Genomic DNA, 57671 nt, shown 5'->3' with positions numbered 1-57671 from the left:
CCGGACTATCTGCATTTTTGATTCGTCGCTTTGTGTAGCTAACAAGTCCCAGTGCAATCAGATTAAAGGCGATACAAACGATCCTTAAAAAGAGGTCATCGCTTACGATCATATTGACAAATACATCCAGGAGATAGAATACAATGAGGATAATGGCAATTTTACGCTGTAACCCGCTCATGCGATGCCTTAGCAAAAACATGAAGATTAACATAATGACCAATTGGGAAGCCTGCAGAATGAAACTTGGTGTAAAGAAGTTTACAAAAGGCAACAGTGTCAAGAGAAAAATAATTGTTTTTCCAACGATAGCATCAATCGCAAGTTTATGTTCAGGATCATTCTGTCGAAGGATATAGGACACCCGCACAATCCAGTAGCAATAGCCCAATCCCAATACAATCAATAGGATACGGCTCGCCCAATCGGTCCGATTAACATATTTGTCTATCGCTGTATTGTTACTATAATTACTCCGTATATTGTTTAAAATTACATCCTTTGAAATCGCCGCCGTATTTGCTTTCCAGATCGAACTTTTGCTCGATGTAGAATCGACCTTTTTACTTACATTTTTCACTTCATGCACAGCATCCAGACGCAGCAAATGGCGTTGGTTCTTGGCGATGAGTTCATCTATCGTACGGTTGATTGCCTCAAGAGAATCCATTTTTGCCGACAGCTTGAGCTGAGCATTATCAAGGTATTGGTACGCTCGACTATGATTACTGGTACTAATATCATAACGGTTGACCAAATTCCTGATCTGATCCTGGGTAATATTAAGACTGTTTGAATAATTACTGATACTGCCCTTAATAGACTTCAGCTGCCTAATTTCTTCGTGAATACTATTTTTAATTGCAGCAATGCTGTCTTTGGCCGATCCTGTATTGGTCGCAGTATACGTATTGGATTTCTCATTCAGTTGTGCAACGAAATCCGCCATTGAACCTGTTCGAATATTAGCAAGAAAAGTCAAATTGACCTTCTTCAGGTCATTGCGTAAGGAGTCATTGCCAACGCGTGTGGAATCCACAGCTGACCTTTTATTGAAGCCAACATGTGCCGCGGTTCGATCGTTACTCTGATTTCTTCTAACCTGAACTGAATCCTGTGCAAACACATGCAACTGAAAAGCCAAGAGACTTAAGACAAAAATAAAACGCTTAACAATGCCCAATTTCATACTTCTAATTTTGTTGATTTCCTTACCTGACAATGTGTAGCCAAATGCGATGAACACTACATCTTGCAAAGAAAGGACCAAAGGTATTTCTTCGACAAAAATAACTTATCTCCCGTTAAAATCGAATAGCATCCGATAGTTTTAGTTCTTCCAGTCGTTTTACTTTATCATCACGATAAAATAAATTCATCGTCTCAAAAGGAATTAATTTCAAGTCTTTGTTGACGATATGGACACATGATTTTTTGACAGCACGAACGTCAAAATCGTAGGCATCCATAAAATTCATAATGATAATTCGGAAAAGATTGTCGTAATCAAGATCAGGTGCGCAGACTTCGGGTAAACAGCAAAGCAACTGGTTTACTTTTGGCTTTACCTTATCCACAGAAATTCCCGTGCTAAATATATCCAGCAATTGCATCTGAACACCTTTGTCCTGTTCATATACAATGGTGTTGCGCGATTGGCTATTTAACAAAATAGCAGGATCAATATGTCGGGTCAAAGGTATACGCTCCGCTCCTATTTTCAGTATATAGCCCATCGCCAAAGCATCAGGATTACAAGGAACAGGAATAATATCATGTGGGTCCAATAGTGGATATTGATTCAGGATTTCCTGACGTACCTCCGTTAATGTCATTTTATGTTGCTGTGCATCGGCCGCATTTCGACCGGCAATTTCCACCGGTTGAAAGGTTACCCCCCGTACACATCGCTGTTGTAAGGCGTAATCCAATATTTCACCTATTTCATCATCGTTGGTTCCTTTTTCCAGGACAACGACCAAGGTTGTACTTAGATTGAGTGCATTTAATTTGTCTATGGCCTTTTTACGGATATCCGTAAGATCTTTGCCCCGGAATTTTTCAAGCACCGATGGGCGAAAGGAATCGAACTGGAGATAGATTTCAAATTCAGGCGCATAAGTCGCGAGTTGCTCAGCAAAACCAGGATCATTTGCAATTCTGATCCCATTCGTATTGAGCATGAGATGCTTAATAGGCTTTGTTTTCGCAATGTCTAAAATCTTAAAAAAATCAGGATGTATGGTTGGCTCTCCACCGCTGATCTGAACCACATCCGGTTCACCTTCACTTTCGACGATTTTGTCAAACATCCGTTCAATTTCTTCCAGCGAGCGATGTCGTCCATAATGGGGCGAGGACATGGCATAACAGGTTGGACAGGTCAAATTACAGCGGTCGGTCACTTCGATGATAGAAAGGCAACTGTGCTGTTCATGATCGACGCATAAGCCACAATCATAAGGACAGCCATAATGTACTTCATTATCAAATTTCAAAGGTGTTTCTGAGGCTTTATTATAATTCCGAATATTCTTATAATAGTCAACATCAGTTGCAATCAGTGTTTTAAAAAAGCCATGATCAGGACAGTTTTTTGTCATAAATACCTGTTCATCCTCGATAATAATCTTGGCACCAACACGCGAAAGGCATGTTGGACATAGGCTGATGGTGTAATCGTAATATGTATAGTTTCTAACTGGCATAAAGCTGATCTCTAGTTCATAAAGGTAAGTCCACAGGCAAGTCCCCCTGCCAACATTGCTCCAATTCCGCCCAACAATACTTTAAGCCAGGGATTGACATTGAATTTTGATTCTTTATTTCCAGCTTTAATAATCGAGCCGATAATAATAACCAAAAGTGCAATACCGATCACAATAGCACCTATAGTAAGTAGAAAAAGTCCCAACATCGCAGTACTTTCCGATCCAAATGACCCCTCAAGCAAATACATAATTTCTATTTTTTGATTAAACGTTCATTTTTTAATAAATAAATATAATAAATTATCACCACGATGCAGGTAATTTGTATGGTACTTAGCCCCAAAAGTATAATTGCCCGTGGCTTAATAAAGTCCAATAGGAAACGAAAACTAAAATAACTAAGCATAAAAAGCTGAAACAACACACCATTTCGATAATTGTATCGTCGTTTAAAAAGTTGGAGTCCTACAAATAAGAGTAGTAAAAATGCGATTTCATACAGCGCTACCGGATGCCGTTTATAGGGATCCCCCAGATACATCCCCAATGGAGACGTTGTGGGTAAACCATAGGTCTGCTCGAATACCCCCGTATAAAAACAACCTACCCTACCAATGGAAATTGCACTAATCAAGGGAAAGACCATCCGATCACCGGTACTTTCTTTTTTACCCATGATCTTTTTCATCCCTTCCACGGCAACCAAACCTCCTGCCAAGCCACCGATTATCGTATTGTTCACCCAGATGTAAGCCCATTTATGTGTCGCATTGAGCAATTCAGCCGGGCGTTCGAGAGAACCGATGACATGTGAGCCGATTAAAGCCCCTAGACCGGCAGCAATAACAATAAGAAGGGAATTGGTATGCCCTAAACTTTCCTGATCCTTCCATTTGAGCAGCTGATAATAACGCATACCAATAAACATCCCCAATCCTTCCATAAAAGGATGTAGGAGAAGTGTTTTCCCAAACAAATCTATCGTAACCGGAAATTCAATCGCCATAAGCATAAACAAGTATACGAAAGACGATCAAGAAAATGATAAACAAAAGTTTCTGCACATAGGACAAAACTCTTAAAACCAAAAAGCCAGTCTGAAGAACAGACTGGCTTTTAAATAAATATTTTAAAAACGGGAGCTTATAGCTGATTGCTATACACAAATCGGATTTCCTCACGTAGATTATAACGCGAGGCCATCACTTCGCCATAAGCGCCTGCGGAACGAATGGCAATTAAGTCACCACGTTTTGAAACGGGAAGTGGTACTTCCTTACCAAAGCAGTCGGACGATTCACAGATTGGCCCAACCACATCGTAGTTAATGGCTTCGGCGCTGTCTGTCGCGCTGATATTTTCAATTTTATGATAGGCCTGATACAAGGCCGGGCGCATTAATTCAGTCATTCCAGCATCCAATACCAAGAAGTTTTTCTTGACACCATTTTTGACATACAACACGCGGCTAACAAGGCTTCCGCATTGTGCGACCAAAGCCCGCCCCAATTCAAAGTGCACTTCTTGCTGTGCTGTGCGCTCCAGGAAGCGGTCGAAAATATCAAAATAGGCTTCAAAATCAGGAATTGTATTTCCATCAGGATTTTTATAATCAATCCCCAATCCGCCACCGACATTCAATACACGGATTTGTGTACCGCGTTCTTCAAACCAGTTTTTCCATTCATTGACCTTCACGCACAGGCTTTTGAATACGGTCATATCCGTAATCTGTGAACCTACGTGAAAATGAAGACCAACCAATTCAATAGATTCACATTTTTTAAGCACGGCTGCACATTTTTCCAAATCGGCATTGGGCACACCAAATTTGTTTTCATCAAGCCCTGTTGTAATATAATGATGGGTGTGTGCATCCACATTTGGGTTGATCCGTAAAGCCACATTTGCTTTTACACCTTTCTTTGAGGCAAGCTCATTGATGACCTCAAGCTCCTGAATGGATTCCACATTAAAAGCAAAAATATTTTGATCGAGCGCATAATTGATTTCCTTATCAGATTTACCAACTCCCGCAAAAGTGACTTTCTTGGAATCAAAGCCACATTCAATGGCTTTCTTTACCTCATTGCCACTCACACAATCCGCACCAAAGCCGATCTCTTGAATCGCCTTCAATAACTCGTCATTAAAATTGGCCTTTAATGCATAGTGAACATGAAATCCCCGTTTGTGGGACGCAGCATGCGCAGCCTCCAGGGTCTTGTTTAACACATTCAGATCATAATAATAAAACGGCGTTTCTTTCTCTGCAAACTTCGCCGCGATACCTGTATTTATCATATAAAAACCTACTTCTTAAAATAAACGATTGTGCAATGAACGTAATGCTTCTGTTTTATGATCTGAATTCAATAGAATCGACACGTTAAAGTCTGAACCACCGTAAGAAATCATACGAACTGGAAGGTGTTTTACAGCGTCAAGTACGCGAGCAGCATAACCATGGCTATTCAAACCGAAATCGCCTACAACGCATACAATTGTCTGATCACCATCTACTGTTACAGAACCAAAATCCTCCACTTCTTTGATAATATCAGCCAAATTGGTTGTATCATCAATGGTCAACGATACCGCCACTTCCGAAGTTGTGATCATATCGATTGGTGTTTTATAACGTTCGAATATTTCAAAAACACGACGTAGGAAACCATAGGCAAGTAGCATACGCGATGAGTGGATGTGAATTGCCGTGATACCGTCTTTCGCGGCAATGGCGCGAATACAACCTTTCTGAGCACCGTCCTTACTGATCAAAGTCCCTTTTGCATTGGGCTCCATCGTATTCAATAACCGAACCGGAACGTTATATTTTTGCGCTGGGAATACCGATTGTGGATGTAAAATTTTAGCACCAAAATAAGCCAGCTCCGCAGCTTCATCAAAGCTTAGATGTGCAATCGGTGTTGTTCCTTTGACAACACGAGGATCATTATTGTGCATCCCATCGATGTCCGTCCAGATCTGAACTTCCTCCGCACGGATTGCTGCGCCGATCAATGAAGCCGTATAATCTGAACCACCACGGCGCAAATTATCGATTTCACCAAATGAATTTCGGCAAATAAAACCTTGTGTGATAAATAACGTATTTTCTGGGCTCTGTGCCAAAATATGACTTAGTTTTTCGCCAATGTATTCCACCATAGGCTCATTATCCTCATCAATTTTCATAAAATCCAGGGCTGGTAACAACACAGATTTTATACCGATTTCGTTCAAATAGAAATGCCATAAAGCAGTAGACATCAATTCACCTTGCGCCAGAATAACTTTTTCTTCAATAGGTGTAAATAATTCATTGGCTAAAGTAGAAATCAGATTAAAATGGTAATCGATCAATTCTTTACCATTTTTATAACCTTGTTCAGTGCTGAAAAGTTCTTTAATAAGGTCTTCGTACTTATCCTTATGCTTCTTGACCAAATCTTTAGCTTCGTCCTTCTTACCTGCTGTGTAAGCTTGACCTATTTCAACCAAAGCATTTGTCGTTCCAGCAACTGCGGACAATACGACGATCTGACGTTCAGCAGGGTTTACAATATCCAACAACCCTTTGATACGTGCTGCACTTCCCACGGAAGTACCACCAAATTTTAAAACTTTCATACTGAAGTTACAATTATTAAATTTCTGTGTGCCAATATAGGCAATTCATGAATTTATATTAAAAAAAATGCGGCACAAAATCATGAAAGTTTTGTGCCGCATATCTTATATGTTATGCGGAAGAATTACTTCTTCAAGTTTTCGATCAGTAGACCGGCCAATTCTTCGCCGATTCTTTCTTGAGCTTCATTGGTCGCCGCCCCAATATGTGGCGTCAACGAAATTTTTGGATGTTTTAAGATCTCTTCGCGTGGAGTAGGTTCATTATCGAATACATCTAAACCGGCGAATGCAACTTTACCCGAATCCAATGCTTTCACTAATTCCAATTCATCAATAACGCCGCCTCTCGAGGCATTAACTAAGCCAACACCATCTTTCAATAATGGGAACTCTGCAGCTCCGATAGCTGGTTTATCCAAAAATGGAACGTGTAAAGAGATAAAATCTGAAACTTTAAATAAGTTGTCCATCTCCACTTGTTGAATAGGTACCTCAACTTGGATACCACCTGAAAGTGTTATGGTCAATGTTTTTGGTCCTTCGAACAAATCCGTGTAAACCACATCCATCCCCAGACCAATGGCGATTTTGGCAACTTCGCGACCGATACGACCAAATCCAACGATACCGATCGTTTTACCACGAAGCTCAGTACCAGCACCATAAGCTTTTTTAAGGGCGCCAAATTTTGTATTGCCCTCAACAGGCATTTTTCTATTAGAATCGTATAAGAAACGTACACCATTCAATAGGTGAGCAAAAACCAGCTCAGCAACTGATAAAGAAGATGCTGCAGGGGTATTGACAACAGCAATCCCTTTTGAACGGGCGTAGTCTACATCAATATTATCCATGCCTACTCCACCACGGCCGATAACTTTCAAGTTAGGGCAGCCATCAATCAGGGCCTGACGTACTTTAGTTGCACTACGTACCGTGATTGCATCATAAGCAAGGAGCTTTTCTGGAAGCTCTTCTTGCGGAATATGAGTTGTATCTACACTATGACCTGCATCTTCCAGCATTTTCTTTCCTAGTGGATCGATACCGTCATTCGCTAATATTTTCATCTTTATAATTCGTTTTTAAAGGTATCAGTGCCGTTCAACTCATCGGAAGATCCAACCAGGTGAATACAATACGACCTCTATAATTCTTAATCTAACTAATTATCTGTTTGTCAACTGCTAAATTTCAGCAACATGCACACTGCCTTATGCCGTATGCGTGTCCTCAAATTCTTTCATTGCATCAATCAACGCATTTACGCTGCTTAATGGTAAAGCATTGTAAATCGAAGCTCTAAATCCACCTACAGAACGGTGACCTTTGATTCCGATCAAATTACGCTCTTTTGCCAAAGCCAAAAATTCAGCTTCCAACTCTGGTGTATCCATTACAAAAGTAACATTCATGCGTGAACGATCTTCAACAGCTGCAGTACCTTTGAACAATGGGTTACGGTCGATTTCATCGTATAAAGCACGTGCTTTGATGATATTCTCTTGCTCCAATACAGAAACACCGCCCTTTGCTTTTAACCAACGAAGGTTTAACATCGAAACAAAGATCGAATATACCGGTGGAGTATTGTACATTGAACCACCATTGATATGCAATTGATAATCCAACATCGACGGAAGAACACGTCCTGATTTACCTAAGATATCATCTTTAACAATCACGAGTGTAACACCTGCAGGGCCCATATTTTTTTGAGCACCAGCATAGATCAAATCATAGTCAGCAACATTGATCTCACGTGAGAAAATATCAGAAGACATATCAACAACCACTGGCAATGCCGTTTCAGGTTTATCAAAAACCTCAGTACCGTAAATGGTATTGTTAGCTGTATAATGAAAATATGCAGCATCTGTTGGGATGGCATATCCCTTAGGGATGTAGGAATAATTTTTATCAATCGACGAAGCTACAACATCTACTGTACCGAATTTTTTAGCTTCTTTTAATGCTTTTGTAGCCCAGACACCAGTATCCAAATAAGCAGCTTTACCTCCTTCAGGTAAAAGATTCAACGGCGCCATTGCAAATTGCAAACTAGCCCCTCCTTGAAGGAAAAGAATCGAATATCCCTGAGGTACTGCCAATAACTCGCGTACTAATTGTGTGGCTTCGTCTATCACTGCTTCAAACTCTTTGGAACGGTGAGAGATCTCTAAAATTGATAAACCGGTGTTGTTAAAATCAATTACAGCTTCTGAGGCTTGTTGAAATACTTCCTTTGGCAGAATACATGGACCTGCTCCAAAATTATGTTTCATTGATGTTATAGTTTGTTTGATTGCTATTCTTTAACCCTAGCTAAGCAATCCGTTGTTTAAAAACCAAAGGTAAAATAAAATTATATATTTTTCAACTAATCTGTTTTTTTATTGAAAATTTATAAAATTCTAAATGATTTCAATAAAAAGATCGCACAACAAACACCTAGTTCAATGCAAAAAATATCAAATAAGCAGCACTTTCCACGCCATATCTACCTGATTATCTTGCAAATACTCCTTAGCTTTAAGTTGAAGATGGGTATTACGGGCGGATTGATCGCCAATAAAGGCATTAAGCAATTCGTAAATTTCAGGGAGACTAGTTATATCATCTACCTCATGTGGAGTGGGTAAACGTTCGATCTGAGCCAACTTAATTTTCTCGTTTTCCGTAAAAATATTCGATTCCCTTATAAAAGGAGGAAGCTGATTGTAATCCATAAAAAAGCAGAAATTTTATTCAAATTTCTGCTTAATATCTCAGAAAATAAAATTCTTATATTTTTTCGATAATTCGATCGGCAAATTCACTTGTTTTGACTAATGTAGCATCATCCATTAAATTGTAAAAATCTACGGTCACGGTCTTGGCAATTATGGTTTCGCCCAAGGCCTTAACAATTGCCGCCGCTGCTTCTGTCCATCCAAGGTATTCGAGTAGCATAACACCGCTTAAAATAACCGACGAAGGATTCATGGTATTGGTATTTGCAAAACGAGGTGCTGTGCCGTGAGTAGCTTCAAAAACAGCATGCCCTGTTTTAAAATTGATATTAGCTCCCGGTGCGATCCCTATACCGCCAACCATTGCGGCCAGCGCATCAGAAATATAATCACCGTTCAGATTTAAAGTTGCCACAACGGAAAAATCCCGTGGATTAAGTAAGATCTGCTGTAAAAAATTGTCGGCAATAATATCTTTAATCAAAATTTTACCTGAATCCAAGGCGGCTTTTTGTTCCTGATTAGCAACCTCCGCACCTTTTTCTGCTTTCGTTCGCTCCCATTGTCCCCAGGTATACGTTTTGTCGGCAAATTCCGTTTCAGCAACCTCATACCCCCAAATCTTAAAAGCACCCTCCGTAAATTTCATGATATTTCCTTTGTGAACAATCGTCACTGAAGGTAAATTGTGATGAATAGCATGTTCTATTGCCGCACGGACCAGTCTTTTCGACCCTTCCTCAGAAACCAGTTTGACACCGACTCCTGTTGTGGCCGAGAAATTGTAATCAATATCAAGCTCGTCATGCAAGAAATCCTGAAACCTGTTGGCTTCAGCTGTTCCCGCCTGAAACTCTATTCCAGCATAAATATCCTCCGTATTTTCACGAAAAATCACCATATCCACATATTCCGGATGTTTGACTGGTGAAGGTACGCCCACAAACCATTTTGTCGGCCTTTGACATACGTAGAGATCCAAATCCTTACGCAAAGCAACATTCAAAGAACGGATTCCGCCGCCTACTGGCGTGGTTAGTGGCCCTTTAATTCCAACGAGGTATTCTTTTAGTACATTTAGGGTATCTTTTGGTAGCCATTCGCCTGTTTCGTTAAAAGCTTTTTCACCTGCCAGCACCTCCTTCCATGTTATTTTCCGTTTTCCATCATACGCTTTCTCCACCGCTTGATCAAAAACACGCACTGCCGCATGCCAAAGATCAGGACCAATACCGTCGCCGATAATAAAAGGAATTGTTGGAAAATCTGGAACCTGTAAAGTTCCTTCACTTGACATTGTAATCTTATTTGACATAACCTTCAATTTTAACGGACAATTACTATCCCTTATTAAACATATTTCCGATCTCTTTGCTAATTTTTCTAAAGATTGGAGCTGCTTCAACATCTTCATACTCGTCGATGTGTGCATTTTCCACTCTACTAGGAAACACTAAAACAAGATTTTCGTTTGCATAAATACGATCTAATTTCTTTGCTACCCCATCTAGAGAATCACGATAGGAAACTTCTCCATTTCTGGCCGAAACAAAAATAAACATCGCATCTTCTTCCTTAAACGCTTTAAGGCCCTGCAAATTGTCCCAGGCATCGTAATACTCAAAGGTGACAGGAACAGAATTTTTCAGCTCAACAAGATGTTCTTTAATGGCGGCAGCAGAGCGTTCATCAACAACAAATGTTACCGGAACGGATAGCTCCTGCGCCAGTTTAACAACCTTCTCCAGCCAATACTCGAACCCAAATTCTGCCTCGCACATGGGTGGTGCAAAAACGACAATGGATTTATTAGAAATAAAAGGTTTTTTAAAATGACATAACATCACATTAGCCGAGGTTCTGTTTAAGATACTTTCCGTTTTTTCTCCAACAAACTTATCCATAAAATTGGCCGCACTCGGCCAGCCCAAAACAATACAATTGGCAGAAACTTCTTTTGCCGACCGTGCAACCCCGCTAGCAATGTTTAAATCTATTGTGGCACTGATATTAACATTGGTTTCACTACCCGAAGCATACCTGACCATGTTATCCAGGTTCTTCCGTGCTTTGGACATGTTTAATTGAGCCTGCTCATTATCCTTCACAACGGACACGATATTGACTGGATAGGAACATTTCTTACTTTTAATATAGGTTGAAAAATCCAAAATAGGCTCCATATTATCCATGTTAGCGATAGATATCAAGATGTTTTCATCTTTTTCCTTCACCACATCTGTATGTTCTTCGTCCTGTTCACCATCCATAACCACTTTACGCGAGGCATTCCCTGTAACCACTGTAGCGACAATACAGGTAACCAAAATCAACAGAATCGTACCATTAAGCACATTCTCATCGATAATACCGTTCTTATGTCCAACCATGATTACAGCTAGTGTTGCAGCAGCATGAGCACTACTTAAACCAAATATCAGATTGCGCTGACCACGGCTATATTTAAAAACGAGCTGCGTCAACCATGCGGCCACATATTTACCGACGATAGCCACAACGGTCAGTGTTCCAGCAATAATAAGTGCCTGCGGCCCCTTCAAAATCACGCTGACATCGACAATCATCCCCACAGATATCAAGAAGAAAGGAATAAAAATCGCATTGCCGATAAACTCAATTCGGTTCATCAAAGCGGAAGAGTGTGGTATCAGTTTGTTGAGAGCCAGACCGGCAACGAAAGCCCCAATAATAGGCTCAAGGCCGGCAATTTCCGCTAAAAATGCAGCAAAAAACACGACAGAGAGCACGAAGATATAATTGGATGTCTTCTCACTCCCCAAGCGTTCAAAAAACCATTTTGCAATCCTTGGAATAACACCAAACATGATAAACAGGAAAATAGCAAAGGAAATCGTCAGGGTAATCCAAAATTCATTGCCAATATTTCCCTGAGAAACGCCGGTAATCACCGCAAGAATAATCAGCACGGCCGTATCCGTCAGGATTGTTCCACCTATCGTGATCGCAACAGCCTCCATTTTAGAAATACCATAGCTATTTACGATGGGATAAGAAACCAGCGTATGGGTAGCAAACATGCTTGATATCAACAAACTCGGTAAAACACCGTAGCCCAGTAAAAAATGACAAACAGGATAGCCAATACTGATCGGAACAATAAATGTTAAAAAGCCAAAAAGTAAACTCTTATTCTTGGTCTTTTTAAACTCATTCATATCCAACTCCAAACCAGCAATAAACATGATATAGAGCAGGCCTATTGTTGAAAACAGTGTGATAGCCGAGTTTTTTTCCAACCAGTTGAGTCCATGTGGTCCAATAATAACACCAGATATAATCAATCCAATAATACCCGGAACCTTAATCGGTCGCAGTACGATCGGTGATAACAGGATAATAAAAAGTACCAGCGAAAATATAAGTACAGGATTTTGTAAAGGCGCTTCGAAAGCGTGAGAAATATGCTCAAAAGTTTTATTCATAAGTGCTTGTATACTAGCCGTAATATGTATATACTTATTTTTCTATACAGCTCGAAAAATAGTTAACAGCACTAAAAATACGATTTTTTCAAGAAAGCGAAGCCTAAAAGTAGTGTTACTTAAAAGAAATGGCTTTGATCGGACTAATCTTGGTAATTAGCATTGACGGAATAAATAATGAGATCATTCCGATAAACACGACAGCCAAATTGACCAAAATCACATCAGACCATTGAAGTTGAACGGCCACATAGGAGATATAGTAGGTGTTCTCATCCAATTTAAAGAAATGGGTAAAATCCTGAAAAAAGTAAAAACCTAAGCCAATAAGATTACCGATTAATAATCCCAGACCGATGAGGTACAAGGCACTGTACATGAAGACGCGGCGAATTCCGGCATTGTGATACCCCAATGCCTTTAAGATACCGATCATTGAAGTCCGCTCAAGAATGGTGATCAGCAAGGCGGAGATCATATTGATAATAGCAACAACCGTCATCAGTATAAAAATGATTTTGGTGTTCATGTCAAGCAATTCCAGCCACTGAAAAATATCAGGGACCTGATCCTTGATATTGATTGCCTGCATATCGATAGGCAACAGATCTTCAACCTTGTTCGTTGTCTGTTCGAGCTGACTAAAATCTTTAACCCGAATCTCATAGCCCCCTACTTCATGATCATCGAGGTTGCTTAGTTTACGAATGACATTGAGAGACCCGATCACATAAACCTTATCTAATTCTTCGGAGCCTGTATTAAAAATGCCCTTAATGACAAATTTACGTTTACGTATAGGATCCTGCACGAAATACATAATAAAATCGTCACCGACTTTTAGGAGCAGTCGATCTGCGAGATACTTGGACACCAAAATCTGATTATCCGCATTATCCGATTTAAAGTCTATCATGCTCCCTTCCACCAGCATACGCTGAAAGGGCTGCTGATTATACAAGGAATCGATACCTTTGAGAACCACTCCTTCAACTTCATCGTTGACATTAATGATGCCGGCCTTGGTCGCAAAGGAACTGATTGAGTTGACTTGGGGAATCGCTAATATGGACTTACGGACCTCCGGTGTAAGTGTTATGGGTGAATTCTCGTAAGACTTATTCAGGTCGTAACGTAAAACCAATACATCGGCAAAAAAACTCCGTTGCTTACTGATAATCTCTCCCTTAAATCCGCGCAATACCGCAATAGATATGATAATCGCTGCAATAGCAAGAGCAATTGCACCAATAGTCACCCGAACGATCAATTTTGAGAACGTTCTTTTTCCAGAAAATGCGATCCGATTTGCTAAAAAATAAGGAAAATTCAAGCTTTCAATATATTTATGTAACTTCGCAAAGTTATAAAAATTTGTTATTTACAAAACTGAAATGACAAATAATTAGGCGTTTTTCAGTAGGCTATTCAACAAGGAGGCCCCTATACTGGTTTAAAGAGTTTTATAAAAATTACAAGTATTATGCGTATTATTTTCATGGGTACTCCCGATTTTGCTGTAGCTTCACTTGAAGCACTGATTCAGTCTGGCGAACAAGTTGTCGCTGTGGTTACGGTACCGGACAAACCTGCAGGACGTGGACAAAAAATACATGAATCTGCTGTGAAAATATTTGCTACGCAACATAATATCCCAGTTCTTCAACCAGTGAAACTCCGTGATGAGGCATTTTTAGATGAACTGAAAAGTTTTCAGGCGGACCTACAGGTTGTGGTAGCATTCCGCATGCTTCCTGAGATCGTCTGGAATATGCCTAAATTTGGAACAATCAATGTCCACGCCTCACTCCTTCCACAATACCGGGGGGCAGCACCGATAAATCATGCAATCATCAATGGAGAGAAAGAATCGGGCGTAACGACATTTTTACTGCAGCACGAAATCGACACGGGAAACATCTTATTGTCGAAAAAAGTTGCCATCAAAGAAACAGACAATGCGGGTGATCTTCACGATAACCTCATGGTTGCCGGAGCAGAAACTCTCCTGCAAACCATTCAGCAATTAAAGGCTGGAGCCTTGCAGCCCAAACCTCAAGACGTCCTTCTCACAACGGAGCCGCTCAAACATGCGCCAAAAATTTTCAAAGAAGACTGTAAAATAAACTGGGATCAGCCCACTGCACAAGTGTATAACTTCATTCGCGGTTTAAGCCCCTATCCAGCGGCATTTACCCTCTTAAATGATAAGGTCCTAAAAATCTATAGCACAGAAAAAGAACTTGTCAATACAGCTACAATACCGGGAACCATAGAAACTGACAAGAAAAGTTTCTTAAAAATTGCGGCGCAAGACGGCTATATTGTCATTTCTGACCTTCAACTCGAAGGGAAGAAAAGAATGAATGTAGTCGATTTTTTAAAAGGCTATCGATTTTAGCCTTTTTCATCACCACCATCATAATATTGCAGCAGATCACCAGGCTGACAGTCTAGCGCCTTGCATATCGCTTCAAGGGTATCTAATCGCAATGCCTTCGCCTTTTGATTCTTGATGATTGAAAGATTGGAAAGGGTAATTCCGACATTGTCACTCAATTGGTTAAGCGACATTTTTTTCTCTTTCATTATTTTATCCAAGTGAATTAAGATTGGCATAATATAATTTTTATTCTTTTAAATTTATTTAATGTCACTAATAAAACAAAAGATCCATCTTTTTGTTTTATCATAAAATTATCATTTTAAAATAAATTTGAGGAATGCATATTGCATAATAAATCAGCTACCGTCGAGTTAAATTGTCTAGAATAAGAAAAAAAAATTAAACCCTTTAGCACTTTAAATATCAAACAGTTGAATATTACAGCAACAGATAAGAAGAAAAAAAATATTAAAATGGAATAGTTTTTGATGATTAAAAATTGAAACTCAAAAAAACCTAACTCATTAAATATGAGTGGCTAGATAATCAATTTTCCATTAATAATTCAAAAATTTTTCGTATTTTCGCAAACATTTCTTAGAGAGGAGAATTAATAAAAATTAATGAGACAGCTCAAAATTACACAATCTATCACCAATCGTGAGTCACAGTCTTTGGACAAATACTTACACGAAATTGGTAAAGTAGACTTAATTACAGCAGAAGAAGAAGTAGAATTAGCACAGCGTATCCGCGAAGGCGATCAAGTTGCCTTGGAAAAATTGACTAAAACCAACCTTCGTTTCGTAGTATCAGTAGCAAAACAATATCAAAATCAAGGTTTAACCTTAGGTGATTTAATCAATGAAGGTAACCTGGGCTTAATTAAAGCAGCTAAACGTTTTGACGAGACAAAGGGGTTTAAATTCATTTCTTATGCCGTTTGGTGGATTCGCCAATCTATTCTTCAAGCAATTGCTGAACAATCGCGTATCGTACGTCTGCCATTGAACCAAGTCGGTTCATTGAGCAAAATCAGTAAGGCTTTCTCAAAACTAGAACAAGAATACGAACGGGAACCATCTCCAGAAGAATTGGCGGATATCCTTGAAACCACAGTAGACAAGGTTTCGGATACCCTAAGTAACTCTGGCCGTCACGTATCTATGGACGCTCCCTTTGTTCAAGGTGAAGAAAACACACTTTTGGACGTTTTGGAGAACCATGATCCAGACACAGACAGTTCTTTGATTGATGAGTCTCTATCAGAAGAAATCAAACGATCATTGGCAACATTGACAGAAAGAGAACGTGAAATTATCGTACTTTTCTTCGGCTTAGGTTCCAATCACCAATTGTCGTTAGAGGAAATCGGAGAGAAATTCAATTTGACACGTGAACGTGTTCGTCAGATCAAAGATAAAGCTCTTCAGCGTTTGAGACACACTTCAAGAAGCAAAATCTTAAAATCCTATTTGGGTTAACAAGAGATACTTATTAGACATTTTGGCAATCCCAATCAGAAATGGTTGGGATTTTTTTTGTCCATAATTTTTTGTCCAATAGAAAAAGGGTTGCCTACTGAGCAGCCAACCCTTTTTCTATTTTCCAAGATTCCTGTTATTTAGAATCCGGCATCAAGATAAATTCAAAAAGTCGATCTCTTTTCAAATATTTCCCGGCAACGTCCTGCACTGACTTTGAAGTTACCTTCTTCAAATTGTCTATTCTTCGTGTATATCGCGTAAGATCAAGATCATTCTGATATGAACTTGATATGTAATTCAGCCAATAGCCATTTTCACGAAGATTTAACTCATTTTGTCGCTGTTGTTCTGCTAGGAACTTCTCAATATCTCCATTTTCGGGGCCCTGTTCCTGAATCTTTTTCACCTCATCCAATGCCGAAGCAATTAAAGCATCAGCCTTATCTACTGCGGAACCAAAACCAATGGAGAAAGCATAACGCGCTTTTGGCAGCTTACTAAAACTAGCCCGAGCACCCACTCCATAAACACCACCTTCTTTTTCCCGGAGTCTTTCAAGCAATTTGATCGTCAAAACACTCTCCAAGGCTTCCATATTAACATTTTCAGTTTCATTATAGGTATAGTCCCCATAGTAGGCCAATTGCGTACTTGCCTTTTCTTCTTTTCCCTTATGAACAACCACGCGCTCTCCCTTGCTCGGCTCCAGAATATTTAAATCCTTATAGCTCTCCCCTCTTTTAAGGGCCGGCAACGAGGCAAGATAGGTTTCTAAATAAGGCTTGATCTGATTCTCGTCAAATGACCCCACAATTGTAAACACAAAATCCGAAGCATCCGCAAATCGTTCTTTGTAGATTGCCAAAGCACGCTCCCGATCAATTTTATTGATCGTTTCTACGGTTGGGTTTTGCCGACGGACATTGTTGCCATAAAGCACTTCTTTCACTTTATCCGAGAATACATTATTTGGATTGCTCAATCTATTTTCCAAAGATCCTTTTGCCCGGGTCATGGTACTCTGGAAAATATCCTCGTCCAAGCGAGGTTCGGTAAAATAACCATAAATCAATTCAAAAGCATTCTTCAATCCTTCTTTATCTGTGCTACCTGAGATACCTTCGTAGCGTTCAGAAATGTACGGAGAGATGGAAACATCTTTTCCCGAAAGATACTTCGTAAGCTCAACGTTGTTCATTTGTCCAACGCCGCTTGCATCAATTAAAGAGGATGCATTAGAGGCCGAAAAGTAATCTGCATCGTTATAGCCAGATGTTCCACCTGGACTATACGCCATAATCTGTATCTCATCATTTTTAAAGTCCGTAGGCTTTAAGATCACTTTAACACCATTGCTTAAGGTCAATTCTTTCGCTTGAACTGCGTCAATATTTCTTGACGATACAACAGCGCCTTTCACCGGTTCTTTTGAAAGCAAGGGAAGATTGGACACTTTATCTTCATAAGCTGTCACAGGAGTCTCTTCAACTGCTTTTACCCAGCTCATTACGGTAGACTCAGCCGGTAAGTTGGCCTTATCCTTCTCTGGCCCCATAACCAAAACATCGCGGTTCAGATCGGTATAATATTTTTTCACCAAGCCATTTACTTCTGACAGCTTCAACGTTGGCAACAGCTGTTTAGTCAAACGATAGGCGTTTTCATTACTTAAAGCGGGTTCATCATCAATAAAATAATTTAGATAACGGTTGACGTAACTATCCGATTTCTTTTTGTCACGCTCGATAAAAGACATCTCGTTACCTTTTTTCATATCTGCGATGGCACGATCCAACTCCGTCTGTGTAAAACCGTATTTTTGAATACGCTCAAATTCTGTTAGCATCGCCTTAAATCCGGATTCCAACTCGCCCGGTTTTGGGACCACCAGCAATGAAAAAGTATTAAGGTTAGCAACAAAATCGCTGATACTTCCACCTGCCTGCATAAAAGGAGGGTTCGGTTGCTGCATCAATTCAGAAAAACGACCTGCGATCATCTGATTGAAAACACTCTTCAACAGCTCGTTTCTATAATCTCCTACAGTGGAAACTTTTTCTTTTTCACTTTTAATCAAAATCTGCGCGACGGTATAAGGCAGTTCCGGATCTGAAATTGCCAAGAACTGGTTCTTGTTTAACAAATCAACACGATATTTTTTACGCTCCAATGCTTTTTTTGGCATTTTCATATCGGAAAACATAACTTTCACCCTTTCTTCCATTTCCTTAGGATCAATATCGCCAACAATGATTAGAGCCTGTAAATCTGGGCGATACCAGTCTTGGTGGAATTTGCGTATTTCTGTATAAGGAAATGTTTTCAGGATCTGTTCAGTTCCGATAGGCAAACGTTTGGAGTAAAGGGATCCATTGAGCAACATCGGAAAGTATTGATCCTGTAAACGCTGCTGCACTCCTCTTCCACCACGTTTTTCTTCGAGGATAACGCCTCGCTCTTTATCAATTTCTTCGCCATCCAACAAAGCATCCTGAGCCCAGTCGCGCATCACCTGTAAACCATTTTTTAAAAGTTCAGGATCATCAGAAGGAATTGGTAGCTGATAAACTGTCTGATCAAAGCTCGTATAGGCATTCAGATCCGAGCCAAATCGAACTCCTGCCTTTTGCAAGTAGTTAACCAATTCATTCTTTGGAAAATGCTTCAGGCCATTGAAGTTCATATGCTCTAAAAAATGTGCCAAACCAAGCTGTTTTTCATTTTCCAGAATGGAGCCGGCCTTCATGCCCAAATACATGGTGACACGCCCCTTAGGCTCGCTATTTTTACGAATGAAGTATGTAAATCCATTTTTCAGCTTCCCCGTGATGACTTCGTTGTCGAAGGGTAATTTTTGATTCAGGGCCAAACTATCTTGGGATAGAATCGCCCGTGCTTCCGCGGTTAACGTAGTTGGCTTTTTTGCTTCTGCTATATAGAATGTAGCCGGTAACAGAAAAGCTAATGCAAGTGGTTTAATGAATTTCATACAAAAAAATGTCTTTTTTTAGTCAGTTATTTTTGCTAATTGTTATATATTAGGGTAAACGGAACTGGAGATCAATTGTCCCAATAAATAGTAAAATACAGATCAATACTTTTTTCATTATCCAAGGAGGAATCGGGTCCCTCCATTAGGGAACGTCTCTTTGTGTTATTTATAATCTGTAAAAATTCCATCTAAAAATACAGAATAACTTTCGAAAAGAACAACAGTTAATTGTAATTTTGTTGCAAATGGATTTTGAAAACTGGAGTGATATAAAAAAGGAATTCGAACAATTCTTAAAGTTCGAAAGAGGCTTGAGCATTAATTCAATTGATGCTTACTTAAATGATGTATCCAAATTTCAGATCTACTGTGAAGACAATCATTTGGTTTTAAATACCGTAACGAGAAAGAATATACAGGAGTTTTTGGCTTGGTTGCAGGAATTTAATATTTCGCCCTTCACACAATCCAGGTTGATATCTGGCCTTAAGACATTCTTTAGCTTTTTGATGATCGAGCATGAATTCGTCAACAATCCGACCGATCTCCTTCAGGCGCCACGCTTGGCACGCAAGCTGCCCAGCGTTTTGAGCATACAGGAGATCGATCAATTAATCTCGGCAATCGATCTTTCTTCACCCGAAGGTGAACGTAATAAAACGATCATCGAAATCTTATACGGATGTGGTCTCCGTGTTTCCGAACTTGTCACCCTCAAAATATCAAACCTTTTTTTAGATGTAGAATTTATCAAAGTTGAGGGCAAGGGAAGCAAAGAACGCCTAATTCCAATTGGCCAACACGCCATTAAACACCTTCGCATCTACTTAGAAACGGTCAGACCTCATATCAAGATTAAGGCCGGAAATGAAGATATTGTATTCCTCAACAGAAGAGGCGCCGCATTATCGCGGGTTATGATCTTCTTGATCATTAAGGAACTTGCCTCAAAAATCGGGTTACAAAAAACCATCAGCCCACATACTTTTAGACATAGCTTTGCATCACACCTGGTGGAAGGCGGTGCCGACTTAAGAGCTGTACAAGATATGCTCGGTCATGAAAGTATTACCACGACCGAAATATATACACACATCGATAGGGACTACCTTCATTCCATTATTACGCAATATCACCCCAGATCTTAACTATATCGATTCCTCCTGCTTGGACATTCGAATAAGATGTGCCAAATTTTTCAACACACGATCGTGTTTCAAAACGAATGGATTGTTTTTATCCCACACGTATCCCGCTAATATTGCACAAATGCTACGTTTCACCTCCGGGTTTTCGGGTTGATGATAAAATAACTCCTGCAGATTGCCTGTATACCATTCCTGTATATATGTTGTAAAAACTGCAATCCCATCTTTCATATAGTCTTCAAATTCTGACTGCCAATCCACTGTTTCACCCTGGATCTGCCTTAAAGCTAACTTCGCCGCCAAAATACCAGATTCTGTAGCGAAACACACACCGGAAGAAAAAACAGGATCCAGGAATTCGGAACTATTGCCGGTCAAGGCATACCCTGGCCCATACATTTTACTCACCGCGGTAGAATAATTACTCAACTTACGGGGTTCAAAAACAAAAGGGACATCACCAAACCGCTTAACATAGTAATCGGACAGTTGAATAGCCCTATTTAGTGCTGTAGTGGTATCTTCGCCCAGGCTTTCGATGAACGAAGTTGGCCCCACAATTCCAACAGAAGTATTGCCATTGGAAAATGGAATTACCCACAACCAAACCTGCGTTTCCAATATATCAAAAGAAATCAGACTACCTTCTTGCCCTAGCGGTCGATTAACGTCATTGACATGGCTGAATATCGCCGAATGAGGGCTTAAACGTGAGGGTTGGTCCAAATTTAGCATGCGAGGCAAAACGCGACCATAACCCGAACAATCGATCAGAAAGTTTGCCTCTATTTTTGTTTCAACACCTTGGCTATCGCATACCGTAGTGATCGATTTTGCACCATCAAATTGTACGTCAGTTACTTCTGTACCGAAGGAAAGATCTACCCCTTTACGCATAAGCTCATTCGCCATTTCCTGATCAAAATCAGCTCTCGGTATCTGCCAGGTCCAATCCCAACCTTCGGAAAATTTATCTGAAAAATCGAAAATACAGACTTCCTTCCCGCGTATAAACCGCGCTCCAAATTTCTTTTCGAAACCTTGTGCATCCAACGCATCAAACAGCCCAGCTTCATCAAAATGATCCATCACGCGCGGTATTAGACTCTCTCCTACCACGATTCTCGGAAACTGGCTTTTTTCGACAACCTTTACCCTTGCCCCTTGTTTTTGTAAATACCCAGCAGCAACCGAACCGGAAGGTCCCGCCCCGATGATCAAAATGTCAACCTGTTCAACGTTCATTATACGCTTTGATTAAAAGAAAAAAATATTAATTTCGTGCCTGATTAATAATTGCCAAATCTATTCACAAAAAATAAAATAAAAAAAACAATTTCGAGAGTTTTTCAAAATTGCTATCCCATAAATCATGAGCTTACTCACCAACCATTTAGATTTAAAACAGTTTATCCAAATAACCTACGGAAACGAAAAATTGGATATCGATGACGATATTTGGGAAAAAGTAGATGCTAGCCACAATTTTCTTCAGAAATTTGCTGAAAACAAAGTAATTTATGGTGTCAATACCGGTTTTGGCCCCATGGCTCAATATCGGATTAAAGACGAAGACCGCACTAAACTTCAATACAATCTAATTCGCAGCCATGCCTCAGGAACAGGACGACTTCTTGATCCGCTTCAGGTAAAAAGCACGATTTTAGCACGCTTAAATACATTAACCCTCGGTTATTCAGGAGTCCATAAGTCCACCATTGCTTTGATGAAAGAATTGATCAACCGCAATATTTATCCCGTTATTTTTGCACACGGTGGTGTCGGTGCCAGTGGTGATCTCGTACAGCTCGCACATTTGGCCCTCGTATTAATTGGTGAGGGTGAGGTAATGTATAAAAACGAACGAATTCCAACTCAACAAGCTTTTGATGCTGAAGGTCTTGCCCCTATTCAGATTGTTCTACGTGAAGGCTTGGCACTGATCAATGGGACTTCGGTCATGACAGGGATTGGCATACTAAACTGGAACCATGCGCAAAAAGCCTTATCTTGGTCCATCAAAGCAGCCTGTGCAATCAACGAAATCGTTCAAGCTTATGACGATCATTTTTCGGAAGCGTTAAATCAAAGCAAAAAGCATCCTGGACAACAAGCTATTGCCAAAAAGATGCGCAGTCACCTTGCGAGCAGTAAGTTGATTCGAAAACGCGAAGACCACCTCTATACTAGTGAAAATCAAGAAGATATTTTCAAAGACAAAGTACAGGAATATTATTCCGTCCGTTGTGTTCCGCAAATATTGGGTCCGGTTTCGGATACCATTAACAATGTGGGTACCGTGCTTGAGCATGAACTAAATTCAGCCAACGACAATCCCATCGTTGATCTAAACGATCAACATGTGTACCATGGCGGCAATTTTCATGGCGACTATATTTCACTGGAAATGGATAAACTTAAATTGGTTATGACCAAGATGACAATGCTTGCGGAAAGACAATTGAATTATCTACTCAACAGCAAGATCAATGAGATTTTCCCGCCTTTCGTAAATTTAGGCACATTAGGACTAAATTTTGGCATGCAGGGTGTCCAATTTACGGCAACATCCACAACAGCGGAATCCCAAGCGCTAAGCACTTCGCTCTACATCCATAGCATTCCCAACAATAATGACAACCAAGATATTGTCAGCATGGGTACGAATGCAGCAATGTCATGCAGTCAGGTCATCGAAAATTCCTTTGAAGTGCTGGCGATAGAATTTATTACTTTAGCACAGGCAATTGACCATTTAGGTTGTCAGGAAAAATTAGCAAAAGAAACACTATCTTGGTATATGGACCTGCGTAATTTGTTTCCGGCCTTTGCCGAGGATCAAGTGATGTATCCGATTATTAAAAAAGTAAAAGAATACTTAATCAATAAAAATCATGATTAAAAGGCTCACATTCGGCGGATTATTTATACTATCATGCACCTTCGCATCTGCGCAACAATTGGCGCGGGTACAAGAAAAGGGACTTGTCGGATTTATCAATAAAGATGGATTATTTCAGATTACACCTCAATTCAAAAATGCTCAAGATCAATCCGAAGGAAAGATTGCTGTTTATGATGGCAGCAGGTGGGGATTTGTAGATAAAGATGCAAATTATATTATTCAACCTCAATACGTCAATGCCAAATCCTTCAGTCAGGGAATGGCGATGGTGAAATCTGCAAGCGGCTGGCTTTACATTGATTCTCTCGGGCAGGAACTGAAGTCGATCTCTAGCAAGCGGGTTTATGAATTCAATGATGGTGTTGCTTTTTATCGTGATGCGACCAATTTAGTAGGTCTCATCAACAACAAACAAGAGGTTGTGCTTCCACCAACTTATGATGTCATCCGTCCATTTAAGGATGGTTACGCTAAAGTCGCCAAAAATAAAAAATGGGGTGTCATTGACAATCAGGGAAAAGAGGTCGTCGCTCCAAATTATGATGATATCGGCGATTTTAATGTTGGATTGGTGTGGGCAAAAAAACAGAACAACTGGTTTCTCGTATCTGGTCAAAAAGAAGTTGCCCTCCCCGGTATTTCAAAAATTGAAAATATTGAAAACCCCGACTTTGTCCTTGTTCAGCAAGGAAATAAAATCGGTTTTATGGCATCGGATGGCAAATGGGTGATACCTGCAACTTATGATGATGCGCGAAATTTTCAGGAAGGTCTAGCGCCAGTGAAATTAAATGGGAAATGGGGATATATTGATACTACAGGTAAATTGGTCATCCCTACTGCCTATCAGGATGCCCTTTCATTTTCTCCGGAGGGCCTCGCTGCAGTTAAAGACAGTAAATGGGGATTCATCGATAAAAATGCCAAAGTTATCATCCCCTTTCAATATGAGATTACTGCGGCGCTAACGTTTAAGAAACAGGAGAAGGGATTTATCGATGGTTTAGCGCGAGTTAAACTCAATGGCAAATGGGGATTTATTGACACCAAAGGAAACCTTTTAGGAAACAAATGGTTTGATAATGCAGAATTATTTCAAAATTAATATACATATTGTAGGATGAAATGCGCTTTAGTTACAGGTGGATCAAGGGGAATTGGCAGGGCAATTTGTCTTAAACTGGCTCAAGAATTGGGCTATCATGTGTTGATCAACTTTCAGCAGAATGAAACTGCAGCATTAGAAACACTTGCTGCTATAGAAGCAAAGGGCGGTAGTGGTTCGCTTCTAAAATTCGACGTCGCAGATAAATCCGCAGTCGACAAGGCCTTATCTACCTGGGAATCGAGCCATCCCGAAGCTAAGCTTGAAGTTATCGTTAATAACGCCGGGATAGCCAAAGATGGCTTATTCATGTGGATGCCAGCAGAAGATTGGTCCTCGGTAATCAACACAACTGTCAATGGTTTCTATCATGTTACCCAATTTTTTATACAGAAACTGTTACGCCAGCGTTATGGTCGTATCATCAATATGATTTCCGTATCCGGTGTAAAAGGTACAGCTGGTCAAACCAACTATTCGGCGGCCAAAGCGGCTTTGCTAGGTGCAACTAAAGCGCTGGCTCAGGAGGTTGCCAAACGGAATATCACCGTCAATGCTGTGGCACCTGGATTTATTCACAGTGACATGACTGCCGATATGGATGAAAAGGAACTAAAAAAATTGATTCCGGCCAATAGATTTGGGGAACCTGAGGAAGTCGCAGACCTCGTCACCTTTTTAGCTTCTTCAAAAGCAGGCTATATTACGGGGGAAGTAATTAATATAAATGGAGGAATTTATTCGTAAATCTATGGAGCAAAGAGTAGTGATCACGGGGATGGGAATATATTCCTGCTTGGGGACATCATTGGAAGAAGTAAAAGATTCTCTGCAACAAGGGAAATCAGGGATTATCTTCGATGAAGAACGAAAAACTTTTGGATTTCGTTCCGCATTAACCGGTGCCGTTCCACAACCAAATTTAAAACATGAATTGAACCGCCGTCAGCGAATATCCATTGGCGAAGAAACAGAATATGCGTATTTGGCTACGATGGAAGCCTTAAAAAATGCAGCCATTGACGATGCTTTTCTCGATGAACATGAAATTGGGATTCTCTATGGAAATGATTCGGTCTCCAAAGCCATTATTGAAGCTGTTGATATTGTACGGGAGAAAAAGGATACCAGCCTGATAGGTTCTGGAGCGATTTTTAAATCAATGAACTCCACGGTAACCATGAATCTCTCCACGATATTCCGTTTAAAAGGCATTAACATGACGATATCCGCCGCCTGTGCCTCCGGATCCCATTCTCTAGGACTTGGATTCAACCTGATTAAAAGTGGCATGCAAGATATGATTATCTGTGGTGGGGCGCAAGAGATCAATAAATATGCCATGGCCAGTTTTGATGGTTTAGGTGTTTTTGGAGATGATACCCTGCCGGCTACAACAGTATCACGTCCCTTTGACAAAGATCGGTCCGGATTGGTACCTTCTGGCGGCGCCGCTACAATAATTATAGAAAGTTATGAATCCGCGGTACGTAGAGGAGCCCCTATCCTAGCGGAAATTGTAGGTTATGGATTTTCATCCAACGGAGGGCATATTTCTACACCGAATGTCGAAGGACCGGCCTTGGCCATGGAACGCGCAATTAAACAAGCTGGCGTTAAACCCTCCGATATTGCCTACATCAACGCACATGCCACATCCACCCCTGTAGGCGATGCCAATGAAGCACAGGCTATCTTGCAGGTATTCGGTGAAAGCCAACCTTTTGTCAGCTCCACAAAATCGATGACAGGCCATGAATGTTGGATGGCGGGCGCCAGTGAGATCATCTATTCCAACATCATGATGTTAAATGGTTTTATGGCTCCAAACATTAATTTTGAAAATCCGGACGAACATTCAGCCAAATTAAATATCGTTAAACAAACCGTATTTAAAGAATTTGACCTATATTTGTCCAATTCTTTTGGCTTTGGGGGAACTAACTCTGCATTAGTCATTAAAAAAATAAACGATTAACTTATAAAAATGATTTCTGAAAAGATTAACGAAATACTTGTTGATGAGTTTGAAGTGGATGTTGATTTAATCCAACCGAATCTAAATTTAAAAGATACATTAAATTTAGACAGTTTGGATTATGTCGATCTTGTCGTTATCATTGAGTCCAATTTTGGTGTCAAATTGGTTGAAGCCGATTTCACAAATATCCAAACCTTCCAAGACTTTTATGACCTCATCAAACGTAAGACAGCTCATAACTAAGTCAATGTTTACCAATGAGTCAGTGGAAAGGACAATCGAAGGGTAGTGTCTTAGGATATCGAATCTTTGTATTCTGTATTCAAAAGCTAGGAATCCGTACAGCTTATCTGCTGCTGGTATTTGTAGCTTTTTATTATTTCCTGACTTCTTGGAGTAGCAACCGGTCGATCTATTATTACCTAAGATATCGATTAAAATATTCACTTCCTTCAACGCTCATTGGATTTTACCGGAGTTACTTTACTTTCGGTCAAATCCTGATCGATAAAACAGCAATAGCTGCGGGTATGCGCAACAGATTTAGCTATGAATTTGACGGTATTGCGATTTTAAAATCTGCCTTGGAGAAAAAAAATGGTGGTATCCTGTTATCAGCACATATCGGTAACTTTGAAATCGCCTCTTATTTCCTGGAGGACATCAATATCGAGAATCAGATTAATCTGGTTATTTCGGACCGCGAACATCAAGCCATCAAATCATACTTGGCAAAAGTATCGCGTAAATCGACTGTAAAATTCATCGTTATCCAAGAAGACCTCTCCCACGTATTTGCCATCAATGAAGCACTTACAAACAATGAACTAATTGTCTTTACAGGTGATCGTTATCTAGAAGGCACCAAAACTCTTTCGGCAGATTTACTGGGCAAAAACACACAATTTCCAGCCGGCCCATTTTTAATCGCTTCCAGGCTCAAGGTTCCTGTTATTTTTGTCTATGTTATGAAAGAACCTAAGCTCCACTATCATCTCTATGCACGCGAAGTGGAAGTGAAACACCGTGACGCTCAGGGCTTACTGCAAACATATTGTCAGTCGCTAACCTATATGATCAAAAAATATCCAATGCAGTGGTTTAACTTCTACGATTTCTGGAAGGACTATTCCCAATAAACATCCACAGTTCTGTTTACAATATTTATCTGAAGGAACAAAAAAATAACACAGCAGAGGCGCTGTGCTAAAACCGATCAAAAGCAATTTTGCGCTACTTGAAACCTATGATTTTATCTTTTAATTAGTACCTTTGAAGGAACTTTTTTAGACAAATGACAGCTGCCCCATTTCCAATAGTCGATAACATATTTTTACAGAATTTATTACCTCATCGTGCTCCGATGGTTATGATTGACTGCCTCTACGATTTCACCGAAAAGACAGTGGCAGCAGGTTTAACTGTTCAAGAAGATAATATTTTTGTGGAAGATGGTATATTATTGGAAGCAGGTATTATTGAGCACATGGCGCAATCCATTGCTTTACATACTGGATACAGCTTTTATATCAAACAACAAACTGCACCTATAGGTTATCTCGGTACAATAAAAAGTATTTCAATAGATTCCTTCCCTCAGGTCGGAGAAAAATTGCTGACTAAAGCAACGATTCTACAAGAGTTTATGGGGGTTACACTCGTTTCCGTAGAAAGCTTTGTCGGAGATCGACAGATCGCTCAAGCTGAAATAAAAAGTGTAATAGCTTCTTCATGATTATGGCAAAAAATAAACGAACTGAACAAGTCAATCAGATTACTTGGACAAGCCCTTTACGTATACGTTTCAATGAAGTCGATTCGTTGGGGATAGTTTGGCATGGCCATTACATCAGTTATTTTGAAGATGGCCGAGAATCTTTCGGCATGGAACATGGACTGACCTATCTAGATATTCATGGCCATGGTTATACAACACCGATCGTGAAGAGTACCTGCGAACATAAACTCCCATTAAAATATGGTGACAATGCACGTATTGAAACATCCCTATTGGATACCAAAGCAGCAAAGATTATTTATCGTTACCGCATCCTAAATGACAACAATCAGGTTGTCTGCCTAGGTGAAACGATCCAGGTATTTTTAGATTCTTCAGGAAACTTACAATTGTATACTCCGGACTTTTTTCAGCAATGGAAAAATCGGCTTGATTTTGTCAGCAAATGAAAAAGGTATATTTAGGCCCATACAATTGTGTATCCCCCATAGGTAATAATCTGGCAGACACCTGGAATGCCCTTGTTAGCGGCAAATCAGGAATCAAGTTGACCGACTTTGCTGAATTGCATGGAGACGTTTACGCCGCTATTGTTGAAGAAGAACAATTGGATCAGCATTTAAACAAATTGCTGCAGGACACACAGCTCCCCTCCGATGCGGCATTCTCAAAACTAGAAAAGCTCATGATAGCCGCATTAGTACCTCTTGTCAAAGCAGTTGTTATTACACAAGAGACTGAATTAATCGTCTCAACAACCAAGGGCAATATCGCGCAATGCGCAGGCGGAGCAAACGATATTGTTGCTGCAAGCCTTCCCGTACTAGCTCAAAAAATAGCCGATTTTTTTGGTTTTAAACGGCCTCCGATAATCATTAGCAATGCCTGTGTATCGGGTCTGCAGGCCATCTCGACCGCTAAACGACTTATACAGATGGATTATTGTAAAGATGCCATTATCGTTGCTGGAGACCTGGTCAGTGAATTTGTCGTTTCAGGATTTAAGTCTTTTCAGGCCCTAAGTAACACGGTATGTAAACCCTATGACGAGTTTAGACAGGGCTTAAATCTCGGCGAAGCAGCGGCAGCAATTCATGTCACCGGCCAAAAATTAACAGATCAAGAATTCTTTATCGCCGGCGAAGCCTCAATCAACGACGCAAATCACATTTCAGGACCATCACGTACAGGCGAAGGACTGAGACTTAGCATCGCATCTGCATTGGCCGAAGCCAAATTAGAACCAAAATCTGTTGATTTTATTTGTGCACATGGAACAGCCACAATTTACAACGATGAAATGGAAGCTGTGGCCATACATCATTCCGGATTAGCCACTAAACCGATCAATAGCTTAAAAGGGTACTTCGGTCATACCTTGGGAACCGCAGGGCTCATCGAGAGTATTATTTCCTTGGAATGCTTACGAAATAATGTACTACTCCCCAGTTTAGGCTATCAAAAACAAGGTACTTCATTACCTCTAGCGGTTGTCACTGAACTATTGGAACAACCCCAACCACTTATTCGCTGCTTAAAAACAGCATCGGGATTTGCTGGCACAAATACAGCCGTATTATTTGAAAGGGAGTTACGATAAGCATGGAACAACACTATCAAATCAGCAGGCATTGCCGCATCGATACACAGGGCGTATATGTTAATGGTGAACAGATTTCAGCAGCAATATCCTCAGATTTTGCAACTTTTTCAAAAGCATTTTACTATTCACTAGAAACGACTTACCCGAAGTTTTTCAAGATGGATAACCTCAGCAAATTAGCTTGGCTAGGAGCTGAATTGCTATTGAAAGAGGAAAAAACAAAGAATATCGGCATTGTCTTGTCGAATAGGCACAGTAGCCTTGATACCGACTTAAAGCACCTTAATACGATCGCAGACAAGGAGCAGTACTATCCCAGTCCTGCTATATTTGTATATACCCTGCCCAATGTCTGTATGGGTGAAATTGCGATTAGGCATAACTTGCAAACGGAAAATATCTTTTTTGTTTCAGCGCAATTCGACAGTCAACTTGCAGTAAATTACTGCAATTACCTCTTAAATTCCAGCAGAGTGGAAAAGGTACTATGCGGTTGGGTCGATTATATGGAAGGAAACTATAAATTGGTTTTGTATCTTGTGGAAAAAACAGGCATTGTAGCACATAATTTAAATGTCGTAAGACAACTAACACAATAAAGAATGGAAGAGTTGAAATCGGAATTAAAAACGAAAATCATTGAAGCCTTAAACTTAGAAGAAGTCACTGTAGATGAAATTGAAGATCAGGCGCCATTATTTGGAGATGGTCTAGGACTAGACTCTATTGATGCCTTGGAGCTGACTGTTTTATTGGATAAGGATTATGGTATTAAAGTTACTGACCCAAAAATCGGAAAGACTATTTTTCAATCCATTGAAACATTGGCAACCTATATTTCAGAAAATAGAACGAAATAAAACATGAAAAATACTATTGCTGTTACTGGAATGGGCATGATTACCGCCATTGGAAATAATGTCGCGCAAAACTATCATTCTTTGCTCCAGAAACAGCATGGTATCAAACCGCTTCAACATATCTCGGGAAAACATCAACATCACACGCTTGTTGGTGAAGTATCGTTAACGAACGAAGCATTAATTGAAAAATTACGTACTGAGGTACCCGACTATTGTTCCCGAACCAGCCTACTTGCCGCAATTGCTGCAAAAGAAGCCATGTCTCAGGCTGGTATTACAGCAGCAGCTGATATGCCAATTGTTCTGGGAACTTCGGTTGCGGGAATGGATATTTTTGAACAACATTTCCCGCATTTACAACAGAACGACACACTCATACAACGCCGGGATGTTGGGGATTCAAGTGCCTTATTGGCCAAAATATTGGGCAGCAATGGTTATGTGACGGCTATTAGTACAGCATGTTCCTCGGCGGCTAATGCCATTGGCTTTGGGGCTCGACTTTTGCGCTCGGGACGCGCAGATCGCGTGTTAGTGGGCGGATCGGATGCCCTGTCAAAATTTACAATCAATGGCTTTGACAGTTTAATGCTCCTGTCCGACCAACTTAATCGCCCCTTTGACAGCAATAGAAAGGGGTTAAACTTAGGTGAAGGTGCAGGTTTTTTAGTGCTTGAATCTACAAGATCCTTAAAAAACACAAAGAAACCCATATTAGGTTACCTGAACGCGTTCAGCAACGCCAATGATGCTTTTCATCAAACCTCCACTTCGGATAGCGGTGAAGGTGCCTATCTCGCTATGCAAGAGGCTCTAAAAATGGCAGAGTTGATACCGAGCGAAATTGATTATATCAATGCACACGGAACGGCGACCGAAAATAATGATCGAACAGAAGCAACAGCGATACAGCGATTATTTAACGATGCGATACCGCCTTTTAGTTCAACCAAATCATATACTGGACATACATTGGGAGCTTCAGCCGGTATTGAGGCAATATATGCACTACTCGCCATTCAGCATCAACTGGCCTTTGCTAATTTAAGATTTGAAAATACCATGGAACAGCCTGCGTTGCCGCCGCTCGCTGAACACCAACGTATTGACATCCGGCATGTACTCAGCAATTCCTTTGGATTTGGCGGTAATTGTTCAAGCTTAATTTTTTCGCATGCATAAAGTATATATTAATTCCGCAAGCATATGCGTTAACAACCTTAGCCTACCAAATAGTCGAGAAAATTGGATCAAGGTTGATCTGCCTAAAATAGACAGTAAGATCCTATCGCCCAACAGTGCAAGGCGAATGTCCAAAGCTGTAAAAATGGGAATTATATGTGCTATGGAAGCACTGCAACAGATTGATCGCAGTGAGCTGGACGGTATCCTCGTTGGAAGTGGAAAAGGCTGTCTAATAGACTCCGATAGATTCTTACAGTCCATTGCTGTTCAACAAGAAGAGTTTTTATCACCGACTGCATTTATCCAGTCGACGCACAATACCGTTGCCGGTCAAATTGCCCTTTTAATCAAAAATACAGGTTATAATATGACCTATTCACAGGGTCGCGTATCATTTGAATCGACCGTATTTGATGCCTATCTACAACTTGTGCTGAACGAACGGAAAACTTTATTGGTCGGTGCCGTTGACGAGCTTTCAGATATCAGTATCGACATCAGCGAGAGCATAGCCAATACAACAGATCAACCGATAACAACAGGAATCCCGCGGACAGAAGGTGCCGGTTTCTTTATTTTCTCCAATCAAAAGAATCAACATACCCTTGGTGAATTGGTTGACATGGTAATTTATCATCCAACAGAAGAGCTCCGACCAGAAAGCCAACTAGCTGCATTTCTTAAAAAAAACAAGCTATCTGCCGAGCAGCTTGACTTGGTTATTTATGGTTCGGCAAAGCCGGAAACCCCATCGGAAATGGAAGCTGAGGCCTTCAACGACTTAGCTAAAATAAACTATCAATCGCAGATAGGATACTTTGACACAGATGTTGTGTTTGCATTCGATTTCGCTTTAAAGCAATTGAATAATCAAACCTTTCGATCGATAGAGAGTCCAATTGGAAATAAGATCGGTGCTTTTCAACATGTACTGATTTGTAATTTTGGAGACCAAAACAGTCTAATGCTGTTATCGAGATGCTAAATTTTAAAAACACAACATACGTGAGTCTTGCCCTTTTTCTGATGACTGTATTCATCTGGAAAAACGATCAACTGTATTCTCCTTTGATTATTGTGCTGATTATGTATGTTGGAATAGTTTCCTGGGGAGCATTTGATCTCCGTCTAAATTTCTTTATGCAATCGACAACAAGCGTAAGAAAAAATGTGCGGCAAGTTGCGATCACTTTTGATGACGGCCCTACACCTTTTACCTTGGAAATACTAGACTTACTGGATCAATATCAAGCAAAAGCTAGTTTTTTTTGTATTGGCACACAGGTCGTCAAGTATCCCATGATAGCGAAGCAAATTATTGAAAGGGGCCATGTAATTGCCAATCATAGCATGAATCATCCCAATAAGATGGGGTTTCTGCCAAGCAGACAAGTTGTTGAAGAGATAAATGAAGCTAATCATGCCATTGAAACGGCAACAGGAAAAAAAGTATTGCTTTACAGGCCTCCATTTGGTGTCAGCAATCCACATATTGCAAAAGCATTGCACGATTGCAAGTTGAAATCCATTGGTTGGAACATCCGCTCCTTGGATACTTTAAATCTAACTGAAGATCAGATTTTTGCACGCATTGCAAAAAAACTAAGTCCCGGCAGTATCATTCTTTTACATGATACATCCGAGAAAACAGTACATATCGTTAAAAGTTTATTAATGGCATTAAAGGTTAACAAATTAGAAGCCGTAAATTTGGAAGATTTCTTAAATCAAAAAGTATATGAAAACTAAGCTCATTCTACTCCTTGTTTCTGTATTTCACATTGCGCTGACCAAAGCACAAGAAACAGCTATGTCAAGCGCTGAAATAACTAGTTTTAAACAAACCGTCGTAGCGGAAGCACAAAAAATAAAAACCTTAAAAACAGATTTTGTCCAATATAAGCACTTGGATTTTCTTTCTAAAGAGATTACGTCCAGTGGATCCATGTTATTGAAAAACCCAAACAAGCTGCTTTGGAAATACAATACACCGATCCAATATGGTATTCTTTTTAAAGACAATAAAGTATTGGTAAATGATCAAGGTAAAAAAAATAAGGTCGACCTTGGCAACAATAAAAAGTTCGAGAAAATCAATAAAATGATTATTGGCAGCATCAGTGGAGATCTCTTTGCTGCCGATGACTTTACGATCACCTTTCACAAAAATCGAAATCAACGCATAGCGAAGCTTTCACCTAAAACAAAAGAGCTATCGGCTTATATTCAAACGATCGTATTGTATTTTAATGATCAACAATCTACAGTTTCGGAAGTCCAGTTGATAGAACCGTCTAAAGATTATACAAAAATAGTTTTCAAAAACAAGCAGATCAACCAACCAATCAGCGATGCGTTATTCAGTTTTTAGTCTGTTACTTTTAGTTCTTCTGACAGGATGTAAGGTTTACTACCCAAATGGTAAACAAAACTATGGTGCAATCGACACTCTCGTTCAAAACCCCTATTTTGCCAGGTTAAATGAAGAGCGCTTATATCGGGCCACAATTCGCTTTTATGGAAAAGAGATGACAGGAATGTTTGTCGCCAAAAGAATCAGTCAGGACGATCATCGGATTGTACTTACCTCTGATCTGGGGAATACCTTATTTGATATAACGATTTCCAAAGACCAACATCTGGTCAATTATGTCATGCAAGATCTCGACAGAAAGATAATCCTCCACACCTTAGTGAGGGATTTCAGAGCTTTAACACAAACAACTTATAGAGCTGACTATCAAAATTTAATAGCCAATCAATTTTTAAGTATCTATAACGGCAAACGATATTTTCTTAAGATAGATGACCAAGGAACCTTAACCAAAATCGAAATGGCATCCAAGTACAAAAGAGCTTTTGAAATTCAATTCAAACCAGATTCTTTGGGGAAACTTGACAGCTTTAATATAAAACATCGTGGTATCAAGCTAAAAATGGATTTTGTAAATATTCCATTTTAAGCGACATGATACATAAGGCTAGATATAAAAAATAAACAAAGCCGTATTTCCGCTATAGTAAGTTCTTCAATTACTTTTATTATGCTCCGCTATTATATTGCATATAAAAGGTAATTTATCTAAGTTTGAAACATGGTTTTAGCAGACTTTTATACGATACACAATAGTCAGGTGCGTGAAGATGGAAAATATTTGATGGAGATAGGTATTCATCCCGATCATCCGATTTTTAACGGGCATTTTCCAGGGCGACCAGTAACACCAGGTGTATGTATGTTACAGATCATAAAAAATATAACCGAAGATTTACTGCAGACAAAACTCCGTATGCGGTCTGCCAAAAACATTCGTTTTTATGCCATTATAGATCCTTCCGTTCATTCCATGCTGACATTGGAATTGGCGGTTCAAGAAACCGAAACCATACAGATCAAGGCCAATTGTTCTTTCGATGATACCCTTGCACTTAAAATGGAACTCAATTTTTGCCGCACTTATCCTGTTGTATAACCATGATCAATTCGCCAAGCTTCAGCCAATCTATTATTCCTACAGCTGTATGTGTACTCATACCCACCTACAACAATGCTAAAACGCTAAAAAGAGTTTTAGATGGGGTTTTGGCCTATACCACACAGGTTATTGTAGTCAATGATGGTTCAACGGATACAACAGCAGAGATTTTAGCAAATTACCCTTCCATTACAGTGCTGCACCTGGAAAAGAATTCAGGTAAGGGCAAAGCTTTACGAATAGGGTTTGATACGGCAAGAAAACAGGGATTTCAGTATGCAATCACCATCGATTCGGATGGGCAACATTTTCCCGATGACATTCCAACTTTTATAGACGCACTCAACCAAAGTGACGGAAATATTTTATTGATTGGTGAGCGCCAAATGGACCAAGCCGGCATACCCAAAAAGAGCAGTTTCGGTAATAAGTTTTCCAATTTTTGGTTTTGGTTTGAAACAGGGATAAAACTTGCTGACACGCAATCAGGATACAGACTCTACCCTCTTGATCGCATACCTAAAAAACTATATACCAACAAATTCGAACTAGAAATTGAAGTAATTGTACGCTCAGCATGGAAAGACATTGTCGTGAAGAATGTACCGATTAAGATACTTTACGATCCGACAGAGCGAGTTTCGCATTTTAGACCATTTAAGGACTTCACACGAATTAGCATCCTTAACACCTTCTTAGTTTTGATTAGTCTACTCTACATATTTCCAAGAAACGCTTTTCGAAGTTTCAAAAAAAAAAGCTTTAAGGATTTTCTAAAAGAAGATATTCTGGGAACGCACGATTCGAATTTTATTAAATCCATTTCGATTGCATTGGGTGTGTTTATTGGGATTGCCCCTTTATGGGGATTTCAGTCTTTTTTATCAATTTTTCTCGCCTCTGTCTTTAGGCTTAATAAAGGTCTTTGTTTTGCCTTTTCAAATGTCAGTATCCCCCCTATGATCCCATTGATTATTTGGGGATCGATACAAACAGGAAAGTTATTTATATCCAGTGCCAAACCTTTGTTGGATTATAGCCAAATAGATTTTCAAGCTATATCCGAACATTTTTTACAATATGTACTGGGTAGTCTCGCTTTGGCTTTAGTGACCGCAGTCCTATTTGGACTTTCCTCCTTTACGCTATTGCGGTTTAATCAACGACGTTAATATGCAGCATTATTTTTATCAGCTTTATCTATTTTTCAAGAAGAAACCTTATATCGCCTGGTTAGTTGCCCTGCTCTTTTTGGTCGCAACGGGATATTTCGCACTAAAACTAAAATTTGAAGAAGATATTACGCGGATCATACCTCAAAATGAACGGACAAATGAGGTTGCCAAAATATTGACCCAACTTAAGTTTTCGGATAAAATAAGCGTCATTATTGAACGGGAAAAAGATGCTTCAATTGACGATATGGTTGAAATGGCTAATTCCTTTTCCGATAGCATCGTATCGCTTGCTCCCTACTATCATAGTATACAAGGGCAAATTAGCGACGCGGAAATGGAAAGTACCATGCAGTTTGTATACCAGCATTTGCCGACATTATTGGACGAGAACGATTACAAAACCATAGCAAGCCACCTGCCAAGTGATAGCATAGCGCAGGTAGTGGAAGCCAATTATGCTGCATTAATTTCGCCTACGAGTATCGTTGCAAAATCTTTTATACAACGAGATCCCCTAGGGATTGGCTTTATGGCGCTTAAAAAATTCCAAAAGCTCAGTATTGCCGGCGATTTTCAACTTTACAATGGCTATATTATTACAAAAGATTCAAGCAAGCTGTTATTGTTTATTAATCCCAAATATTCAGGCTCGGAAACAGAACATAATGCGATTTTTGTCGACAGGCTTGACAACATGAAAAGTGCGTTAAACAAGGTCTACCTAAAAAAAACCAAACTAAGCTACTTCGGATCATCTTTGGTTGCTGTCGCCAATGCAAAGCAAATCAAAACAGATATCCAAACGACCATCCTTATTTCGATGAGTTTATTGATGCTTATTTTGATTCTCTTTTACAAGAAAGTGCAAATTCCGGTCATCATCTTTATTCCCTCGCTTTTTGGGGCTTTACTAGCACTCGCATTTCTTTACTTTCTGCGGGGTACAATATCTGCTATTTCAATCTCCATTGCTGCAGTATTAATTGGCATTACCATAGACTATGCGCTGCATATCATGACGCATTTCAAGCAAACTCAGGATATCAAACACCTCTATAAAGAAATCACTAAGCCAATCTTGATGAGTGCGGGCACTACAGCCGTTTCTTTTCTTTGCCTGCTCTTCGTCAATTCGGAGGCCTTAAAAGATTTGGGAATATTTGCGTTCATTGCCATCCTGTTCTCGGGAATATTCTCTTTGATTCTTATCCCGCATATCTATAAACCGAATATAAAAACCTCGGATGATAAAAACCATCTCATCGATCGGATTTCTGCATTCAGTTTTGAACGGAATAAACCCTTACAAATATTTAGCTACCTATTGTTAGTAGTGAGCTTGTTTACTTTTTGGAAAGTCGGGTTCAATAAAGATTTATCTGCACTAAATTTCTTCCCAAAAGAACTGCAAGAAGCCGAATACAAACTTGAAAATTCAGCACAACAACAAAATAAGTCGCTATTTCTGATAAACTATGGTAACAATATCGACCAGGTTCTTTCGGCTAATTCTTTATTGTATAGTAGATTACAACAAGATACAGGTATGATCGCTATCAATTCCATTGGTGAAATTGTTCTATCGAAAAAGGATCAGGAGGCGAAAATTGCCCAGTGGAATTCCTTTTGGACAGATGTCCGTAAAACGGAAATCCGCGAGAATCTTATCCGTTCTAGCGCTGCTTTTGGTTTCAAACCAACTGCTTATCAAGCTTTCTTCTCCCTTTTGGATCAAAAATTTTCGACCGTCACATGGGATGATTATCAGAAACTCAACAATGGAATATTGAGCGAGTATATCAGTTCCAAAGATGGCTTTTTCACCGCAAATACCATTGTAAAAACGGCAGAAGGAAACCGGGAAAAATTGATGAAGCAGTTCAATAATGGCAGTACCGTTGTCATTGATCGCAAAGAAATGAATGAAACCTTTTTGGGACAGCTGGTCAATGACTTCAACACCTTGGTCAATTATAGCTTTGTAGCCATATTTGTTATTCTTTGGTTGTCATTTCGCCGCATCGAGCTGACATTGATCAGCATGGTACCTATTGTGTTAACAGGCTTGGTTACAGGGGGCCTCATGGGCCTGTTTCACCTCGAATTTAATATTTTCAGTACCATTGTCTGTACACTTGTATTCAGTCACGGTGTAGACTTTGCCATATTTATGACCGCAGCCCTGCAAAAAGAATACAGTACCGGCAAAGATGAAATGCCTATGTACCGTACGTCTATTCTACTTGCCGTATTAACGACAATTTTAGCCATCGGTGCTTTAATTTTCGCTAAACACCCGGCATTAAAATCCATTTCAGCAGTTTCCCTACTCGGTGTTACAGCAGCGGTTTTAAACACTTTTGTTCTTTATCCGCTCGTTTTTAGGTTTGTATTTCGCCGCAGGCCTTCCCAAGGCTTATCTCCGCTTAGTTTGCGTCTGCGCTTGATTTCAGCGTTTTCGTTCAGCTACTATATCATCGGAAGTATGCTTTCAGGCCTTCTCTTTAGTTTGATCTCTAATAGAGCTTGGATGACACGCGTAATGTCTCGTTTTGGAGACTCTGTATTGAAGTCCAACCCTTTTGTCAAGAAACAGCAATTCAACGCGCATGACGAAGACTTCAAAAAACCCGCGATTATTATAGCCAATCACAATTCGCTATTAGATACACTTCTTATTGGGCGTTTATTGCCAAAGTGCGTATTTGTTACGAACGAATGGGTCTACAAATCACCAGTCTTTGGCCGTGTGGTTAGGCGTGCAGGTTTTTTAATGCTCGACGACGATTTAGAAAAATCGAAAAACATCTTAAAGCAACGTATCGATGCTGGGTATTCGATTGCGATTTTTCCAGAAGGAACGCGATCGGCAACAAATGATGTACAACGGTTTCACAAAGGCGCATTCTATATTGCCGAACAGCTGCAATTGGATATCCTCCCTATTTATATACACGGAGCTGCCGATGTTTGTCCAAAAGGAGATTTTGTCATTTATGATGGAACACTCAGTACAGTCATAGGCGAAAGAATTCGACCTACCGACCAACAGTTTGGAGATAATTATTCTGCACGCTGTAAAACAATCAGTCGCTTATTCAAACAACAGTTCGCTGAAATCAGAAAGCAATTTGAGGGTCCGACTTACTTTAGAGAAAAAATAAGCTTAAACTATCGGTATAAAGAAACGGAAATCGAAAAATTAAGCCTAAATGATTTTGACCTTCATCAGGAGTCTTATGCAACCTGGAATAATTTCATTGCAGCAAATGCAAAAATTTTGCATATTGGAAACGATTTTGGTCATATTGATTTTTTGTTGACCATGCAACAGGCACAGCGACATATAGAAAGCTATATCCGTGATCCTGAAAAACGTGCTATTGCGGGCAATACGTATCTAAAGCATAAACGTAAATTGACTTATCTAAATCAGCCGACCGAAACCACATTACGTTTCGATGTACTGATCTGGGGCAGCAACGATGAAAAGGTTGAAATCAGCGATTCGATACATACTATTGTATGTTATGATTTCCTAGAAAAGCCACATTACATTGGTTTTGAAGAAGTATTTAAAGATCAATACAGTTGCGTATTAAAAAGAAGAACAAATGGATAAAGTCTACGATAGCGTCATCATTGGTTCAGGGCTAGGAGGCCTTGTTACCGCAGTTCTCCTTGCTAAATTTGGACGCGAAGTATGTGTCATTGAAAAAAACAATCAATATGGTGGCAATCTGCAGACTTTTGTGCGAGACAAAGAAATCTTAGACACAGGGGTACATTACATTGGCGGTTTGGGTGAAGGTGAAAACCTGTATAAATATTTTGAGTATCTGGGGATTATGAAGGATCTATCGATCCAACGCATGGGAATCGATGAATATGATCGAATTTCATTTGATGGAAATCCGATCAATTATCCACATGCACAAGGATATGAAAATTTTGTACAACAATTGCTTCATTACTTTCCTGAAGAAAAGCAGGCCTTAACCGTATATTGTGAGAAGATACAGGACATCTGTAATTCATTTCCTATGTATAATCTCCGCAAAAGTTTTGGGTTCAATGAGGCTGTACTCGGTATTTCATTGAAGTCTTTTTTAGACGATTTGACCGATAACGAACTCCTTAAGGCTGTACTCGTCGGTTCGAACTTCCTTTATGTTGCAAAAGCAGAAAGTACCCCACTCTATGTACATGCGCTTACCATAAACTCCTATATTCAGTCCGCTTGGCGTTGTGTAAACGGCGGTAGCCAAATTGCCAAGTTATTGATCCGCCAATTGCGTAAATATGGTGGTGACATCATCAAAAATAAAGAAGTCATTGCTGTAGAAATGGACGATCAGCTGATCAAAGCAGTACGCACCGATGACCAGCAGCTGATTTATGCAAAGGAGTTTGTTTCGAATATCAATCTCCGGCATACCTTTGCCATGCTGCCTGAAAGATTTCAAAAGCAAGCTTATGTCAAGCGTATACAAGGCTTACCGTTGAGCCCTTCGGTTTTTTCCGTTTACATCGTTTGTAAAGAAGGTTATATCCCCTATCAAAATTATAATATTTACCATTATAAAAACATCGCTTCCGTTTGGTATAATCAGGAGCAATCTCCCTTAGTCGTTTCCATGAGCTGTAACAGCGAAAATCAACGCTATTGTAGCACCATGACCGTGATGTGTTATATGACTGCGGACGAAGTGCAACAGTGGAATGAGACTTTCAATCGGTCCATTATCCAGCAGTTAAGTAGCCGTGGTGAAGAGTATGAAGCCTTTAAAGCTGCCAAGGCTGCAGAAATTATCGAAGAACTCCAACACTTGTTTCCGAATATTAAAGCTGCCGCTCAATCTGTTCACACGTCCAGTCCATTAAGCTACCGTGATTTTATCGGGGCCGAGGAAGGTAATATGTATGGCTATTTAAAAGAATACAAGCATCCGTTGAATAGCTTAATTTCCACGAAGACGAAAGTCAAGAACTTGTTTCTGACAGGCCAAAATGTCAAGATGCACGGTGTGTTGGGGGTTACAATTACAGCCTTCTCCTGTTGCTTAATGATGCTTGGAAAAGAATTTGAAGATGATCTATTTAAAGAGAATGATGAAAAAGTATTGGTTGGCGATTTGGATAGCATCACTATTTAGCTCTTGTGCGCTAAATGGTGCCCTGAAAGAAAAAGCTAAATTCGAACAGCAGGCGATTCCGACATTAAGGTTGGCCGACTCTACGGACAATTATCTCAGCATAGACAGTAACTTCCTATTTCATAACGCACAAGGTTTATGGGAACTCTACGTCAGCGGTAACCCGATGGAACTTGGATTAAAAACGGGTATACTGACACAATCGCTTTATGCCTACCAAGAAAAGGCTTTCTTTTCTAAAATTCAAGAGTTTATCCCTTCTCAGCGCAAGCAGAAATGGATGATGAAATTGACTAAAGTCTATAATCGAAACATCCATAAATATATCCCGATAGCGTATAGAAAAGAGATTTTTGGATTGTCACGGTATGCTTCTCCTCGCTACGACTCCCTTATGGATCCCTATCAGCGGAATCTTTTTCTTCATGGGGCCCATGACTTGGGTCATGCTTTTCAGGACCTCGCTTTGGTTGGCTGTTCTTCCTTAGCGGCATGGGGACCAAAGTCTGCAGATGGCGAGCTCATTATCGGGCGAAATTTTGACTTTTATGCGGGCGACGATTTTAGTCACAACAAATTAATCACTATTGTGAAACCCGATTCTGGTTATTCATTTCTCTCCGTGGGCTGGGCAGGCATGATTGGTGTCGTCTCCGGCATGAACAGTGCTGGCCTGACAGTTACACTCAATGCAGGAAAATCGTCTATTCCTTGGGCTGCAAAAACGCCTATATCTATTGTTGCCCGAGAAATACTCCAATATGCTCGAAATTTTAAGGAAGCCATCGCCATTGCAAAAAAACATCCTATTTTTATTTCAGAATCACTTATGATCGGGTCTGCAGATGAAGGCCGTGCCATCTTAATTGAGATGTCGCCACATAAATTTGCTGTTTTTGAATCAGACAATGCAAATTACCTGCTATGCACAAATCATTTTCAGAGCAGTACCTATCAATCCGATAAGCGCAATCAAAAACAGATTGAAGAAAGCCACAGTGTTTATCGACACCAACTGCTGACAGAGCAGTTGCAACAGCAGGATAAGCTTACAGCCCCTAAAGTTGCGGCTATACTAAGAGATCGCAATGGATTAAAAAATAAAGAAATAGGCTATGGCAATGAAAAGGCCTTAAATCAGCTCTTGGCTCATCATGGCGTCATTTTCCAACCAAAAAAACGCCTTGTATGGATCTCAGCCAACCCCTATCAGCTTGGGGAATTTGTCTGTTATGACTTAAATAAAATCTTCGACAACAAGGCACATCAGCCAGCGTCTACATTGGCCAATACAGCATTGAATATTCCCCAAGATACATTTTTGAATAGTAAAGCCTACCGCGATTATGAGGATTACCGTAAACGAGATCGAATAATAGACCACAAACTGAAGTCTGACCAAGAAATTACTGAATCGGAATGGCAGGAATATCAAAAGCTCAATCCCCTGTTTTGGGCAGTCTATCACAAGAGAGGAACGTATTATTTTGAGCAAAAGCGCTATGAAGAAGCACTAAAGCAATTGCAACAGGCCGACTCCTGCGAAGTGACCACTTTGGTTGACCGCAAAAACATTGCTTCATATATTCATAAAATTGAGAAGAAAGGAGATAATCGATGATCCCAACGATAGAACAAGCCAGTCTTGAAGAAATAACCCATTATCAAGATGAAAAGCTAAGATATGTTTTAAACTATTTGAATACACATTCAACTTACTACAAACGTCTTTTTCAACGTGAAGGAGTTGACTTACAACGCATCCGCGGTGTTCAGGATCTCCCCCTTTTGCCGACGACTTCCAAAGAACAGCTGCAGCAGTTTAACTGGGATTTTCTGTGCGTCCCCGAAGAGGAGATTGTCGACTTCTCCACAACTTCCGGTACACTGGGGACACCTGTTGTATTTGGATTAACAGACGCGGACCTGGAGCGTCTCGCTTATAATGAGATGATTTCCTTCCAACGGGTAGGTATTAAAAAAGGCGACCGGGTACAAATTATGACGACCCTAGATCGTCGTTTTATGGCGGGATTAGCTTACTTTCTTGGACTCCGTAAAATTGGAGCCGGAATACTTCGTATTGGGGCTGGCATACCTCAAATGCAATGGGATTCAATCCAGCAGTTTAAACCCAAATTTCTTGTTGTCGTCCCCTCCTTCCTACTCAAAATGATTGCTTATGCCGAAGAACATAACATCGACTACAACAGCAGCTCTGTAAAGGTCGCCATTTGTATCGGTGAAAATCTTAGAACTGCGGACCTGCAGGACAACCAACTGGCAAAACGAATTCAGGAAAAATGGAATATTGCCCTCTACTCCACTTATGCTTCCACCGAAATGAGCTCAGCATTCACAGAATGTGAAGCTTTTGCCGGTGGTCACCAACATCCAGCATTAATCATTACCGAAATATTGGACGATAATGACCATCCTGTATCCGATGGTCAACTGGGAGAATTAGTTGTCACCACCTTAGGAATAGAGGCTATGCCCGTTTTGCGCTATAAAACTGGCGATATGGTCAGACGACATGCTGGCCCTTGCACATGTGGTCGGAACTCCTATAGAATAGGCCCTGTTGAAGGCCGAAAACAGCAGATGATTAAGTATAAGGGTACGACGCTGTTTCCCCCGGCTATGTTTGATGTATTGGCCAGCTACACCGCAATTGAACATTATCAGATCGAGATCTCCAGCACTGCAGTCGGTACAGACGACATTCGGATTTTAATATCCTCCAAACAACAAAACAGCGCATTATTAAAAGAAATCAAAGATAGTTTTCAGGCGAAACTGCGCGTAATTCCCAATGTGGAGTTCGAACGCGAAGAAATTTTGATCAGCCGGATTTATAATCCGCTCAGCAGAAAACCCATTTATCTGGTGGATGAAAGGAAATTGTAAGTAGCCCACAGTACTATCACCCAGATGCTAAGCATTCATATACAAATCATTAGCCCACGTATAAAAAAATAGGGAATTAGCGAATGTTAAACATAAAAATGCTGTCGACAAAAGGCATTAAAAATAGTCTGCTAAAAGATTGAATTTTATCGCAAAGATTATTTGTAAGATCTAGAAAATAGTATATCTTTGCGACAGGTCCCCGTAGTTCAATGGATAGAATTTCAGATTCCGGTTCTGACGATATGAGTTCGAATCTCGTCGGGGACACATTTAAAAATAAACCCCACTTTAAATTAATTTAAAGTGGGGTTTATTTTTAAATTTCACTTCACAACGCCTAAAATGCCAACTAACCTATATAGCTTGCCCAGAAAAATTACAATATGAGCAGACTCAATTCTTTGATCAAAAACTTTCAAACTAAAAGCGCTCTGGATTTATTAAATTATTCTTTAAAAATTCGTCAATAACATCGACGCACTTATTCACCCAAGGATGGAAAAGCCAGAAAGGGTGAACCTGTACATCAAATGTATACACTTGATGTGCCGTCCCCCAACGCTTTAGCATACCGACCAATTCATCTTGTCCGGCATGGAATCTAGGAAGACCGCTATTTATGAATAACATCGGAATTTTCTGTTCCTCTCTGGCCCAAAATATAGGCGAAGCCTCCTTCCATATTAACGGTTTTTCGGCAAAGGTTCCTCCAAGCCAGAAGGCATCAGGAGAATCGGGCTTTCGTTCTAAATTGAGTGAAAGCGGAGCCATGAAATCCACCACTCCATCCAAATTAATAATAGCCTGAATCTGCGTACTGTGTTTAGACTCAAGAAATGATTCAAATTCGGGCACATTACCTGTCAATCCAACCAGACTCGCTAGGTGACCTCCTGCGGAACTTCCCGCCACCACGATACGGCTACTGTCGATATCGTACTGATCGGCATGATTTTTAAGCCACAAAATTGCCGATTTGATATTGAGTAAGGCATTGGGATATTTTGCCTCCAAAGATAATTGATACTCCACTGGAATGCAGACATACCCTTTTCTCGCCAGCAACTGTGCCATGGGTACATCCATTTCCTTCTGCCCAGAACGCCATCCACCACCATGGATCCATATCACTGCCGCATGTTTTCGCTGGTCATTTGGCCGGATAACATCGAGATGTAGATCCCGAGGGCCAAAATCGGTTCGAGCTAGATGTGCATATACCAGATTACGTACGACCTTTAGATCTCCTCCTAGGCTGTCCATAGCCGGTCGTGCATGGGGATAGCTTTTCTTGATCTGCCGCCATACACGCATCGTATTATAGGTCGTATCTTTCGGAATGTCTCGATTCTGCGCCCACACCGAATCGCAAAACATAAACAATAATAATGTACTCCACAAAAGAGCCTGTGAGCGATATTTATTTTTCCATTTCATCGAGCATTTCTTTAACTTTCCAATCCTCCATTACTTTTTCGAGTTTATAAACATCCCGTTTATCTTCCGGTAACTGATGTGACCAAGTCACTCGCTTTGAGAGTTCCGATGCCCCTGCTCCCTTAGACCCCAATTCGGCGTAAAATACAGTTTTATCTTTATCTGGGAACAACGTGTCACCCTTCCATTCATTCCAGCCTTCAGGAATAATATGAGCTCCTAGGTTACAATCTACCAGAACCGTATTTGCATAAGGACGCCATGGCCTGCCAAGAAATACTTTATCGACAGACTCATCTGCAGCTACAAAATCACATTGGTCGAAAACGTAACCATAAAATTGCCCCTGCGGCGTAGAAGCTGCTGTGACATACGAATTCCGCAAAGAAATCAGTCGGCAACTCTTAAAGAATGCAATGCCTGGCCCGAAGATAAAATCCGTCGTGCCGCTGATACTGCAATCAGAAAAATAGCTTCTTGCACCGCTTTTACCCAGATACAAGGTGTCCTGAAATCCCAAAAGACGGCAATTAACCAGTGCTATCTGATCCCCTTCTAGATGAAGTGCTACGGCCTGCCCTACTGGTCCGGCTGCATTTTCGATAGTTATATCCTTGATAAGCACCCTATTTGCACGTACCAATAGCGTATAACTACTAAAAGTCCCAAGCTTCGGCTGCCCTGTCTCATCCGGACAATCAACCAACTTACCTGCATAATCATCAAAAATAATCTTGGTATTGGCAGCATCCTCACCAACAAGCTGGACATTTTCGACATAAGTTGGGATAACTATTTTCTCGTGATAAATTCCCTTCCTGATCCAAATCCGAACCGCATGTTCTGCACGAAAAGCACGAACGGAATTCACGGCTGCCTGTATACTTGTGAAATCACCTTTTCCGTGTTGGTCTACAGTGATCACTTCAAGGCTGGCCGCTCGCAATCCCGATCCTAACAATGACAGGCTAACAACTAGATAAACTGCCACCAAGATCTTAATTAATTTTATCCGTCTCATAAATCAGAAAATAATTGCATTATCAAACTAATATATTTATATATAAACTTTATTCATAACTTTAAAATATTCCAATAATTTCATAGTTATTAAAGGGTCAAAACTATGTTATTGATCTATTCGAAACCAATCCACTTCTGCATAGCCACTATCATTGATATGCTTTTCGCGGCTGGCATAGAGTCCTAATGTGGCTCCTATCCATTTGCCAGGTTTCGCTTGGAAGCCATTTTCCACGACTGTATATTTTTTACCATCCAAGCTATACGTCCAGCTGCAGGTCTTTCCATTTTTAACTTGTACACGAAGGTAGACAAAGTCTTCTGGCAAAGTAGCGATGCGCCTGACCTGCTCTTCAGCTCCCGAATAGGCATTGACACAACTACCATAATAAAGTTGAAAGTGGCCCTTTTCCTTACGGATAAAAAACTGACTATAATCTTCGCCGACCACCACCAATCCTGCTTTTTCACCAAGTTCCTTCTCGCTAGGACGCAGTCGTATTTTTGCTGTCGCACTGAAATTTTCGGCAGGGAATTTTTGCGTCAGTATATTTGGCGCTGCCATCAGATTTTTACTTCCTTCAGGAAGCTGCTGGCTATAAAGCCGAAGTTTGCCTTCGTGTGATGGCATAAGCCAGTTTCCATCCGGATTTGCCTGCCATTGCCACTGCAGTCCTAAATGAGGAGAATCAAACTCATCCGATTCCTGAGGATTCATCAGAGCAATAACCTGGTTTCCTACATTAGGTTTTTTATAGCTCATCACGGGTGTCCCTACTCCATTTCCATCGATGTCCTCGCCTATAATGGGCCAATCGGCTTTCCAAACCATAGGCTGCAGATGGACCACACGCCCCATGGCTTCTTTATCCTGAAAGTGGAAGAACCAGTTTTCTCCTGAGGGTGTGTCTACCCATGCTCCCTGATGTGGACCATTAACTGTCGACTTGTTCTGGGCCATAGCCACCTTGCGTTCATAAGGTCCATAAATACTTTTCGAACGCAAAATCAATTGCCAGCCCGTTGATACGCCACCTGCTGGTGCAAACAAATAATAATATCCATTCCGCTTATATACTTTGGGGCCTTCAATTGTAGGATCCAATTCATGTCCATCATAAACGATCGTACCTCTGTCCAATACAGAAGTTCCATCGGTACTCATCTTGGCGATAGCGAGCACGCTTTTCAAGCCTGCTCTGCTCCCCGCATAGGCATAAGCTAAATAAGCCTGACCATCTTCATCCCAAAAAGGACAAGGATCGATCAATCCTTTCCCTTGGAAAACCAACGTAGGAGCAGACCATGGCCCCCGAATATTCTTGGTCTTTATCTGATAAATCCCAAAATCCGGATCGGGATAATAAATATAAAACTCTCCATCGTGATACCGTATGGAAGGCGCCCATACACCACCTCCGTGTTGCACTTTATTGAACACCTCTTCCGGTAACTGCCTTTGCAACGCATGTCCTATAATCGTCCAGTTGATCATATCTTTAGAATGTAGAATGGGCAGGCCTGGACTGTGATTAAAACTTGAGGCAATCATATAATAATCTTCACCTACACGGATAGCATCGGGATCGGAATAATCTGCATTGATGATAGGGTTTTTGAATTTTCCATTTCCAAGATCCGGGCTCCAGACCTTAGAATTATAATGTTGTCCGAAAGTCAATGAAGAACTACAGAAGCTCATAATGGTCATCAGGCAAACATATTTCCATTTTTTTTTATCGGTATTTAGCATAAATTCGAATTTTAAGTTTTATTTCACAACAATTTCATAAACTTTACCTTTCGTGGTAGAAAGATCATAAAGCACTGTTTCGGGAATTTCAAATGAACTATTTTGTGTTATTACCAATGGTTTTTTGATTTCATCTAGGTCAAAAAAGGAGTTCGTATTTTTTCCATTCGCTTTTTTCAACCGCTTCCTTTCTAAATAGAGTGTACTCCCAGAGTTAATACGAATACGGCAATTGCCTCCTAAGGTCGAGTTGACCTTTAATTTCGTTAACTTTCGATTTTTCCAGCTCATATCTATAATAAATCCACCTCTAGTGACTAAACCGTTCACTTCGCCATTCGGTAGCTCATCTGGCCAAGCAGGTAATAAAAATATGCTCCCATCATAGGATTGCACCAACATCTCTGCGATTCCAGATGTACAGCCAAAATTACCATCAATCTGAAAAGGTGGATGGGCGTCCAGTAAATTAGGATAGGTACCACCATGTTGTCCTTTCCGTTCCTCTGGGGCTGGGCTCAATTGATCTTTGATCAATTTATATGATTGATTACCGTCCAGCAAACGTGCCCACCAATTTACTTTCCAGCCCATAGACCAACCAGTCGACTTATCTCCGCGGTAGATCAATGAGTTTTTTGCTGCCTGAGCAAGTTCAGGGTTGCGAAAAGGTGAAATCTGACCAGATGGAAACAATCCGTATAGATGCGATATATGACGGTGACGATCATTTTTTCTATCCAAATCTTTAAGCCACTCCTGAAGCTGACCATGTTGACCAACTTGCATTGGAGGCAACTGTGCCAGACTTTGTTTGACAGAATCCCGCAATACGACATCAGCATCCACAATGTAGGATGCACGGATAAAATTATTAAAGACATCAAACACAAGTTGATTATCCATTGTCGTGCCTGCTGAAACCCCAACACTACCTGCTTCATAGCTATTTTCAGGACTGATGGAAGGACTTACGACCAGCCATTTCCCAGATGGATCCTTCGTCAAAACATCCAGGTAAAATAAAGCCGCTCCTTTCAATACATGATAATAATCCTTCAAAAATTGCATGTCTCCTTTATACAGATAATGTTGCCAAATGTGTTGGCTCAACCAAGCTCCGCCCATTGGCCACATACCGTAAAAACCGCCATCTACAACCCCCGTAATGCGCCATAAATCAGTGTTATGATGAGCATTCCACCCTCTGGCATGGTACATTTTCTGTGCACTCTCTTGACCTGTAACAGCAAGATCATTTAACATACTAAACAATGGTTCGTGCATTTCACTTAAATTCCCTACCTCGGCCGGCCAATAGTTCATTTCAGTATTGATGTTTATCGTATACTTACTATCCCAAGGAGGAGAAAGTTTGGCATTCCAAATCCCCTGTAAATTGGCAGGCTGGCCTCCAGGTTGTGAAGAAGAAATCAACAAATAACGACCAAATTGAAAATAAAGAGCAACTAATTGTGGATCAAAATTTGTCGCAAATTCCCGAATCCGCACATCCGTTGTTTTTTTTGCCTGCGCATTGTTACCAAGGTCCAATTTCACCCGACTGAAGAACTGCTGGTATTTTCTCACATGCTGCTCCAATGCTTTCGCGTAAGAAATTCTTTTTGATTTTTCAAAAATTCGTATGGCCTTTCGTTCAGGATCGATGGAGAGATCCTTGTAATTTTTGAAGTTTGTTCCAATGGATACATAAAGAATTACTTCATCTGCATTTTTAATTGTAATCTGCTCACCATGATGATTAATTTGACCACCTTTAACCTGCGGATAAACAAATCCATAGAATGCCACCTGCCCTTCTTTAGAATCCACCGTACCTCCTTTTCCCCGCAGAAATAATGCTCCATTATTTATGCCTAGGCCAATATTTTGATGTGGACTTTTCCAGTTTAGATCCATTGAAATACTTTTCGCTTTATCAGCAGTGATGCGGATCAACAGCACACTGTCGACCAGTGACGTAAACATTTCCCTTCGATAATGGACGCCATCGACTTGATAAGAAACAGTACTTATCGCTTTATTTAAATCCAACTCCCGTCGATATTGAACAGGGTGACGGTGAGTCGGAAATCCAAGCAATAGACTACCGAAAGTTTGGTAAGGCATGCCATAGTCCAATCCTGCAGGTGCAGCTCTTGGAAAAGCGAGATTCGACAGTTCCTGCGCTTCTTTATTCCTGCCCTCAACTAAAAACTGACGAATCTTTACAATATCCGTGTATTTGCCTTCAGGCACATTGTTTCCAGGGCGTCCGGCCCAGATCGTTTCTTCATTCAATTGAATCTCTTCTTGGGAAACTCCGCCGTATACCATGGCACCGATACGCCCATTCCCCAAAGGCAATGCTTCGTTCCAGTTACTAGCCGCTTTATCATAGTGTAACTTCAATTCTTGCGATGAACTAAACTTCCAAAACAGCAATAGAACACTAGAAAATATAAGATATTTGATATTCATACCAAGATATAGATTTATGGTTTAATCATTTTAATTTCATGAAGCGAAGCTGCCAATATGCTTGGCCAAGTTGCTGTCGACCCTGAATTGTTGACCAGTGCGATGGCATGTCCTCCCTGTGGAAAAATATGCAAAGAGGCCGTAATGTTATGTTCTAGTAAAGCTTGATAATATAAAAGGCTATTTTGTACAGAAACAGTCTTATCGTTTTGAGCATGCACCAAAAATGTGGGCGGCGTACGCTCTGTCACCTGAGCCTGCAAACTAAACAGCTCTTTTTGAGAATCATCAGGGACCTTACCCAATAGATTATCCACGCTTCCCTGATGGGCATGATCACCCTTCATTGTAATTACGGGTGACATCAAAACGCTGAAATTGGGTTTACTGCTTAATTGATCTATCGCATCACCCAGAACTTTGATCGGCCGTTCTATGCTCGATAAGGAAGCAGCAAGATGTCCTCCGGCCGAACAGCCCATCACACCAATACGACCGGGATCTATATGCCATTCAGCCGTCTTAGACCGAATAACACGGATTGCCCGCTGTGCATCCTGCAGGGGGGCCAGCGGTCGATCGATCACGTCAGGCGAGTTTGGCAAGCGATGAAGCAACACGAACGCATTGATACCAATTGTATTAAACCATTTGGCCAACTGTGTGCCGCTGATCACATAAGCCAATCGGGAGTAACCTCCTCCAGGAATAATCAATACTGCAGTTCCCGAATTTTCTTCTTTTGAGACCAAAAAAGGAATAATCCGGGGCGCAGCAACTTGATACACGCGTTCGTTAGCAATACTATCTAAAAGCTTCAACCCTTTACTATTTGGCATTGTTGTATCATATAACAGAATTGATTCTTGACCCTGGGTCAGTAGATATGCAAAAGATAAGAGAATTGTCAATAATTTTTTCATTTACACAGAGATTTAAGTCAAAAAATTAATGTTAGGTCTGTACATCCAGTACTTCAAATCTTTACACAATCTCATAGACTAATTAATTTTGACAGCATTAGTTTTTGCGCCATGTTTAAAACTTAATTTCTTTTTATCTATGTTCGAATTATTAAATACAATATTCGTTGAGTTGAGTCCATTTACTTCTAATTCTGGAGAGATGTTCTTGTCAAATCTCAAACCTTCAAACCGTAAGTTAGAAGCATTTTCAATATAAATAGTTGGTATCTTAGCATCTTTCGAGTGCAAGAATGCATTTTTCACAACAATATCCATTGCATCTTTAAGCTCAATCACTTTGTTGGCAACAATGTTTAGATTGGTCATGCTAACCTGCTGCACGGGCATCTCTGGCAATCCCCGGACAAAGATGCCAACATGAGCCCCCCTACATGTAATTGCATCGATTGATATATTACGGAATCGTGGGGTTTCAATACTTACAGGCGGGACCTCTTGAACTTCGTTGGCCTGTGGAGGCTTCGTCCAATAGTACATATCAAAATATATAGCCTCCTGCACAATATTATTCATATTGATATTGCGGATGTGGATATTTTCCACTATCCCGCCTCGACCACGTGTGGTCTTAAAACGCAAGCCTTTGTCAGTCCCCATAAAAGTGCAGTCTTCTACAAAAATATCTCGTGCGCCACCGGACATCTCACTCCCCACCACAAAGCCACCGTGTCCCTTATAGACTTTATTATGGCGAATAATAACGCGTTCGGTCGCAATCCCACGTTTGCGTCCTTCTTCATCTTTACCTGATTTAATACAAATCGCATCGTCACCCACATCCAGGACGCAATGCTCTATTAGCACATTCGAACATGATTCGATGTCAATACCGTCTCCATTCTGGGCATAATCCGGGTTTGTGATTTTCACATCTCTTATGGTCAGATGCTGCGTCATAAGGGGATGTAAATTCCAGGCAGGTGAATTTTGGAAGGTCACACCTTCAAGTAATACGTTCTTACATTTGGTCAAAACTAACAAGTTAGGCCTTAAATAATCTTTGATATCCTCGAAGTCAGTCAATTTTTTGCCCTCAGCTAACAAGAAAGAACGTCTTTCTTCATGCGCAAGCTTCGATTTGACACTGGGGTACCATGTTTTGCCGTCTGCACTGATTAAACCACCGGACGCAACTTTAGTTTTCCATTCGCTTTCTGTCAATGCTCCTTTACCAACCATCCTCCAAGCATCTCCATTGCCATCAATAATACCTTTGCCTGTTATAGCAATATTCTCAAGTTCTGTACCGCTGATGGGTGATTCGTTTCGTGCCGAAACTTTTCCTTCATAATTTCCTGCTACAATTTTGTACTGGTTGAAGTCATCTGTAAACTGCAAAAAAGCGTTTTCTTCCAAATGAAGGTTCACATTGCTCTGTAATATTATTGGCCCTGAAAGCCAATAGCCGGCCGGCACCAAGACAACACCGCCACCGCTTTTGCTACTAGAACGAATAGCCTCATTTATACTACTTGTGTTTAAGGTATAGCCGTCTCCCTTCGCTCCAAACCTCTCGATACTAATCGTATCATTTCGAAATTGAGGTCGTTCCACCTCAGGAAGATTATTCCAATGATATGGACTATCTGCCGACTGAGCGCTAATATGCTGGCATACTCCGATTGCTAAACAAAAGCACGCCAGCTTTAGCCCTTTTTTCTTATTTTTTTTAAACATCTATTTTAGTTTTACTCATCTGTTATACAAAATCTATAAAATATCAGATCTGCCCCTCTGTTATGGAAGCTACCAATTTATTGAGATACACCTCTAGGTATGTATAGCCTGATTCGGTTAGATCGGTTGCTTGTTTTTCGGGGTAATTCTTTTTAAGCCAGCCATCTGGTATTCCATCCCGGTCACGATCTTGAATGGCTGTGCCAGCCTCCAACGATGGCCAGGCCCCATATCGATTACCCACAGGATCTGGATTAATATCCTGCTGTGAATCGATCAAACCTTTACGGGGATACTGTAGGCTTTTCCATTTTCCCCCTTCGCCATTGTGAGGGCTCTTTCCTTGAAAAGTAGCACTCCCACTACGTGTTTCGTTAATGATGCGCTGATCGACAGCATCACGTACATAGGAGTTACCTGCATATGTCAGTACTTTTTCGTAAGCTGTTTGTGCGTCGTGGGTATGGATCGTTCCTTGTAGAGGTATCTCCTTATCTAATCTGATTCCCGACTGAATCTGTTCGCCGACGATCCGCACACCCTGCCAATTATCTGCGGAAATGCTGGAATTGTGGGTCAGTAAATTACCGCTCACAAAATATTTACCCCATACATCTTTGATCTTTGGAAAAGGGTGCTCTTCTGTTTTGGCATTAATGGCTATAATTCTATCCTTAATGTTACTATTCGTAGCAGGCCCAGGTTTATACAAGTTATTAACGATGTTAACATACATGGTTTCACCGCCATATACTCCATTGCCATTCCAATTGTAAATTACATTATTACGAATATCTGTCGTATCGCTTCCTGCGTAAAGGGCTCCTGGGCCCAATCGAGGGCTTCTACTATCATGATGAGCAAGGAGGTTGTGGTGAAAGGTTGCATGAACTCCCCCCCAAATAGCACCATAACCATGTGGACCTTTGGAATGTCCAGAAAGACGCAGACTCTCAGAAATAATGCACCATTGCATCGTGAAATTTTTATTGTCATAGAATGAAGCACATTCATCCGTACTCCAGCTAATGGAGCAATGGTCGATGATGATATGCTGCCTTTGGCGTCCTCCAAGAGCATCCGCTCCGTCAGCATCGCGGCCAGCGAGCTGCAGATCCCCCATACGGAAACGCAGAAATCGGATAACTATATTATCCGCATCTACTGAAACAGGATTTCCCGCTAACGTAATTCCTTCACCGGGAGCAGATTGCCCAGCTATCGTCAAATCACCCTTGTTTATTGACAATCGTTGTTGGAGCCATATTGTCCCCCCTACTTTAAACAAAATTGTTTTTGCCCCATCTTGTCGTAGGCACCAGCGTAACGAGCCTTCTTTTAGTTGTGCATCACCCTGGTCGTCATCACGCAATGTATTCACATAATAGACTGTACCAGCCCGACCTCCTTTTGTAAACATTCCGCCGCCTTCAGCTCCCGGAAAAGCTGCAATATGCTGAGCAGAAACTCGTGTGTTATAAAATATCAAACACAACATTCCGCACCATATCAATTTGTTCATACTTACCTTTCCTGATTTAACATTATGCATATTTCAATCTATTCAAACCAACGTGGATCTCCAGCAGTACCACGTCCACCAAATCCATTACCAGCTTTAATACGAAAGTCTTTATTCATCGGATTTACAAATAAGTCTTCCGCGGTTCCGCTGAAAATAGTGATCTCCGAAAAATCCCGGGAAGTACGCTCTATCTGCAATTCATTTGTACGATAGCTCCCAGCAAACGATACGTTAAGCGCAAAACCAGCATGATCGTAGCTCGTTGCGTTTATACGCCCACCACTGTTCGTTCCGGCAATAATATTGTTGCTTCCAACAAAGGAAAAAGGCAATCGAGCGGTATCAAAGCGGAGCAATTGAGTCATTGCTGCATTTTGATTATAAAAAGTACAATTGCCAACAACTATCTTTCCGACAGCGACGCGAACGTCCATCAACTGCGTTGTCAGATCGGTGAAGGTACTGTTGGTTATTGAGATCGAATCCACACTTGCGGTGCTACCACCGATATTTACCACACCATATCCTCCGATTTTATCGACTCTACAATGATCAAAGTTTATCCCTTTCACGGTCACAGCATTGTTAAGGCGTACCACCCCACTACCTAGTCTTTCTATATAACAATTTTTAAAAGTGTAGGCAGCTACACTTGCACCATTTTTATCCTGAGAGATCAAAAAAGAGCTACCGTTTGCATAAATTTCGAGATTTTCAAACACGACCTCACCCAAGACAAGATCGGTCAATTGCAGCCCCAAAAGATTTAACTTAGGATAATTGCCGCCGGCATCTGAGGTGCCGGTCAGATTTAGGTTACTGATTCCTGCAGGTATCAGTAAATTGGCCAAATCGTAAGTCTTACCACCTGTAAATACCAGCACGATATTGGTTTTTCCTTGGGCAACAGCTGAGCTTATCAGCGTAGGGATATCGTCTCCAGGGTTTACTGTTATCATCTCTCCTCCAGCTATACCTAAGGTTTTAACTGTCTTTGCTCCTCGCTCGTTTTCCTCGTTAAAAATTGCGACACGATAGCTTGTTCCTGGCCGTAAACCTTCAATCTTGAGATGACCATCGGCTTTATTAGTAGGGGACAAAGTTATCTTCTGCAGTTCAGTATTCTTTACTGGTTCAAAAACACTAACATGAGTTACACGATCTGTTACAGGCCAATAGAGCTCAATATGATCCACACCAATATTCAGTTTACTAAATAACTGCTCTGCAGCTGTCTTAAAATATAATTGCGAATAATTTGATTCTTCACCTGTTTCTGTATTTACTCCTTTCATCCTGACAGAATACTCCGTAAGGCCATCCAGATTATCAAATAAAGTCCGATATTCAACCCTTGCAGGAATGGTGGATGGTGCGAAGGGAGTCAACGTATCAGCTAATATTTCCACTGTCTTAACAATTTCGGCAAACTGCAAACTATCCTTACTAAATTCAAAAATATATTTCTGCGCAGCTACTGTTTTTGTATAGTTAATTTCCACTGAAGTTGCACCGACTACACCAGTAGTAAACTTTAGTGATTTAAAAAGCCGCTGATGTGAAGCATCCACCTCCCAATCGTTAGCTTTCTTACAACTAAGCAGGTTTAAAACCAGAGCCAGCAACATTATGCTATTTAAAAGTATCTTTTTCATAAAACTATTTGCTTGATGTTAATAACCGTAGGCATTACTCAGGTAGCCCCTTGCTTCCCGAATATCGTCGATATATATAGGATAAACGTACCGATAATTACAGACGCCATTGCCCATTTTATACTGGTTAAGCTGCGCTTGAATTTCCGCGCCATAGGTCAACGTGGATAAAAATTCCGAATAATTGTACGTAGCCATCAATCCTGTTCCAGCCAATAATGTTCTGATCGGCCAAATTGTATAATTGTATACTTTTCCGGATTCTACTTTTTCTGGCTTGGCAGCATCTTGAGGAAACCATCTGACAGAAATGTAGTCCCCACCTGGAGCCGCAGGCAAATCACCGTAATAATTTAAGGAAGCCTTATCAATATATTCGTTATCTTTCCTCTATAAATTAACTATAATACAGTCCCCTTGCGCATTGGGTTTTGCGATTTTCCTCTTCGAGTTTGGTCAGCCGTAAGGCTGGCAT

Annotated in this window: 49 protein-coding genes and 1 tRNA gene (1 of these 50 running past the window's edge); 26 read left to right on the top strand and 24 right to left on the bottom strand. The window is 40.5% G+C overall.

Annotation, left to right across the window (positions count from 1 at the left end; genetic code table 11):
- The 12 genes from L1283_RS15260 to L1283_RS15205 form a co-directional block, all read right to left on the bottom strand.
- On the bottom strand, positions 1–1189 hold the 5' portion of the coding sequence (locus L1283_RS15260) for a mechanosensitive ion channel family protein (protein ID WP_145328515.1). Its footprint begins 1148 nt before the window's first position; the window shows 1189 of its 2337 coding nt (coding positions 1–1189); its start codon is at positions 1187–1189; the stop codon falls past the left edge of the window.
- A 115-nt stretch (positions 1190–1304) separates the two neighbouring features.
- The gene (locus L1283_RS15255; protein ID WP_120334702.1) at positions 1305–2708 is read right to left on the bottom strand and encodes a radical SAM protein; all 1404 of its coding nucleotides are present in this window, start codon (positions 2706–2708) and stop codon (positions 1305–1307) included.
- An 11-nt stretch (positions 2709–2719) separates the two neighbouring features.
- Complete coding sequence (locus L1283_RS15250) at positions 2720–2959, bottom strand: hypothetical protein (protein WP_046675824.1); 240 nt, start codon at positions 2957–2959, stop codon at positions 2720–2722.
- Between the two features lie 5 nt (positions 2960–2964).
- On the bottom strand, positions 2965–3717 hold the full coding sequence (locus L1283_RS15245; RefSeq protein ID WP_145328517.1) for a prolipoprotein diacylglyceryl transferase: 753 nt from the start codon (positions 3715–3717) through the stop codon (positions 2965–2967).
- A 137-nt stretch (positions 3718–3854) separates the two neighbouring features.
- On the bottom strand, positions 3855–5015 hold the full coding sequence (gene lysA, locus L1283_RS15240; RefSeq protein WP_145328519.1) for a diaminopimelate decarboxylase: 1161 nt from the start codon (positions 5013–5015) through the stop codon (positions 3855–3857).
- 15 nt (positions 5016–5030) lie between these two features.
- Positions 5031–6344: an aspartate kinase gene (locus tag L1283_RS15235; RefSeq protein WP_088161047.1), complete on the bottom strand. Its 1314-nt coding sequence runs from the start codon at positions 6342–6344 to the stop codon at positions 5031–5033.
- Positions 6345–6469: 125 nt separating this feature from the next.
- Positions 6470–7417: a D-2-hydroxyacid dehydrogenase gene (locus tag L1283_RS15230; RefSeq protein WP_075991985.1), complete on the bottom strand. Its 948-nt coding sequence runs from the start codon at positions 7415–7417 to the stop codon at positions 6470–6472.
- 144 nt (positions 7418–7561) lie between these two features.
- Entirely contained in the window at positions 7562–8632 is a 1071-nt protein-coding gene (gene serC / locus L1283_RS15225; RefSeq protein ID WP_088161046.1) for a 3-phosphoserine/phosphohydroxythreonine transaminase, read from the bottom strand.
- 186 nt (positions 8633–8818) lie between these two features.
- Positions 8819–9076, bottom strand: a complete 258-nt coding sequence (locus L1283_RS15220; protein WP_088161045.1) for a hypothetical protein — start codon at positions 9074–9076, stop codon at positions 8819–8821.
- Positions 9077–9131: 55 nt separating this feature from the next.
- Positions 9132–10394 carry an NADP-dependent isocitrate dehydrogenase gene (gene icd, locus L1283_RS15215; RefSeq protein ID WP_088161044.1) on the bottom strand — a complete coding sequence of 421 codons (1263 nt, stop codon included), beginning with the start codon at positions 10392–10394 and terminating at the stop codon, positions 9132–9134.
- Between the two features lie 25 nt (positions 10395–10419).
- Positions 10420–12543 (bottom strand): cation:proton antiporter, encoded by a 2124-nt coding sequence (locus L1283_RS15210; protein WP_075991981.1) that lies wholly within the window; start codon positions 12541–12543, stop codon positions 10420–10422.
- A 115-nt stretch (positions 12544–12658) separates the two neighbouring features.
- Entirely contained in the window at positions 12659–13876 is a 1218-nt protein-coding gene (locus L1283_RS15205) for an ABC transporter permease (RefSeq protein ID WP_286848252.1), read from the bottom strand.
- 150 nt (positions 13877–14026) lie between these two features.
- Here L1283_RS15205 and fmt point away from each other — a divergent pair, with 150 nt between their 5' ends.
- On the top strand, positions 14027–14944 hold the full coding sequence (gene fmt, locus L1283_RS15200; RefSeq protein ID WP_075991979.1) for a methionyl-tRNA formyltransferase: 918 nt from the start codon (positions 14027–14029) through the stop codon (positions 14942–14944).
- Here the strand turns inward: fmt and L1283_RS15195 are convergent.
- Entirely contained in the window at positions 14941–15162 is a 222-nt protein-coding gene (locus tag L1283_RS15195) for a helix-turn-helix domain-containing protein (RefSeq protein WP_046675813.1), read from the bottom strand. The genes fmt and L1283_RS15195 overlap by 4 nt on opposite strands.
- 390 nt (positions 15163–15552) lie before the next feature.
- On the opposite strand from L1283_RS15195, the gene L1283_RS15190 reads away from it, so the two are divergent.
- Positions 15553–16413, top strand: coding sequence for a sigma-70 family RNA polymerase sigma factor (locus tag L1283_RS15190; RefSeq protein ID WP_028068906.1), 861 nt, complete (start codon positions 15553–15555; stop codon positions 16411–16413).
- A 136-nt stretch (positions 16414–16549) separates the two neighbouring features.
- Here L1283_RS15190 and L1283_RS15185 read toward each other — a convergent pair whose 3' ends face one another.
- Positions 16550–19405: a M16 family metallopeptidase gene (locus tag L1283_RS15185; RefSeq protein WP_145328521.1), complete on the bottom strand. Its 2856-nt coding sequence runs from the start codon at positions 19403–19405 to the stop codon at positions 16550–16552.
- A 248-nt stretch (positions 19406–19653) separates the two neighbouring features.
- On the opposite strand from L1283_RS15185, the gene xerD reads away from it, so the two are divergent.
- Positions 19654–20556 (top strand): site-specific tyrosine recombinase XerD, encoded by a 903-nt coding sequence (gene xerD / locus L1283_RS15180; protein WP_145328523.1) that lies wholly within the window; start codon positions 19654–19656, stop codon positions 20554–20556.
- Here xerD and L1283_RS15175 read toward each other — a convergent pair whose 3' ends face one another.
- Positions 20557–21801, bottom strand: coding sequence for an NAD(P)/FAD-dependent oxidoreductase (locus L1283_RS15175; RefSeq protein ID WP_145328525.1), 1245 nt, complete (start codon positions 21799–21801; stop codon positions 20557–20559).
- Positions 21802–21928: 127 nt separating this feature from the next.
- Here L1283_RS15175 and L1283_RS15170 point away from each other — a divergent pair, with 127 nt between their 5' ends.
- From L1283_RS15170 to L1283_RS15060, 23 genes are all read left to right on the top strand, one after another.
- The gene (locus L1283_RS15170; RefSeq protein WP_286848253.1) at positions 21929–23458 is read left to right on the top strand and encodes an HAL/PAL/TAL family ammonia-lyase; all 1530 of its coding nucleotides are present in this window, start codon (positions 21929–21931) and stop codon (positions 23456–23458) included.
- Positions 23451–24566 carry a WG repeat-containing protein gene (locus L1283_RS15165; protein WP_286848254.1) on the top strand — a complete coding sequence of 372 codons (1116 nt, stop codon included), beginning with the start codon at positions 23451–23453 and terminating at the stop codon, positions 24564–24566. Before L1283_RS15170 ends, L1283_RS15165 begins: the two co-directional genes overlap by 8 nt.
- A gap of 15 nt (positions 24567–24581) precedes the next feature.
- Entirely contained in the window at positions 24582–25313 is a 732-nt protein-coding gene (gene fabG / locus L1283_RS15160) for a 3-oxoacyl-ACP reductase FabG (protein ID WP_286733676.1), read from the top strand.
- Between the two features lie 4 nt (positions 25314–25317).
- Positions 25318–26544 (top strand): beta-ketoacyl-[acyl-carrier-protein] synthase family protein, encoded by a 1227-nt coding sequence (locus L1283_RS15155; RefSeq protein WP_075994721.1) that lies wholly within the window; start codon positions 25318–25320, stop codon positions 26542–26544.
- Between the two features lie 9 nt (positions 26545–26553).
- Positions 26554–26790, top strand: a complete 237-nt coding sequence (locus tag L1283_RS15150; RefSeq protein ID WP_075991971.1) for an acyl carrier protein — start codon at positions 26554–26556, stop codon at positions 26788–26790.
- A 14-nt stretch (positions 26791–26804) separates the two neighbouring features.
- The gene (locus L1283_RS15145) at positions 26805–27686 is read left to right on the top strand and encodes a lipid A biosynthesis acyltransferase (RefSeq protein WP_075991970.1); all 882 of its coding nucleotides are present in this window, start codon (positions 26805–26807) and stop codon (positions 27684–27686) included.
- A gap of 155 nt (positions 27687–27841) precedes the next feature.
- Positions 27842–28282, top strand: a complete 441-nt coding sequence (locus L1283_RS15140; RefSeq protein ID WP_075991969.1) for a hypothetical protein — start codon at positions 27842–27844, stop codon at positions 28280–28282.
- A gap of 2 nt (positions 28283–28284) precedes the next feature.
- Positions 28285–28734, top strand: coding sequence for an acyl-CoA thioesterase (locus L1283_RS15135; protein WP_083663564.1), 450 nt, complete (start codon positions 28285–28287; stop codon positions 28732–28734).
- The gene (locus tag L1283_RS15130) at positions 28731–29885 is read left to right on the top strand and encodes a beta-ketoacyl synthase N-terminal-like domain-containing protein (RefSeq protein ID WP_286848257.1); all 1155 of its coding nucleotides are present in this window, start codon (positions 28731–28733) and stop codon (positions 29883–29885) included. Before L1283_RS15135 ends, L1283_RS15130 begins: the two co-directional genes overlap by 4 nt.
- Positions 29886–29887: 2 nt before the next feature.
- On the top strand, positions 29888–30487 hold the full coding sequence (locus L1283_RS15125) for a 3-oxoacyl-ACP synthase (RefSeq protein ID WP_145328533.1): 600 nt from the start codon (positions 29888–29890) through the stop codon (positions 30485–30487).
- Positions 30488–30490: 3 nt separating this feature from the next.
- A complete protein-coding gene (locus tag L1283_RS15120) occupies positions 30491–30748 on the top strand; it encodes a phosphopantetheine-binding protein (protein ID WP_075991965.1) in 258 nt (85 codons plus the stop codon).
- Between the two features lie 3 nt (positions 30749–30751).
- Complete coding sequence (locus L1283_RS15115) at positions 30752–31933, top strand: beta-ketoacyl-[acyl-carrier-protein] synthase family protein (protein ID WP_145328535.1); 1182 nt, start codon at positions 30752–30754, stop codon at positions 31931–31933.
- Positions 31926–32921, top strand: a complete 996-nt coding sequence (locus L1283_RS15110; protein ID WP_286851089.1) for a beta-ketoacyl synthase chain length factor — start codon at positions 31926–31928, stop codon at positions 32919–32921. Before L1283_RS15115 ends, L1283_RS15110 begins: the two co-directional genes overlap by 8 nt.
- A 20-nt stretch (positions 32922–32941) precedes the next feature.
- Entirely contained in the window at positions 32942–33685 is a 744-nt protein-coding gene (locus L1283_RS15105) for a polysaccharide deacetylase family protein (RefSeq protein WP_157698414.1), read from the top strand.
- Positions 33675–34307 carry a LolA family protein gene (locus L1283_RS15100; protein ID WP_075991961.1) on the top strand — a complete coding sequence of 211 codons (633 nt, stop codon included), beginning with the start codon at positions 33675–33677 and terminating at the stop codon, positions 34305–34307. The genes L1283_RS15105 and L1283_RS15100 overlap by 11 nt, the downstream gene beginning before the upstream one ends.
- Positions 34288–34899, top strand: coding sequence for a hypothetical protein (locus L1283_RS15095; protein WP_145328541.1), 612 nt, complete (start codon positions 34288–34290; stop codon positions 34897–34899). The genes L1283_RS15100 and L1283_RS15095 overlap by 20 nt, the downstream gene beginning before the upstream one ends.
- Positions 34900–35031: 132 nt before the next feature.
- A complete protein-coding gene (locus L1283_RS15090; RefSeq protein WP_145328542.1) occupies positions 35032–35409 on the top strand; it encodes a 3-hydroxyacyl-ACP dehydratase in 378 nt (125 codons plus the stop codon).
- Between the two features lie 2 nt (positions 35410–35411).
- The gene (locus L1283_RS15085; RefSeq protein ID WP_145328544.1) at positions 35412–36584 is read left to right on the top strand and encodes a DUF2062 domain-containing protein; all 1173 of its coding nucleotides are present in this window, start codon (positions 35412–35414) and stop codon (positions 36582–36584) included.
- Position 36585: 1 nt separating this feature from the next.
- A complete protein-coding gene (locus tag L1283_RS15080; RefSeq protein ID WP_145328546.1) occupies positions 36586–40212 on the top strand; it encodes a 1-acyl-sn-glycerol-3-phosphate acyltransferase in 3627 nt (1208 codons plus the stop codon).
- Positions 40205–41746, top strand: coding sequence for a phytoene desaturase family protein (locus L1283_RS15075; protein ID WP_088161024.1), 1542 nt, complete (start codon positions 40205–40207; stop codon positions 41744–41746). The genes L1283_RS15080 and L1283_RS15075 overlap by 8 nt, the downstream gene beginning before the upstream one ends.
- Positions 41700–43367, top strand: coding sequence for a C45 family autoproteolytic acyltransferase/hydolase (locus tag L1283_RS15070; RefSeq protein ID WP_208734282.1), 1668 nt, complete (start codon positions 41700–41702; stop codon positions 43365–43367). The genes L1283_RS15075 and L1283_RS15070 overlap by 47 nt, the downstream gene beginning before the upstream one ends.
- Entirely contained in the window at positions 43364–44656 is a 1293-nt protein-coding gene (locus tag L1283_RS15065; protein ID WP_088161022.1) for a phenylacetate--CoA ligase family protein, read from the top strand. The genes L1283_RS15070 and L1283_RS15065 overlap by 4 nt, the downstream gene beginning before the upstream one ends.
- Before the next feature lie 198 nt (positions 44657–44854).
- Positions 44855–44926 (top strand) — tRNA-Arg (locus tag L1283_RS15060).
- A 153-nt stretch (positions 44927–45079) separates the two neighbouring features.
- On the opposite strand, the gene L1283_RS15055 is transcribed toward L1283_RS15060, so the two are convergent.
- From L1283_RS15055 to L1283_RS15015, 9 genes are all read right to left on the bottom strand, one after another.
- Positions 45080–46096: an alpha/beta hydrolase gene (locus L1283_RS15055; protein ID WP_145328550.1), complete on the bottom strand. Its 1017-nt coding sequence runs from the start codon at positions 46094–46096 to the stop codon at positions 45080–45082.
- On the bottom strand, positions 46080–47117 hold the full coding sequence (locus L1283_RS15050; RefSeq protein ID WP_145328552.1) for a pectinesterase family protein: 1038 nt from the start codon (positions 47115–47117) through the stop codon (positions 46080–46082). The genes L1283_RS15055 and L1283_RS15050 overlap by 17 nt, the downstream gene beginning before the upstream one ends.
- A gap of 108 nt (positions 47118–47225) precedes the next feature.
- The gene (locus L1283_RS15045) at positions 47226–48872 is read right to left on the bottom strand and encodes a glycoside hydrolase family 43 protein (protein ID WP_232475746.1); all 1647 of its coding nucleotides are present in this window, start codon (positions 48870–48872) and stop codon (positions 47226–47228) included.
- Positions 48873–48890: 18 nt separating this feature from the next.
- Positions 48891–51353 carry a glycoside hydrolase family 95 protein gene (locus L1283_RS15040; protein WP_286851082.1) on the bottom strand — a complete coding sequence of 821 codons (2463 nt, stop codon included), beginning with the start codon at positions 51351–51353 and terminating at the stop codon, positions 48891–48893.
- A 14-nt stretch (positions 51354–51367) separates the two neighbouring features.
- Positions 51368–52276 carry an alpha/beta hydrolase gene (locus L1283_RS15035; RefSeq protein ID WP_286851080.1) on the bottom strand — a complete coding sequence of 303 codons (909 nt, stop codon included), beginning with the start codon at positions 52274–52276 and terminating at the stop codon, positions 51368–51370.
- Positions 52277–52354: 78 nt separating this feature from the next.
- Positions 52355–54016 carry a glycoside hydrolase family 28 protein gene (locus L1283_RS15030; RefSeq protein WP_286851078.1) on the bottom strand — a complete coding sequence of 554 codons (1662 nt, stop codon included), beginning with the start codon at positions 54014–54016 and terminating at the stop codon, positions 52355–52357.
- 43 nt (positions 54017–54059) lie between these two features.
- Positions 54060–55538, bottom strand: coding sequence for a pectate lyase family protein (locus L1283_RS15025; protein WP_286851076.1), 1479 nt, complete (start codon positions 55536–55538; stop codon positions 54060–54062).
- A 38-nt stretch (positions 55539–55576) separates the two neighbouring features.
- Positions 55577–57196 carry a DUF5123 domain-containing protein gene (locus L1283_RS15020; RefSeq protein WP_145328561.1) on the bottom strand — a complete coding sequence of 540 codons (1620 nt, stop codon included), beginning with the start codon at positions 57194–57196 and terminating at the stop codon, positions 55577–55579.
- Between the two features lie 18 nt (positions 57197–57214).
- Positions 57215–57535 carry a hypothetical protein gene (locus tag L1283_RS15015; protein ID WP_286851073.1) on the bottom strand — a complete coding sequence of 107 codons (321 nt, stop codon included), beginning with the start codon at positions 57533–57535 and terminating at the stop codon, positions 57215–57217.
- Between the last annotated feature and the right edge of the window lie 136 nt (positions 57536–57671).

Source organism: Sphingobacterium sp. HSC-15S19 (assembly GCF_050433745.1).
Classification (GTDB): Bacteria; Bacteroidota; Bacteroidia; order Sphingobacteriales; family Sphingobacteriaceae; genus Sphingobacterium; species Sphingobacterium siyangense.
This window is presented reverse-complemented; position numbering and strand designations above follow the sequence as displayed.

Excerpts from the sequence above, each read along its gene's own strand:
- L1283_RS15250 (WP_046675824.1), bottom strand. The coding sequence starts at position 2,959 with ATGTATTTGCTTGAGGGGTCATTTGGATCGGAAAGTACTGCGATGTTG.
- L1283_RS15080 (WP_145328546.1), top strand. The coding sequence starts at position 36,586 with ATGCAGCATTATTTTTATCAGCTTTATCTATTTTTCAAGAAGAAACCT.
- L1283_RS15020 (WP_145328561.1), bottom strand. The coding sequence starts at position 57,196 with ATGAAAAAGATACTTTTAAATAGCATAATGTTGCTGGCTCTGGTTTTA.
- L1283_RS15125 (WP_145328533.1), top strand. The coding sequence starts at position 29,888 with ATGGAACAACACTATCAAATCAGCAGGCATTGCCGCATCGATACACAG.
- serC (WP_088161046.1), bottom strand. The coding sequence starts at position 8,632 with ATGAAACATAATTTTGGAGCAGGTCCATGTATTCTGCCAAAGGAAGTA.
- L1283_RS15255 (WP_120334702.1), bottom strand. The coding sequence starts at position 2,708 with ATGCCAGTTAGAAACTATACATATTACGATTACACCATCAGCCTATGT.
- L1283_RS15035 (WP_286851080.1), bottom strand. The coding sequence starts at position 52,276 with ATGAAAAAATTATTGACAATTCTCTTATCTTTTGCATATCTACTGACC.
- L1283_RS15075 (WP_088161024.1), top strand. The coding sequence starts at position 40,205 with ATGGATAAAGTCTACGATAGCGTCATCATTGGTTCAGGGCTAGGAGGC.
- fmt (WP_075991979.1), top strand. The coding sequence starts at position 14,027 with ATGCGTATTATTTTCATGGGTACTCCCGATTTTGCTGTAGCTTCACTT.
- L1283_RS15100 (WP_075991961.1), top strand. The coding sequence starts at position 33,675 with ATGAAAACTAAGCTCATTCTACTCCTTGTTTCTGTATTTCACATTGCG.
- L1283_RS15245 (WP_145328517.1), bottom strand. The coding sequence starts at position 3,717 with ATGGCGATTGAATTTCCGGTTACGATAGATTTGTTTGGGAAAACACTT.
- L1283_RS15185 (WP_145328521.1), bottom strand. The coding sequence starts at position 19,405 with ATGAAATTCATTAAACCACTTGCATTAGCTTTTCTGTTACCGGCTACA.
- L1283_RS15145 (WP_075991970.1), top strand. The coding sequence starts at position 26,805 with ATGAGTCAGTGGAAAGGACAATCGAAGGGTAGTGTCTTAGGATATCGA.
- L1283_RS15235 (WP_088161047.1), bottom strand. The coding sequence starts at position 6,344 with ATGAAAGTTTTAAAATTTGGTGGTACTTCCGTGGGAAGTGCAGCACGT.
- L1283_RS15175 (WP_145328525.1), bottom strand. The coding sequence starts at position 21,801 with ATGAACGTTGAACAGGTTGACATTTTGATCATCGGGGCGGGACCTTCC.
- L1283_RS15090 (WP_145328542.1), top strand. The coding sequence starts at position 35,032 with ATGGTTTTAGCAGACTTTTATACGATACACAATAGTCAGGTGCGTGAA.
- L1283_RS15170 (WP_286848253.1), top strand. The coding sequence starts at position 21,929 with ATGAGCTTACTCACCAACCATTTAGATTTAAAACAGTTTATCCAAATA.
- L1283_RS15110 (WP_286851089.1), top strand. The coding sequence starts at position 31,926 with ATGCATAAAGTATATATTAATTCCGCAAGCATATGCGTTAACAACCTT.
- L1283_RS15220 (WP_088161045.1), bottom strand. The coding sequence starts at position 9,076 with ATGGATTACAATCAGCTTCCTCCTTTTATAAGGGAATCGAATATTTTT.
- L1283_RS15155 (WP_075994721.1), top strand. The coding sequence starts at position 25,318 with ATGGAGCAAAGAGTAGTGATCACGGGGATGGGAATATATTCCTGCTTG.
- L1283_RS15165 (WP_286848254.1), top strand. The coding sequence starts at position 23,451 with ATGATTAAAAGGCTCACATTCGGCGGATTATTTATACTATCATGCACC.
- L1283_RS15025 (WP_286851076.1), bottom strand. The coding sequence starts at position 55,538 with ATGAACAAATTGATATGGTGCGGAATGTTGTGTTTGATATTTTATAAC.
- L1283_RS15135 (WP_083663564.1), top strand. The coding sequence starts at position 28,285 with ATGGCAAAAAATAAACGAACTGAACAAGTCAATCAGATTACTTGGACA.
- L1283_RS15055 (WP_145328550.1), bottom strand. The coding sequence starts at position 46,096 with ATGAAATGGAAAAATAAATATCGCTCACAGGCTCTTTTGTGGAGTACA.
- L1283_RS15065 (WP_088161022.1), top strand. The coding sequence starts at position 43,364 with ATGATCCCAACGATAGAACAAGCCAGTCTTGAAGAAATAACCCATTAT.
- L1283_RS15030 (WP_286851078.1), bottom strand. The coding sequence starts at position 54,016 with ATGTTTAAAAAAAATAAGAAAAAAGGGCTAAAGCTGGCGTGCTTTTGT.
- L1283_RS15190 (WP_028068906.1), top strand. The coding sequence starts at position 15,553 with ATGAGACAGCTCAAAATTACACAATCTATCACCAATCGTGAGTCACAG.
- L1283_RS15230 (WP_075991985.1), bottom strand. The coding sequence starts at position 7,417 with ATGAAAATATTAGCGAATGACGGTATCGATCCACTAGGAAAGAAAATG.
- L1283_RS15150 (WP_075991971.1), top strand. The coding sequence starts at position 26,554 with ATGATTTCTGAAAAGATTAACGAAATACTTGTTGATGAGTTTGAAGTG.
- L1283_RS15130 (WP_286848257.1), top strand. The coding sequence starts at position 28,731 with ATGAAAAAGGTATATTTAGGCCCATACAATTGTGTATCCCCCATAGGT.
- lysA (WP_145328519.1), bottom strand. The coding sequence starts at position 5,015 with ATGATAAATACAGGTATCGCGGCGAAGTTTGCAGAGAAAGAAACGCCG.
- xerD (WP_145328523.1), top strand. The coding sequence starts at position 19,654 with ATGGATTTTGAAAACTGGAGTGATATAAAAAAGGAATTCGAACAATTC.
- L1283_RS15115 (WP_145328535.1), top strand. The coding sequence starts at position 30,752 with ATGAAAAATACTATTGCTGTTACTGGAATGGGCATGATTACCGCCATT.
- L1283_RS15210 (WP_075991981.1), bottom strand. The coding sequence starts at position 12,543 with ATGAATAAAACTTTTGAGCATATTTCTCACGCTTTCGAAGCGCCTTTA.
- L1283_RS15040 (WP_286851082.1), bottom strand. The coding sequence starts at position 51,353 with ATGAATATCAAATATCTTATATTTTCTAGTGTTCTATTGCTGTTTTGG.
- L1283_RS15050 (WP_145328552.1), bottom strand. The coding sequence starts at position 47,117 with ATGAGACGGATAAAATTAATTAAGATCTTGGTGGCAGTTTATCTAGTT.
- L1283_RS15045 (WP_232475746.1), bottom strand. The coding sequence starts at position 48,872 with ATGCTAAATACCGATAAAAAAAAATGGAAATATGTTTGCCTGATGACC.
- L1283_RS15085 (WP_145328544.1), top strand. The coding sequence starts at position 35,412 with ATGATCAATTCGCCAAGCTTCAGCCAATCTATTATTCCTACAGCTGTA.
- L1283_RS15195 (WP_046675813.1), bottom strand. The coding sequence starts at position 15,162 with ATGCCAATCTTAATTCACTTGGATAAAATAATGAAAGAGAAAAAAATG.
- L1283_RS15070 (WP_208734282.1), top strand. The coding sequence starts at position 41,700 with ATGATGAAAAAGTATTGGTTGGCGATTTGGATAGCATCACTATTTAGC.
- icd (WP_088161044.1), bottom strand. The coding sequence starts at position 10,394 with ATGTCAAATAAGATTACAATGTCAAGTGAAGGAACTTTACAGGTTCCA.
- fabG (WP_286733676.1), top strand. The coding sequence starts at position 24,582 with ATGAAATGCGCTTTAGTTACAGGTGGATCAAGGGGAATTGGCAGGGCA.
- L1283_RS15120 (WP_075991965.1), top strand. The coding sequence starts at position 30,491 with ATGGAAGAGTTGAAATCGGAATTAAAAACGAAAATCATTGAAGCCTTA.
- L1283_RS15140 (WP_075991969.1), top strand. The coding sequence starts at position 27,842 with ATGACAGCTGCCCCATTTCCAATAGTCGATAACATATTTTTACAGAAT.
- L1283_RS15095 (WP_145328541.1), top strand. The coding sequence starts at position 34,288 with ATGCGTTATTCAGTTTTTAGTCTGTTACTTTTAGTTCTTCTGACAGGA.